This is a genomic window from Chitinophagales bacterium, assembly GCA_019638515.1.
GTDB lineage: Bacteria > Bacteroidota > Bacteroidia > Chitinophagales > LD1 > UBA7692.
This window is the reverse complement of record JAHBTS010000005.1, coordinates 1-57,671: the sequence shown is the minus strand read 5'-3', so window position 1 is coordinate 57,671 and position 57,671 is coordinate 1. Positions and strand designations below refer to the sequence as shown.

43 protein-coding genes (1 of these 43 running past the window's edge) are annotated in these 57,671 nt (G+C 40.3%); 20 read left to right on the top strand and 23 right to left on the bottom strand.

Translation table 11 applies throughout. From position 1 onward, the window contains the following. Positions 1–175, top strand: partial view of an efflux RND transporter periplasmic adaptor subunit gene (locus tag KF872_09920; GenBank protein MBX2903861.1) — the end only. It extends 887 nt beyond the left edge of the window; 175 of the gene's 1,062 nt are visible here — the last part of the coding sequence; its start codon lies off the left edge, out of view; it ends in the stop codon at positions 173–175. Between the two features lie 11 nt (positions 176–186). Here KF872_09920 and priA read toward each other — a convergent pair whose 3' ends face one another. Together priA and KF872_09910 are read right to left on the bottom strand one after the other, a co-directional pair. Next, positions 187–2,637, bottom strand: a complete 2,451-nt coding sequence (gene priA / locus KF872_09915; protein MBX2903860.1) for a primosomal protein N' — start codon at positions 2,635–2,637, stop codon at positions 187–189. Between the two features lie 40 nt (positions 2,638–2,677). Then, entirely contained in the window at positions 2,678–3,367 is a 690-nt protein-coding gene (locus KF872_09910; protein ID MBX2903859.1) for a 16S rRNA (uracil(1498)-N(3))-methyltransferase, read from the bottom strand. 161 nt (positions 3,368–3,528) lie between these two features. On the opposite strand from KF872_09910, the gene KF872_09905 reads away from it, so the two are divergent. The 3 genes from KF872_09905 to KF872_09895 are packed head-to-tail and all read left to right on the top strand — an operon-like array spanning position 3,529 to position 7,458. After that, the gene (locus KF872_09905) at positions 3,529–6,555 is read left to right on the top strand and encodes a hypothetical protein (GenBank protein ID MBX2903858.1); all 3,027 of its coding nucleotides are present in this window, start codon (positions 3,529–3,531) and stop codon (positions 6,553–6,555) included. Positions 6,556–6,564: 9 nt separating this feature from the next. After that, positions 6,565–7,065, top strand: coding sequence for an asparaginase (locus tag KF872_09900; protein MBX2903857.1), 501 nt, complete (start codon positions 6,565–6,567; stop codon positions 7,063–7,065). A 12-nt stretch (positions 7,066–7,077) separates the two neighbouring features. Continuing rightward, entirely contained in the window at positions 7,078–7,458 is a 381-nt protein-coding gene (locus KF872_09895; protein ID MBX2903856.1) for a lipocalin family protein, read from the top strand. Between the two features lie 152 nt (positions 7,459–7,610). Here the strand turns inward: KF872_09895 and panB are convergent, their stop codons facing one another. Then, positions 7,611–8,426, bottom strand: a complete 816-nt coding sequence (gene panB, locus KF872_09890; GenBank protein ID MBX2903855.1) for a 3-methyl-2-oxobutanoate hydroxymethyltransferase — start codon at positions 8,424–8,426, stop codon at positions 7,611–7,613. Between the two features lie 243 nt (positions 8,427–8,669). Between panB and KF872_09885 the strand changes: the two genes are divergently transcribed. After that, entirely contained in the window at positions 8,670–10,784 is a 2,115-nt protein-coding gene (locus tag KF872_09885; protein ID MBX2903854.1) for a hypothetical protein, read from the top strand. A gap of 24 nt (positions 10,785–10,808) precedes the next feature. Here the strand turns inward: KF872_09885 and KF872_09880 are convergent, their stop codons facing one another. Continuing rightward, a complete protein-coding gene (locus KF872_09880) occupies positions 10,809–11,696 on the bottom strand; it encodes a hypothetical protein (protein ID MBX2903853.1) in 888 nt (295 codons plus the stop codon). 261 nt (positions 11,697–11,957) lie between these two features. On the opposite strand from KF872_09880, the gene smc reads away from it, so the two are divergent. The 3 genes from smc to KF872_09865 all read left to right on the top strand — a co-directional run bounded on the left by smc (position 11,958) and on the right by KF872_09865 (position 17,856). Continuing rightward, positions 11,958–15,497 (top strand): chromosome segregation protein SMC, encoded by a 3,540-nt coding sequence (gene smc, locus KF872_09875; GenBank protein ID MBX2903852.1) that lies wholly within the window; start codon positions 11,958–11,960, stop codon positions 15,495–15,497. Between the two features lie 35 nt (positions 15,498–15,532). Then, positions 15,533–16,237, top strand: a complete 705-nt coding sequence (locus KF872_09870) for a glycosyltransferase (GenBank protein MBX2903851.1) — start codon at positions 15,533–15,535, stop codon at positions 16,235–16,237. A gap of 89 nt (positions 16,238–16,326) precedes the next feature. Continuing rightward, complete coding sequence (locus KF872_09865; GenBank protein ID MBX2903850.1) at positions 16,327–17,856, top strand: sodium-dependent transporter; 1,530 nt, start codon at positions 16,327–16,329, stop codon at positions 17,854–17,856. A gap of 157 nt (positions 17,857–18,013) precedes the next feature. Here the strand turns inward: KF872_09865 and KF872_09860 are convergent, their stop codons facing one another. Continuing rightward, on the bottom strand, positions 18,014–19,153 hold the full coding sequence (locus KF872_09860) for an acyl-CoA dehydrogenase (protein MBX2903849.1): 1,140 nt from the start codon (positions 19,151–19,153) through the stop codon (positions 18,014–18,016). A gap of 151 nt (positions 19,154–19,304) precedes the next feature. On the opposite strand from KF872_09860, the gene mutS reads away from it, so the two are divergent. Continuing rightward, positions 19,305–21,932, top strand: a complete 2,628-nt coding sequence (gene mutS / locus KF872_09855; protein ID MBX2903848.1) for a DNA mismatch repair protein MutS — start codon at positions 19,305–19,307, stop codon at positions 21,930–21,932. On the opposite strand, the gene KF872_09850 is transcribed toward mutS, so the two are convergent. Both KF872_09850 and KF872_09845 read right to left on the bottom strand, forming a co-directional pair. Next, positions 21,929–22,879, bottom strand: a complete 951-nt coding sequence (locus KF872_09850; GenBank protein ID MBX2903847.1) for a GSCFA domain-containing protein — start codon at positions 22,877–22,879, stop codon at positions 21,929–21,931. The genes mutS and KF872_09850 overlap by 4 nt on opposite strands. A gap of 84 nt (positions 22,880–22,963) precedes the next feature. Then, the gene (locus tag KF872_09845; GenBank protein MBX2903846.1) at positions 22,964–26,995 is read right to left on the bottom strand and encodes a T9SS type A sorting domain-containing protein; all 4,032 of its coding nucleotides are present in this window, start codon (positions 26,993–26,995) and stop codon (positions 22,964–22,966) included. A 167-nt stretch (positions 26,996–27,162) separates the two neighbouring features. Here KF872_09845 and pdhA point away from each other — a divergent pair, with 167 nt between their 5' ends. The 3 genes from pdhA (at position 27,163) to KF872_09830 (ending at position 30,473) form a co-directional block, all read left to right on the top strand. Next, on the top strand, positions 27,163–28,155 hold the full coding sequence (gene pdhA, locus KF872_09840; GenBank protein MBX2903845.1) for a pyruvate dehydrogenase (acetyl-transferring) E1 component subunit alpha: 993 nt from the start codon (positions 27,163–27,165) through the stop codon (positions 28,153–28,155). Positions 28,156–28,202: 47 nt separating this feature from the next. Continuing rightward, on the top strand, positions 28,203–28,910 hold the full coding sequence (locus KF872_09835; protein MBX2903844.1) for a tetratricopeptide repeat protein: 708 nt from the start codon (positions 28,203–28,205) through the stop codon (positions 28,908–28,910). Positions 28,911–29,048: 138 nt separating this feature from the next. Then, on the top strand, positions 29,049–30,473 hold the full coding sequence (locus tag KF872_09830; protein MBX2903843.1) for an HD domain-containing protein: 1,425 nt from the start codon (positions 29,049–29,051) through the stop codon (positions 30,471–30,473). Between the two features lie 17 nt (positions 30,474–30,490). Here the strand turns inward: KF872_09830 and KF872_09825 are convergent, their stop codons facing one another. Both KF872_09825 and KF872_09820 read right to left on the bottom strand, forming a co-directional pair. Continuing rightward, on the bottom strand, positions 30,491–32,158 hold the full coding sequence (locus KF872_09825) for a S41 family peptidase (protein ID MBX2903842.1): 1,668 nt from the start codon (positions 32,156–32,158) through the stop codon (positions 30,491–30,493). An 11-nt stretch (positions 32,159–32,169) separates the two neighbouring features. Continuing rightward, entirely contained in the window at positions 32,170–33,840 is a 1,671-nt protein-coding gene (locus tag KF872_09820) for a S41 family peptidase (GenBank protein MBX2903841.1), read from the bottom strand. Between the two features lie 164 nt (positions 33,841–34,004). On the opposite strand from KF872_09820, the gene KF872_09815 reads away from it, so the two are divergent. Together KF872_09815 and KF872_09810 are read left to right on the top strand one after the other, a co-directional pair. Then, complete coding sequence (locus KF872_09815; GenBank protein MBX2903840.1) at positions 34,005–34,337, top strand: DUF2304 domain-containing protein; 333 nt, start codon at positions 34,005–34,007, stop codon at positions 34,335–34,337. A 10-nt stretch (positions 34,338–34,347) separates the two neighbouring features. After that, entirely contained in the window at positions 34,348–35,640 is a 1,293-nt protein-coding gene (locus tag KF872_09810) for a collagen-like protein (protein ID MBX2903839.1), read from the top strand. A gap of 1 nt (position 35,641) precedes the next feature. Here the strand turns inward: KF872_09810 and KF872_09805 are convergent, their stop codons facing one another. The 3 genes from KF872_09805 to holA form a co-directional block, all read right to left on the bottom strand. Beyond that, on the bottom strand, positions 35,642–36,865 hold the full coding sequence (locus KF872_09805) for an alanine dehydrogenase (protein ID MBX2903838.1): 1,224 nt from the start codon (positions 36,863–36,865) through the stop codon (positions 35,642–35,644). Between the two features lie 90 nt (positions 36,866–36,955). Then, positions 36,956–37,732 carry an ABC transporter substrate-binding protein gene (locus KF872_09800; GenBank protein MBX2903837.1) on the bottom strand — a complete coding sequence of 259 codons (777 nt, stop codon included), beginning with the start codon at positions 37,730–37,732 and terminating at the stop codon, positions 36,956–36,958. A 10-nt stretch (positions 37,733–37,742) separates the two neighbouring features. Then, positions 37,743–38,813 carry a DNA polymerase III subunit delta gene (holA, locus tag KF872_09795; GenBank protein MBX2903836.1) on the bottom strand — a complete coding sequence of 357 codons (1,071 nt, stop codon included), beginning with the start codon at positions 38,811–38,813 and terminating at the stop codon, positions 37,743–37,745. Positions 38,814–39,110: 297 nt separating this feature from the next. Here holA and KF872_09790 point away from each other — a divergent pair, with 297 nt between their 5' ends. The 3 genes from KF872_09790 to KF872_09780 are packed head-to-tail and all read left to right on the top strand — an operon-like array spanning position 39,111 to position 41,160. Then, positions 39,111–39,794, top strand: a complete 684-nt coding sequence (locus tag KF872_09790) for a MotA/TolQ/ExbB proton channel family protein (protein MBX2903835.1) — start codon at positions 39,111–39,113, stop codon at positions 39,792–39,794. A 54-nt stretch (positions 39,795–39,848) separates the two neighbouring features. After that, positions 39,849–40,241 carry a biopolymer transporter ExbD gene (locus KF872_09785; GenBank protein MBX2903834.1) on the top strand — a complete coding sequence of 131 codons (393 nt, stop codon included), beginning with the start codon at positions 39,849–39,851 and terminating at the stop codon, positions 40,239–40,241. Positions 40,242–40,275: 34 nt separating this feature from the next. After that, positions 40,276–41,160, top strand: coding sequence for a hypothetical protein (locus KF872_09780; protein MBX2903833.1), 885 nt, complete (start codon positions 40,276–40,278; stop codon positions 41,158–41,160). A 6-nt stretch (positions 41,161–41,166) separates the two neighbouring features. On the opposite strand, the gene KF872_09775 is transcribed toward KF872_09780, so the two are convergent. The 6 genes from KF872_09775 to KF872_09750 all read right to left on the bottom strand — a co-directional run bounded on the left by KF872_09775 (position 41,167) and on the right by KF872_09750 (position 45,025). Next, positions 41,167–41,637, bottom strand: a complete 471-nt coding sequence (locus KF872_09775; protein MBX2903832.1) for a peroxiredoxin — start codon at positions 41,635–41,637, stop codon at positions 41,167–41,169. 35 nt (positions 41,638–41,672) lie between these two features. Then, positions 41,673–42,041: a hypothetical protein gene (locus KF872_09770; GenBank protein MBX2903831.1), complete on the bottom strand. Its 369-nt coding sequence runs from the start codon at positions 42,039–42,041 to the stop codon at positions 41,673–41,675. Further along, positions 42,041–42,526 carry a DUF4920 domain-containing protein gene (locus KF872_09765; GenBank protein ID MBX2903830.1) on the bottom strand — a complete coding sequence of 162 codons (486 nt, stop codon included), beginning with the start codon at positions 42,524–42,526 and terminating at the stop codon, positions 42,041–42,043. The genes KF872_09770 and KF872_09765 overlap by 1 nt, the downstream gene beginning before the upstream one ends. A gap of 13 nt (positions 42,527–42,539) precedes the next feature. Further along, complete coding sequence (locus KF872_09760) at positions 42,540–43,778, bottom strand: geranylgeranyl reductase family protein (GenBank protein ID MBX2903829.1); 1,239 nt, start codon at positions 43,776–43,778, stop codon at positions 42,540–42,542. A 78-nt stretch (positions 43,779–43,856) separates the two neighbouring features. Next, positions 43,857–44,438 carry a radical SAM protein gene (locus tag KF872_09755; GenBank protein ID MBX2903828.1) on the bottom strand — a complete coding sequence of 194 codons (582 nt, stop codon included), beginning with the start codon at positions 44,436–44,438 and terminating at the stop codon, positions 43,857–43,859. 38 nt (positions 44,439–44,476) lie between these two features. Continuing rightward, positions 44,477–45,025, bottom strand: coding sequence for a hypothetical protein (locus KF872_09750; protein ID MBX2903827.1), 549 nt, complete (start codon positions 45,023–45,025; stop codon positions 44,477–44,479). Between the two features lie 90 nt (positions 45,026–45,115). On the opposite strand from KF872_09750, the gene KF872_09745 reads away from it, so the two are divergent. Then, entirely contained in the window at positions 45,116–46,372 is a 1,257-nt protein-coding gene (locus KF872_09745) for a T9SS type A sorting domain-containing protein (protein MBX2903826.1), read from the top strand. 79 nt (positions 46,373–46,451) lie between these two features. Here KF872_09745 and KF872_09740 read toward each other — a convergent pair whose 3' ends face one another. The 3 genes from KF872_09740 to KF872_09730 all read right to left on the bottom strand — a co-directional run bounded on the left by KF872_09740 (position 46,452) and on the right by KF872_09730 (position 50,851). Next, complete coding sequence (locus KF872_09740; GenBank protein ID MBX2903825.1) at positions 46,452–48,257, bottom strand: tetratricopeptide repeat protein; 1,806 nt, start codon at positions 48,255–48,257, stop codon at positions 46,452–46,454. A 103-nt stretch (positions 48,258–48,360) separates the two neighbouring features. Then, positions 48,361–49,128 (bottom strand): hypothetical protein, encoded by a 768-nt coding sequence (locus tag KF872_09735; GenBank protein ID MBX2903824.1) that lies wholly within the window; start codon positions 49,126–49,128, stop codon positions 48,361–48,363. A gap of 79 nt (positions 49,129–49,207) precedes the next feature. Further along, a complete protein-coding gene (locus KF872_09730) occupies positions 49,208–50,851 on the bottom strand; it encodes an alpha-glucosidase (protein MBX2903823.1) in 1,644 nt (547 codons plus the stop codon). Positions 50,852–51,042: 191 nt separating this feature from the next. Between KF872_09730 and KF872_09725 the strand changes: the two genes are divergently transcribed. Together KF872_09725 and KF872_09720 are read left to right on the top strand one after the other, a co-directional pair. Continuing rightward, complete coding sequence (locus KF872_09725) at positions 51,043–53,841, top strand: T9SS type A sorting domain-containing protein (protein ID MBX2903822.1); 2,799 nt, start codon at positions 51,043–51,045, stop codon at positions 53,839–53,841. Positions 53,842–53,895: 54 nt separating this feature from the next. Continuing rightward, entirely contained in the window at positions 53,896–55,812 is a 1,917-nt protein-coding gene (locus KF872_09720) for a carboxylesterase family protein (protein MBX2903821.1), read from the top strand. A gap of 3 nt (positions 55,813–55,815) precedes the next feature. Here the strand turns inward: KF872_09720 and KF872_09715 are convergent, their stop codons facing one another. Further along, positions 55,816–56,973 (bottom strand): acyl-CoA dehydrogenase family protein, encoded by a 1,158-nt coding sequence (locus KF872_09715; protein ID MBX2903820.1) that lies wholly within the window; start codon positions 56,971–56,973, stop codon positions 55,816–55,818. Between the two features lie 109 nt (positions 56,974–57,082). Continuing rightward, positions 57,083–57,671: gliding motility-associated C-terminal domain-containing protein (locus KF872_09710; GenBank protein MBX2903819.1), on the bottom strand; the 589-nt coding region annotated here is incomplete at its 5' end.

Here is a 57,671-nt window from a genome sequence, read left to right as displayed (position 1 = left end):
AAAAGTAATGCGTTTCGAAAATGGAAAAGCAACACCGGTGGCAATTGAAACAGGTATAAGAACTAAAGATGCCGTACAAGTAATTTCAGGAATTACAGCAGGCGATACCATTATTAGCAGCGGTATTATGTTCTTAAAACCCAATGCAGAGGTTACTGTTTCTAAAGTTGAATAAAGCACTGCAATTTACACATCTGCATCTATTGAAACATCTACACGCTTAAACTCCTTTATCTGCTTTAACTCAATAATAGCTTCTTTTACTGCCACTTTCATTACAGCTAAAGAGCCTGTGGCTGCATGTGGCTTAATAAGCAATTCTTTTAAATAGCGATTATTTATTTTACTCACAAAAGGAATGGAGGGTCCCAACACTTGCGCTTTAATACTGCGCTTGAGCGTATTGGCTAACCAAAGCGAAGCCTGCTCCAATGCTTTCACCTCCATGCCCCTTATTGTTATCTGAATAAGTTTGGTAAATGGCGGATACAAAAATTGCTGACGCGCCACTACTTCGGTTTCAAAAAGTGCTTTAAAATCTCCTTGTTGAATTAATGCAAAAATATAGTGCGAAGGATTGGAGGTTTGAATAATTACTTTGCCGCTGTTGTCTTTCCTTCCTGCCCTTCCGCTTACTTGCGTGATAAGTTGAAAAGCGCGCTCGGCACTTCGGTATCCTGGTTGATAAATCATTCTATCGGCATCAATAATTCCTACCAAACCAACCCTATCGAAATCCAATCCTTTACTCACCATTTGTGTGCCTACCAAAACGTCAATTTCATTATTCTCGAATGCGGCAATAACACTTGCAAAACCATTCTTTGTTTTCAAAGAATCTATATCTAAACGCGCCACTCGCGCAGCCGGAAAATACTCTTGAATTTCTTCCTCTATTTGCTCAGTTCCTTTTCCGCTTATTTCTAAAGTAGCGCTTCCGCAATTTTTACATTTAGTATCGAGTTTTTCTTGATATCCGCAATAGTGGCATACCAGCTTATGCAAATGCTTATGATAAGTAAGACTTACATCGCAATGCTTACACATATACACATAATCGCACGTAACACATTGCTGAAACTCTGCATAACCACGCCTATTCAAGAACAGAATTGTCTGCTTCTTTTCATTAAGCTGCATTAGAATGGCATCTAACAATTGCTGCGAAAAATTCCCTTTTACTTCCTGCTGCTTGCGGGCAGTTTTCATATTTACCATTTCAAAGGCTGGTAAAGAGGCATTGCCAAAGCGCGTATTTATTTCTACCAAACCGTACTTGCCTCTTTGGGCGTTATACATACTTTCAACCGAAGGAGTGGCACTACCTAAAATAACTTTTGCTTGGTGCATTTGCGCTAACACAATGGCACTATCGCGTGCCTGGTAGCGCGGTGCAGGTTCTGTTTGTTTATAGGAACTATCGTGCTCTTCATCTACTACCACCAATCCTAAATTTGCAAAAGGTAAAAACAATGCAGAGCGTGCTCCCAAAAGAACTTTATACTCGCCTGAAAGTACTTTCCGCCAAATTTCTACACGCTCGTGCAGATTAAATTTAGAGTGATAGATACCTATTTCGTTTCCAAAAAATTTCCGCAGTCTGTTTATTAGCTGAGCAGTAAGTGCAATTTCGGGCAAAAGAAACAATGCTTGCTTTCCTTCTCGCACCACTTGTTGTATAGCTTCTGTGTATATAATTGTTTTGCCGCTTCCGGTAACTCCGTGTAGCAGTACAGTTTGCTTTTCTTTAAACAATTCAAGAATACTATCAAAAGCTATTTGCTGTATATCGCTTAGTGTATGGTTTTCGGCAACTTCGTTTTGCAAAATACCTAACCTAGAAACTTCCGACTTTATTTCAATAAAAATTTGCTTTTCTACCAACCGTTTAAGCACAGTTGCATCCACCTTACTTAGTTTCAGTAAGTCGCTTTTTTTAATAAAAGTAGTTTGCCTGCCGAGTTGTATGTATGCAAGCAATAATTCCACTTGCTTGGGAGCGCGCTGCAATTCTTCAAACAATTCTTGCTGTGCATCTTGGTTGCGGTAACGTTCGTGCAACCTCACAAATGTTTCGAACCGCGGTTTATACTTTTGCGAAAGTTCCTCTTTGCTAAGTGCAATACCATCGTTAAACAATCTTTGAAGTAGCTTATATACATGGCGCTTTTGCAATAAATCCTGCACATCGGGTAAACTCATTTCTTGCCTATGCCGCAATGCCTGCACAATAGAAAACTCTTCGTTGCTTAAATGTGTAAACTCGCCATCGTAATACTCGTTGTAATAAATTTTTGTTTCGCTGTTTAGTTTTAAACCACTTGGCAGTGCTGCATTCATTACTTCACCAATGCTGCACATATAGTAATCTGCCAACCACTGCCAATGTTGCAACTGCAATGCGGTAACTATTGGTTCTTCATCGGCAACAGTTTCAATTAAACGCGGCTCTACTGCTGGCTTGCTATGGTGCACCGAGGCTACTATCCCCGTATATAATTTATTGGTTTTAAATGGCACTACTACCCTATGCCCTTGCTGCACAAAGCCTACCAACTCAACAGGAATAGCGTAGGTAAAGGCATTTGGCAGTGCCAACGGCAAAATTACATCGGCATAAGTTACCAAATTACTCACCGCTCAAACGTAGTGAATTTAGAGAAGAGAACAGCATGGGCTACCTCCGCATTTTTGCAGCCACCAGTACGCCTGCTGTTTCGGTTCGTAGTATAGATGCTCCAAGCGAACATGGCACAAAGCCATATTGCGTGGCTAATGTAACCTCCGAAGATGCAAAATCGCCCTCGGGACCAATTAAAAACACCACAGAAGTGTGGCTGAATACATCACTGCTCACTTTATTAGTTGCAACTTCGCACCATGCCATAAATTTATGCTCCGGCAAATCTGCTTTCACAAACTGCTCTAGCAAAACGGCCTCATCTATTTGTGGCAACACCAATTGCTTCGACTGCTTACAAGCTGCCATTGCAGCCTTTTGCAACCGCTCTATCTTCACTTCTTTACGCTCGCTACGCTGGCAAATTACAGGTGTAATTCTACTCACACCCAACTCTGTAGCTTTTTCTACCAGCCATTCTAATCGCTCCATTTGCTTGGTTGGGGCAATAGCTATATGTAAAAAGTAATTACTGGTTTGCTCTTGTAACAAAGCCTTTACATGCACAGCCACCTCTTTCTTAGTAGCCGAAGCAATTACAGCGGAAAACAACTTTCCGTTTCCGTTAAATACATATATATCATCACCCACTTTCATCCGCAACACCAAAACGGCATGGTGCGCCTCTTGCTCGCTTAAAAGAGCCATTGTGCCAACTACCGCATCCGGGCAATAAAAAACATTCATCTTATATAGTTGTATCTATTCAAAAAGTGTAAAACAATGATAGTATGAAAACGCATGTACTTCCATTCATTTTCTACTTTCGATTCACTAAAACTCATTTTTTTAACTTTCTGTAAAATAAATTGCTGTTTTTGCGTTTTATTGCAGCCGTATTTTAAATAGTGAAGTTTAGTTTTTCTCCATATTCTGCCACTGTGTTATTGGTGTTGGCTATTTGGGCACAATCGTGTTCAACCACCAATCATGCGCCTATTCATAAGCAAGCATACCACGATATTACCTCGCGCTACAATGCTTACCACAATGCAATTGAAAAATGGAAAGCCACCATTAAAAACATTGATGCCAACCATAAAGACGATTACCGCGAAGTAATTCCCGTATTCTCCTATACCAATGCAAAAGAAACGGCCGCCTTTAGCAGCGATTGCGATGATATTGTAAAACGCAGCACCGGAGCCATACAAGCACATCCATATTCAAACTGGAGCGATGACCATTTTATTTTAATAGGAAAATCTTACTACCTGAAAGGCGATTACGAAAAGGCAGCACAAACCTTCCGTTATATTTCAACCAAATACAAAGACGGTGTAGATTATATTACCATTCAAAAAGATAGAGGAAAGAAATACAGCGATGTTGTGAAGAAGAAAAAGCCCAAGAAAGATCCCAACAAACCTGTTTACAAGGAAATAAAAAACAAAGATGGCTCCAAAGTATTAAAGGCTCAAGATAACAGACCCAAACGCAAGCTCGAAATTCACGACCCTGCACGCAGCGAATCTATAGTGTGGCTCGTAAAAGCACTTACTGCAGCCAAGCAATTTTCTGATGCCGAAGCTGTAGTGGCATACGCTAAAAGCGACAATAAATTTTACCAAGATTACGATTTGCCTCTATTGCTTGCCGAAGCAGATTTGTATGTAAAACAACAAAACTACAACGGTGCCATAGAGCCACTCGAAAAAGCACTCGAAAAATTAAAAAAGAAACCACGTGCCCGCACACGCCCTACCTTTGTTTTAGCACAATGCAACGAAGCCCTTGGCAACTATGCTGCTGCTGCAAAAGGCTATAAAGCCGTATTGAAAGCCCGCCCTTCGTACGACATGGAGTTTTATGCAAAAATTAAACGCGCTAACTTAGGACGAAGAAGCGGAGGCGGCAGCAGCGAAATAAAATCGCTATTGCTAAAAATGAGCCGCGATGGAAAGAACAAAGAGTATTTAGATCAAATCTATTACGAACTAGGAGAAATAAGTCTTTCGGAAAGCGATAAAATTTCAGCAAGAAAATATTTTAGAAAATCAGTAACGGCCAACACCAGCAACAAAGAACAACTGGCACAAACCTTCTTAAGATTGGCAGAAATTGACTTTGCAGAAGAGCAGTATGCCGCTGCAAAATACAACTACGACAGTTGCTTGCAAGCCATGAGTAAAGACGATAAACGCTACACTCAAACAGAATTTAAAAACAAAATGCTTACAAGGTTGGTTGAAAATTTGAGCGTAATTCACGAAGAAGACAGCCTCCAAAAAATTGCCCGCATGAGCGAAAGCGAGCGCACCCGATTTGCACAAAAAATTATTGCACAACGCGAAGCCGAAGAGCAAAAAAAGCAAGACGAAAAAAACAACCCTACCAGTAATTTCGACAAAACCAATCCCCTAAACAATACCAACCAAAACACCAATTCCACAGCCAGTGGCAGCACATGGTATTTCTATAATTCAACTGTGCGTGCACAAGGCTATACCGATTTTATAAAAAAATGGGGTAGCAGAAAATACGAAGAAAACTGGCGCAGAAAAGATAAGAGCAGCAGTTCCACAAACGATGAAACTACTGCCGCAGCCAGCGAAACTAAAGACACTACTGCCAACAATAAAAAAACAGAGTTAAACAAAGACGGGCTTCCACTCACCGATGAAGAGAAAATACTACAAGGCATTCCGCTCACCGAAGAAGCCATGAAAAAATCTGAAACCCGCTTGGCATTAGCTTATTACAACGTAGCAATAATCTACAAAGACGATTTGCAAAACTACAGAAAATCGCTCCGCACATTCGAAGAACTAAACACCCGCATTCCTAAACATCAATTTTTATTAGAAGATTACTATTACTGCTATCTACTCTGCAAAGACTATTTAAGCAACCTAACCAAAGCCGAAGAGTATAAAAACAAGATACTTTCAGAATTTCCGCAAAGCAAAATTGCAGCACTTTTGCGCAATGCCAATTTTATGGCAGAAGAAACACAACGCCAAAACGAAATAGACACTTACTATGCCGGAGCCTACAACGATTTTTTATCGGGCGCATTAGCTTCCGCTTCAGAAAAAATACAACTCAGCAATGTAAAGTTTAACCCCAACCCATTGCGTCCTAAATTTGAGTTATTAAACGTGCTTATTCTTGCTAAACAAAATCGTTTGGAAGACTACGTTCAAGCACTCAATAAACTTATTGCCAATACCACCGATGCCGATGTAAAGAAAACAGCAGAAGGCCTGCTTGAATCGCTCAATAATTCCGGCTTGCCTATGATAGACCTCAGCAAAAATCCGCCTCCGGCAGATACTGCAAGCACATCTTCGGCAGCCACCAACGCAAACACTGCTATTACCACACCTACTACAATTACCCAAAGCGATACCACATCAAAAACAAATACTACTGCACCGGCAATAAAACAAACCACACCAACCACTACTCCCAAAGACAGTAGCAAACCTGCGCAAGCAACTACCATAGCACCTACACCTCCTACCACTAAACCTAAAATAGATACCGTAATTTCCAATTTTGTGTTTAATGCAGACGCTCCACATCTAGTAATGCTTTTCTTTAAAGACCCATCTGTAACACAAACCCAAATTATGGCCGCTGTTGCCGCCATCAACAAGTTCAATGCCGAAACATTTGCCACGTTACGCCTTACAGCCAAGTCGGTTCTTTTAGATGAAAAAAACAAACTCATCACCATCCGCCAGTTTAAGAATAAAACTAGCGCTGCCGAATACACTGCTGCCTTTGCTGCACAACAAAGTTTAATGAAAGATATAGATCCTGCAAAATATTACTTGGCATCAATCTCATTTGAAAACTTCTCTAAATTGCTCACCGAAAAAAAGAGCGATGTTTACGAACAGTTCTATTTGTGGAAGTACGAACAATAAGCAATTCCAATGGCAATAAAGATTTTAGTAACCGGAGGCACTTTCGATAAAGAATATGATGAAATAAACGGCAAGTTGTATTTTCAAAATACGCATTTGCCGGAATTGCTGCAACTGGGGCGCTGCCGTATGGATATTGAAATAAGAACCCTCATGATGATAGACAGCCTCGACATGAATAGTGAAGATCGCGAAACTATCCTCAACTTTTGTAAAAAGAGCGAGCAAGAACAAATTGTAATTACACACGGCACAGATACAATGGAAATTACGGCACAAGTTTTAGGGCAAGCCAATTTACCCAAAACAATTGTGCTTACAGGCGCATTTATTCCAATTAAATTTGGAAGTAGTGATGGACTTTTTAATCTTGGAAGCGCATTAGCATTTGCTCAAACACTACCACACGGAGTGTATGTTGCCATGCAAGGAAAATATTTTTTATGGAACAATGTTAGAAAAAACAGAAGTTCGGGTATTTTTGAGGAAACTTTAAACAACAAAGCATAAAACATAACAAACATGAACAAACTTTTCTTCGGCATTATCGCCCTTTTACTTTTGGCAACCTCTTGCACTAAAGACCAATTGATTAAGCAATTAAAAGGCACTTACAAAGTAAACAGCTACATTAAAGACAACAAAGACGAAACCAACAGCTTTAAAGCCGAAAAACAAGACTACCGCCTCGAAATTCAAGAGTCTAATACGTTTATTGAGTCATATAACCTAAACGGACAAGTTTACCAGCAAACTACCGGACAATGGCAACTCATTAACAGCAATAAAGATTTACAATTGGTAGATGCATCTAACAATGTACGCATGTTTAACATCAAAGCCATTGCCGACAAAACAATGACACTTACCAAGGGCAACGAAGAATATAAATTTATTGAATAACAATAACTTCATTTCGCATATAAACACCGTGCGAAACGAGTTCAAATTTCACCATCCGTTTTCGGAAAAGTTTATACTCTATCAATAAAAAAAGAGATTGGCGCAAACCAATCTCTTTTTTTATTGTGCTATATCATGTTATGGAACTGCAATTAGTATTGTTCGTTTTCGTTAGGAAAATCGCCACGTTTCACATCTTCTACATAATGCTCCACGGCTTCTTTTATTTCGTCAAATAAATTAAGGTAGCGCCTTAAAAAACGAGGTTTAAATTCCTGTGTAATTCCCAACAAATCGTGGCTTACCAATACTTGTCCATCGGTACCGTTTCCTGCGCCAATGCCAATAGTTGGAATAGAAATACTCTTAGAAACTTTCTGCGCCAAGGCAGCAGGAATTTTTTCCAACACTAAAGCAAAGCAGCCAATTTTATCCAAGAGGTAAGCATCTTCCAACAACTTTTTTGCTTCTGCTTCTTCTTTAGCCCGCACAGTATAAGTACCAAATTTGTAGATACTTTGCGGTGTTAATCCCAAATGCCCCATTACAGGAATACCGGCAGTAAGAATACGCTCCACGCTCTCGCGAATTTCAGCACCACCTTCTAACTTCACGGCATGTGCTCCTGCCTCTTTCATAATTCTAATGGCGCTTTCCAATGCCAAACGCGAATTGCCTTGGTAATACCCAAATGGTAAATCTACCACTACCAATGCACGTTTCACACCACGCACCACGCTAGCAGCATGGTATATCATTTGATCCAGCGTAATAGGCAATGTAGTTTCGTGTCCGGCCATTACATTACTTGCAGAATCGCCTACTAAAATCACATCTATTCCGGCAGCATCAATAATGCGTGCCATACTAAAATCATAAGCTGTAAGCATTGAAATTTTAACGCCTTCGTGCTTAAACTCATGCAATGTATTGGTGGTAATTCGCTTAATTTCTTTATGAACACTCATGCCCTAATGTTTTATGCAATAATAGTTTCTTAATTTGAAAAAAGAGCCTAATGCCTGGCGCTTCTTGATAATTTTCCTCCTATAATAACTACAACTCAAAATTCAATTCAACTCCGGCTTAGTATTTTCATAACGCTTCTTGCATTGCTAAAGCTACACAATAAAAAAAACAAACAACCTGCATAAAGTTCAGTTTGTATCTTGTAGCACTATTTGCTATTTACGCTCCCTCAAAAAAAAGTATTGAACACAGGAATATATTTTGAAGCTGCATGGTATTGGTTGCCACTATGTTTATTGCTGGGAGCCGGCTATGCTGCTTTGTTATATTTTAAAGAAAAGAAGATTGCGGCTGCTGCCCAAAAAAAGCAGGCTGCGATAGTAGCAATGGCACTGTTTCGTTTTGCAGCCGTTAGCATTATTGCCATTTTGCTCATGGGACCTTTCTTAAAAATGAGGTTCTCGAAAACGCAAAAACCAATTGTTGTTTTACTAAACGACAACTCAGAATCTGTTAGCAACAGCTTTGCTAAAGGCGATTCCGCATTATTGCAATCTCAGTTAAATTCAATTAGCAAAAAGTTATCTGAAAAATACGAAGTGCTGCACTACAATTTCAACAGCACCATTTCTGAAAACAACAACTTTGCATACAACGGAAAAACAACCAACATATCGAGCGCACTCACCGAAATACAAGAGCGCTTCCTAAACCGAAACTTAGGAGCAGTAATGCTTGTAAGCGATGGTATTTACAACCAAGGCGAAAATCCTATCTACACCACACAAGATTTTAACGCCAATATTTTTACGGTTGCCTTAGGCGATACTACATTACAACGCGATTTAAAACTGGCAGAAGTACTCCACAACAAAACAGCCAATATTACAGAGCAAATTCCACTAAAAATTAGCACCGAAGCTACCAACCTACAAGGAAAAACTACCGAACTTAAAATAGAAGAAATTCAAGACTCGGCAAGTGCCATACTTAGGTACAATAAAATTGTAACGCTGGGTTCGCAGCAAAATTTCCAAACTTTTGATGTATTGCTTCCTGCTTCCAAAGCCGGAGTAGTGCGCTATCGTGTTTCGCTTTCGCACTTAGATGGTGAAGTTACTTACCGCAACAATGTGCGCGATATTTTTATTGAGGTATTAGAAAATAAAGAGCAAGTACTGCTTGTGTTTAATTCACCTCATCCCGATGTGGCAGCATTAAAAACCGCTATTGAAACCAACAAATCTTTTTCGGTAAAAGCTGTTGCCGCAAGCGATTTCGCAGAGCCGCTAAACGGCTACAGTTTAATTATTGCATACCAATTGCCATCGGTAAAAAATAGAGCCAGCAATTTGTTTGCTAAAGCCAAAGAGCTGCACAAGCCTATATTGTTTATTCTAGGAAGCCAAACAGCATACAACGATTTAAAACAATGGCAAACCGTAATAGATGTAAATGCCTCGGGAAACAAGTTAAATGAAGTAACGGCTAACTTCAATACAGCATTTTCGCTCTTTACCTTACAAAGCTCCACCACCGAAGCCCTTTCAAAATTACCACCATTATCGGTTGCCTTCGGCAACTTTAAATCTACTGCGGGCAGCAGCGCATTCTTGTTTCAAAAAATAAATCATGTAAGCACCGATTTCCCGCTCATTGCTTTTAATGAAGAAGGTGAAAGTAAGCAAGGTTGCATTGCGGGAGAAGGAATCTGGCGCTGGCGACTCTACGATTTTCTTCAAAACAAATCGCACCAAGCCACTAACGAAATTATTACCAAAACAGTACAATTGCTTAGTACCAAAGCCGATAAACGACCATTTAGAGTAAGCACTCCTAAAAATATTTTTAATGAAAACGAACAAGTAACTTTCGATGCACAGCTTTTTAATTCCAATTACGAAGCGGTAAACCAGCCCGATGTGGCACTTACACTTAAACATGCAGAAGGCAATACCTACAACTTTAACTTTGCACGCACACAAAACGCCTATAATCTAAACACAGGCAACTTGCCTATTGGCAATTATACTTACACAGCCAAAACCTCTTTAGGTGGAAAACAATTTACCGCATCGGGTAAGATAAGTATTAGCCCACTGCAATTAGAAACAGCGCGCACCCGTGCCGATTACGAACTCATGATGCAACTTGCAGCCAAGCACAACGGCAAAACTTACTCCTTGCAAACCATGCCAACTGCCGCCAACGATATACTAGCTTTAGATACCGCAAAGCCAGTTATTTACGATTCTTATTTAACCGAAAACGCCATTAACCTACAATGGATATTTGCACTACTGGTGCTGCTCTTTTCAGCAGAATGGTTTACAAGAAAATATCTGGGAGCGTATTAAAAAAAGTTCAGAAAACAATAGTTGCTACTCTAAGCCAACCTCCATTTTCAACTTCTTGCGCTTGGCTTCTTTCGCCCGGTTTTCATAGAAATAGAAGGCTATAAAACCAACCAACATGGCAAGAATCAACAAGTTTTCGAACCAATGCTCCAATGGATGAACCCATATTTCTTTAAACAAATTCCAACGCCCAATTACCTCCACAAAATTCCAAAATATAATTACGGTAGGAATGGCATATCGGATGGCATAATCTAACTTGCTAATTTTAATAAGTTTCAGCATTAAGTAAAACGACCAAAACAATGAACCAAATGCCACAATGTAGGTTGCAGGATGGTCGTCTCCGGCAATATCTTTATCGTACACCAAAAGCAATACAATATAGAATGTCCACAGCAGCATAATTGTTTCAATAAACGTAATCATTGCCAATGGCTTAAAATGCGCGTCCGAAAGTTTTAAATGCTTCTTTAACTTAAACGCATGCTGAAACCAGTTAAAGAAAGTGCAGCGATTTTGCGTAAACAAAAACAACAGTATAAATGCCAGCAAAAGCCCCAGCGAAGACATCATTACCAAATACTCGGGATTAGTAACCACTTCTCCGTTTTCTACCAACCCGGGAATTTCCAGCTTCTCTGCAATCCACATAAACGAAAATTCTATCCACCCGGTCCACACCAAAATACCGCCTAGCAAACCGAGTATGGTAGCCAATGCATTCTTCTCATTCTTTACAATTCCTACCGTAAGCATTATTAAACCCAACACACCAATAGAAAATGCACCTAAATACTTATGCTCTACCAACACACGCTCATTCAGTACCATAAGCGCATGCCCAAACGGCATTAAAAACAGTACAATTAAAAATGCAATTACACCAACTTTAAATGAATTCAACTTCATGAATAATAATTATGCCGCAAATATATTGTTTAGAATCATTCTAAATAATAAAAAATGACAATAATTTTACACAGTCTATTTTTTAACCCAAACACGCAATGTGAATTAGGTGTGAAAAAGAAAAATAAACACACAAAAAAAGAACACAATTTATTGATTATCAATAAGAAAAAAGCACTTTAGAGTGTTTATTTTTTCAAGCCTCTTTCACAAATGATTAGTGTACATTCGCCTTCCATTTTTTTAAAAGCATAAAACCGTATGCAACTAACTGCGCTCGAAATTAAAGGCTTCAAAAGCTTTGCCGAAAAAACAACCATTCACTTCAACAATCGCATTACAGGCATTGTGGGGCCAAACGGCTGCGGCAAAAGCAATGTAGTAGATTCTATTCGCTGGGTATTAGGCGAGCAAAAAACCAGTATGCTCCGCTTAGAAAAAATGGAAAACCTCATTTTTAATGGCACACGCCAGCGCAAACCCGCAGGACTTGCAGAAGTAAGCCTCACCTTCGAAAACACCAAAAACGTTGTTAGCAGCGATTACAAAACCATTACCATCACCCGCAAACTATTTCGCGATGGAGAAAGCGAATACCGCTTAAACGATGTCCCCTGCCGCTTAAAAGACATTACCGGACTGTTTATGGACACAGGCGTAAGCAGCGACTCCTATGCCATTATTGAACTCGGAATGGTAGATGAAATTTTGAACGACCGCGACAACAGCCGCAGAAAACTCTTTGAACAAGCAGCAGGCGTTTCTAAATACAAAAAGCGCAAAAAAGAAACCATAGAAAAACTAAAAAGTACCGATGCCGATTTAGAGCGCGTAAAAGACCTACTTTTTGAAATTGAAAACAACTTAAAAACCCTCGAAAAACAAGCACAAAAAACCAAAAAGTACTACGAGCTAAAAGACGAATACAAAAACCTAAGTTTACTCCTTGCAAAATTTTCGTTGCGCGATTACAAGTTTGCCTATAAACACTTAGAAGAAGACAAACAAAAACAAGAAACCGCCAAAACCGAAATAGAAGCCGCCATTGCAAAAGCCGAAGCCGCATTAGAAAAAGAAAAACTCGACAACATAGAAAAAGAAAAAAGCCTCTTTGCAATTCAAAAACAACTAAACGAATTGCTCAGCGGAGTAAGCGATAAAGAAAACGAGCGCAACCTCCTAAACTCGCAATTAAAATATGCACGCGACAAAGCCGAAACAGCACAGCGCTCCATTATAGAAGCCAACGACCAAATTGAAAAACTAAAACTATCGGTAGAAAAACTACAACTCGAAAAAGACAGCGAAAACTACCTACTAGAGCAAAAACAAGCCGAAGTTACCACGCTCGAAAAAGAACTATCCGAAATTAGAACACAACACAACACACTAAAAGACACCTTAGGAAACGAACAAAAACTCTATGCCGAAAAAGAACGCCAAATTTTTGAACTCGATAAAAAACTGGCTGTAAATCGCTCCAGCAACGAAAGCCTCCAACGCGACCTCTTCCAAAGCGAAGAAGACGTAGTAAACAAACGCAAAGAATTAGAAAAACTACAACAAGAACTCAACACCCTAAAACAAGAAAAAGAAACAGCCGAACAAAAATTAGAGCAACTAAGAGCCGAAGACGAAAAAAACAAAAAGCAATTAGCAGAACTCGAACAAAAGGTTGAAAAAAAACGCCAAGAACTCACAGCCGAAACACGCCAGCTCGATGCCAAGCGCAACGAATACGAACTCACCAAAAGCCTGGTAGAAAACATGGAAGGCTTCCCCGAAGCCATTAAATTCTTAAAGAAAAACGCCAAGTGGGGCAAAAACGCACCACTCCTAAGCGATATTATTTACTGCTCCGAAGAACACCGCATAGCCATAGAAAATTTCCTAGAGCCGTACCTAAGCTACTATGTAGTTCAAAATTTTGAAGAAGCCCTGGCAGCCGTAAACCTCCTCAACGATGCCTCCAAAGGAAAAGCCAACTTCTTTATCTTAGACGATTTCGAAAAATACCAACCCAAGCAACCGGTGCTAATTCCTGGCGCAAGAGCCGCCACAGAACTGGTTGAATTAGATGCTAAATACAACAAGTTAGGCGCGTTCTTACTCGACCGCGTTTATATGCTAGACGACAGTAAAAATTTCAATACCGCAGATCTAAACACACAAGAGCAAAAAGTAGTATTGCTCACCAAAAGCGGTCGCTTTGTACGCCAAGATTTTTCGCTGAGCGGAGGCTCTGTTGGCCTATTCGAAGGCAAAAAAATAGGTCGCGCAAAAAACCTCGAAAAACTTCAAAAAGAAATTGCCACCCTCGAAGATAAAACACGCAAACTACACACAGAAGTAAGCGAACTGCAAACCAACGTAAACAACCTAAAAGCCAGCCCGCTACCTAAAGAAATAGATACCCAGCGCAATTTAGTATCGCAACTCAGCAACCGCTTCTCGGCATCGCAAGCAAGCATACAAAGCCTCGTTAAATTCTTAGAAAGTGCCGATGCCAAAAGCAAAAGCATCACCGAGCGCTTAGAACTCCTGCGCAACGAAGTAAGCGGAATAAACGAACAACTCACCGATCTGCGCAGCCAACAAGCCAACATGAAAACGCTGCTCGAACAAACCGATAAAAACTTTGTAGAACTCACCAACAAACTTAGTGAAGCATCTTCGCGTTTCAACCAAAAAAATATTGAGTTTCACCAGCAACAAAACAGAGTAAACACCATTGCACAAGAACTCAACTTTAAAAACTCGCAAGTAGAAAGCCTCACCACACAACTCACTCGAAACAACCAAGTAATTACAGAGTGCAACCAACAAATAGAAGCATCTACCACCAAATTAAAAGCAATAGAAAGTGAACTCCTCTCCGGCTATTCCAACAAAGAAGGATTTGAAAAAGAAGTAGCCGATGCCGAAAAAACTTATTACGATTCTCGTGCTACCATCAACGACTTAGATGCCGCATTGCGCGAAGAAAACAGAAAGAAAGAGCAGATAAACACACTCCTTTCTTCTATAAACGAAAAATTTACCGAACTAAAACTAAACCTTACAGGTCTGCGCGAGCGCTTAAATGTAGAATTCAACGTAAACATAAACGACATTATTAATGAAGAAATTGAAAGCAACTTCTCTAAAGAAGAACTAGAAACAGATGTGCAAAAAATGAAAAAACGCATCGAAGGCTTTGGCGAAATAAACCCAATGGCAGTAGAGGCTTACGATGAAATGAAAACCCGCTACGACTTTATTATTACACAACGCAAAGATTTAGAAGATGCCAAAACATCGCTCCTAAATACCATTAAAGAAATTGAAGACTCTGCAAAAACACAGTTTACCGATGCATTCGATAAAGTGCGCGAAAGCTTCATTAAAGTATTTAGAACACTCTTTAGCGAAGAAGACCAATGCGATTTATTCCTTGTAAATCCCGAAGACCCACTCGAATCTAAAATTGAAATAATAGCCAAACCCAAAGGCAAACGCCCAACGGTAATAGACCAACTTTCGGGTGGCGAAAAAACACTTACGGCAACAGCACTACTCTTTTCGCTATACCTGCTAAAACCGGCACCATTCTGTATTTTCGATGAAGTAGATGCTCCATTAGACGATACCAACATTGCCAAATTCAATAAGATTATACAAGAGTTTAGCAAAGACTCGCAGTTTATTATTGTTACACACAACAAAAGCACCATGAGTGCAGTAGATGCCATTTACGGTGTTACCATGCCCGAAATGGGCGTAAGCCGCGTAGTGCCAGTGAGCTTCAGCAGTTTAAATTAGGCAATACCACTTCAAAATAATTTATTTGAAGTTGAATGGAGTATTCGCTCAGCATTGTTATACCGTGCTTTAATCCCCGCCAACATTGGCTCGAAACCGTATTGGCTTCGTATCGGGAAATCCAAAAAATAGAACCAGCCACCGAACTCATTATCGTAAACGATGGCAGCACACAAAACTTTCCCCACATCACCGCAACTCAACTCAACGCCATAGCAAGTTGCACCTGCATCAGCTACCCCAAAAACGAAGGAAAAGGATTTGCACTGCGCCAAGGTGTGGCAGCTAGCAACGGCACTTTTGTAATTTATACCGATGTAGATTTTCCATACACACAAGAAAGCCTTATTCAAATTTTACAAACACTAAAAGCCGGAGCCGATGTAGCGGTTGGCATTCGCTCTAAAGCATATTACAATGCCATCCCAAAATCGCGTGCATTCATTTCCAAAATACTGCGCTTTTTTATTCGCACCATGCTTGCTATTCCCACAGACGATACGCAATGCGGCCTAAAAGGATTTAACCAAAAAGGGAAAGCAGCGTTTATGCAAACCACTATTAAGCGTTACTTATTCGATATGGAGTTTGTAAAACTTGCCGCATTACAACAACTACAAATTAAACTATGCGAAGTACACTTAAAACCAGGTGTAGAAATGGCAGCCATGCCTGTAAAAATACTACTACAAGAATTTTCAAATTTCATTAAAATCTATTTCAAAAAAACAACTGTTTGAAGCAACCTCCATACATAAAAATCTACATAGCATGGAAGTTTATTTTTTATATTCTTACAGCTAAATATCATTTTTAAAAAATAGCGTAAATGACACAGCAACAAGAGAACTGGGGATCGCGTATTGGTTTAATTTTAGCAATGGCCGGCAATGCAGTTGGCTTTGGAAATTTCTTACGTTTCCCTGTTCAGGCGGTGCAAAATGGCGGTGGAGCTTTTATTGTTCCTTACCTGGTTTGTTTGCTACTCATGGGGCTTCCTTTGCTTTTTGTAGAATGGAGCATGGGGCGTTTTGGAGGTAAACACGGGCACCACTCCACACCATTTATTATGGGCGCTATGGATAAGCGCGCCTTTTGGAAATACATTGGCGTATTCGGCATTTTCACCAACATAGCAGTAGCTTCTTATTACTGCTATTTAGAATCTTGGACGCTCAGTTACATGTATCATAGTTTAGCAGGTTCATTCTCAGGAAAAAGTGCAGACCAAATTGCAGCATTTTTTGGCGATTACATTGGATTAAAAACCATGGAGCCTGTACTATTTTGGGTATTCTGTCTTTTCTTAAATGTATGGATTCTTTCGCGTGGGTTAGAAGGCGGAGTAGAGAAAGCAGCAAAAATTGGAATGCCGCTGCTCATTATGTTTGGCGCATTTATTGCCATAAAAGGAGTAACCATAACTGCCGGAAAAGATGGTGCCATTTTTGATGGCACTGTGGGCTTAAACTTCTTATGGACACCCGATTTTTCTACCATTTGGTCACCTAAGGTTTGGTTAGCGGCTGCCGGGCAAATTTTCTTTACACTCTCGGTAGGCATGGGATCAATTCAATGTTATTCTTCGTACCTAAAAAGCAAAGACGATATTGCGTTAAACGCCATGAGTGCGGGCTGGATGAACGAGTTTGTGGAAGTGGTGCTGGGGAGTGCCATCATTATTCCAATATCTATTGGCTACTTAGGCATAGATAAAGTAATTGAACTTACCAAAACAGGCGGTTTAGGATTGGGGTTCAAAACCTTACCGTACTTATTCCAACAATGGGGAAGCACCTTTGCCGTGGTGGCAGGTGCAATGTGGTTTGGGCTGTTGTTCTTTGCCGGCATTACTTCTTCTTTGGCCATGGGCACACCTTGGATAAGTTTTATGCGCGATGAATTTGGATGGAAAACCAACCAATCTGCATGGCTTTTTGGAATTATTGTGCTGCTGCTCGGCTTTCCAACCGTTGTGTTCTTTAATGAAGGTGTATTTGATGAATACGATTACTGGGCGGGCACAGTTGGATTAGTAGTTTTTGCCTTAGCAGAAATCATTCTATTCTCTTGGGTTTTTGGTATAGATGAGGGCTGGAAAGAAATAACCGAAGGTGCAGACATTAAGGTTCCCATAGTGTTCAAGTATATCATTAAGTATGTTACACCTCTCTTTATTGGTGCTGTTTTTGTAGGCTCTTTGCCGGATATTTACAACAAAATAACCGGAGAGTCTTCGGTGTATATAAACATGTCGCGCTTATTGCTGCTAGTAGTTTATGGCTCTATTTGCGCTATGGTTTATACTGCCTACAACAAAAGAGTAAAAGAAGGACGATTTATCAAAAAGCACTCCTAAAAATACATGCAAATATCGGTACAACTATTTGCCGACTCGGCAATGTAAGCATCCAATCTTCATTATCAAATTTTAAAAAAAATGCACCAGCAGTTTCTACTGCTGATGCATATTAGTTGAGTTGTATGAAACAGTTAATACTGCCGTTTTATACTAATTAACTGGTTACTCCACGCGAAATTACAATACGCTGTACCTCGCTGGTGCCTTCATATATTTGAGTAATCTTAGCATCGCGCATAAGTCTTTCAACATGGTATTCTTTTACAAAGCCGTATCCACCGTGAATTTGCACCGCTTCAACTGTATGCTTCATTGCTACTTCGCTGGCATATAGTTTAGCCATAGAGCTTGCTATATCATAATTTTTGCCTTCGTCTTTTAACGTAGCTGCTTTATATACCAACAAACGTGCAGCTTCTATTTCGGTTGCCATATCTGCCAATTTAAAAGCAATGGCTTGGTGATTAATAATTTCCTTATTAAATGCTTTACGCTCTTTAGAATACTGCACGGCCAATTCGTAAGCGCCCGCAGCAATACCAAGTGCTTGTGCGGCAATACCAATTCTACCACCGCTTAGGGTTTGCATGGCAAATTTAAAACCGAAGCCATCCTCACCAATTCTGTTGGCTTTAGGCACTTTCACATTATTGAATAGCAGTGTATGCGTATCCGAAGAGCGAATGCCTAGCTTATCTTCCTTTCTGCCTATATCAAAACCCTCCATTCCTTTTTCAACTATCAATACATTGATGCCCTTATGCCCCTTTTCGGCATGGGTTTGTGCAATTACTAAATATACAGACGCTTTACCGCCATTGGTAATCCAGTTTTTTGTTCCATTTAGTAAGTAATATTCACCCATATCAACTGCCGTAGTGCGCTGGCTGGTAGCATCGCTTCCTGCTTCCGGTTCGCTTAAACAAAAGGCTCCCAATTTTTCGCCTTTTGCCAATGGCACCAAGTATTTTTGTTTCTGCTCTTCGCTTCCATATTTTTCTAATCCCCAGCAAACCAACGAATTGTTTACACTCATGGTTACGGAGCAAGAATTATCTACTTTAGAAATCTCTTCCATTGCCAGCACATAGCTTAAAGTGTCCATGCCGCCACCGCCATAGGCCGGATCTACCATCATACCTAAAAATCCAAGCTCTGCCATACGCTTTACCTGCTCGGTCGGGTATGCCTGTGTATCATCTCTTTCAATTACGCCCGGCTTGCATTCGTTTTGTGCAAAATCGCGTGCAGCCTGCTTTATCATTTGTTGCTCTTCGGTTAATTCAAAAAACATATTGTATAATTTTATGCAGCGCGAATATAACTTTTGGTTCAAGAATTTTGGTTGAAACCATTACTTAGTTAAAGTCATTTCACTTCACATTTTTTCCACACCACCCAATTAAGTATTTCAAGCCAACAAGAATAAATGCTTCTTTGCGCTCATGGCAGTGCAAAAAAGCGGAGAAAAGAGTGTAGTAGCGGAGAACGAAACTCCTCTTATGAAGCAATACAACCAGATAAAAGGAAAATATCCCGATGCCATTCTACTTTTCCGTGTAGGCGATTTTTACGAAACTTTTGCCGATGATGCCCGAAAAACAGCCGCCACTTTAGGAATTGTACTTACAAAAAGAAGCAACGGCAAAGCCAGCGAAGTAGATTTGGCTGGCTTCCCGCATCACGCTTTAGATACCTACCTTCCTAAATTAGTAAAAGCAGGACACCGTGTTGCTATCTGCGACCAACTAGAAGATCCCAAACTCACCAAAACCATTGTAAAACGAGGCGTTACCGAAATGGTAACACCCGGCATTGCTTTGGGCGATAGCCTTACCGATAACCGCAGCAACAACTTTTTAGCTGCCGTTTATTTTGAAGGATTACAATTTGGTGCTGCCTTTATAGATGTTTCTACCGGAGAGTTTTTTGTGGCAGAAGGCAACCATGCTTACATAGACAAACTATTGCAAAGCCTTGCGCCTGCCGAAGTATTATACCAACGAAAAACCGAAAAAGATTTCCATACACTTTTTGGAAGCAAGCTTTATTCCTACCGCCTCGAAGACTGGATTTTTAATTTCGACAATGCCTTAGACGCACTCCTAAAACTATTTGGTACACACTCGCTCAAAGGCTTTGGAATTGAAGATGAAAAAGTGGGCATTGTTGCTGCCGGAGCTATACTGCAATACTTAAAAGATACCGAGCACCATCAGCTAAGCCACCTTACCAAAATTACACGCCTGCGCGAAGAAAAATATGTATGGCTAGATAGGTTTACCATACAAAACTTAGAACTGGTAGAGCCTGTACACCGCGATGGAAAAAGTTTACTGGATGTACTAGACCAAACCGTTTCGCCTATGGGCAGCAGGCTACTGCGCAGATGGCTGCTATTGCCTTTAGTAGATGTGCAAGCCATAGAAAACCGCCTTGACATGGTGGCATTTTTCCTTACCAACGAAACACTTTTAACAGAACTCAAAAGCCTCCTAAAAAATATTGGTGACCTCGAACGCATTACTGCAAAAGTGAGTTTGCAAAAAATTTCACCGCGCGAAATGGTTCAACTAAAACGTGCTTTGCAATCTATTGCCGCTATCCAAAAGTTGCTACAACAGCAAGCAAATGAGCAAGTGCTTGCCATTGCACACCAACTTAATCCATTACCTGCATTGGCAGCTAAAATTGAAGCCGCACTATTTACCGATGCTCCTGCCATGCTCAACAAAGGCAATGTTATCAATAGCGGCTATCATGCAGCATTAGATGAACTGCGTGCCATACAAACCAGCGGAAAAGATTTCATTGCCGGCATACAAAAAACTGAAATAGAGCGCACCGGAATTTCATCCTTAAAGATTGGATTCAACAATGTGTTTGGTTATTATTTAGAAGTAACCAATGCCCATAAAAATAAAGTGCCCAACGAATGGATTCGCAAGCAAACGCTAGCCAATGCTGAGCGCTACATTACACCGGAGCTAAAAGTATATGAAGAAAAAGTATTGGGCGCCAGCGAAAAAATACAAGCACTCGAAGAAGAACTTTTTAATGCACTGGTGCAGTTTACCAAAGACTTTGTTGTAAGCCTGCAACTGAATGCAGCACTTCTAGCCTCATTAGATTGCATAATGTGTTTTAGCCAATGCGCCACTGCTTACGGCTATTCCCGACCAACCATCAACAATTCTTTGGTAATTGATATTAAAAGCGGCCGCCATCCTGTTATAGAACAGCGCCTACCATTTGGCGAAAGTTATATCCCCAACGATGTATTTTTAGATTGCAACAACCAACAAGTATTGGTAATTACCGGCCCCAACATGGCCGGTAAATCTGCACTGCTCCGCCAAACGGCACTAATTGTATTGATGGCGCAAGCAGGCAGTTTTGTACCCGCCACACACGCTACTATTGGCTATGCCGATAAAATTTTTACACGAGTAGGTGCCAGCGATAACCTTTCGGGCGGAGAATCTACTTTTATGGTAGAAATGAACGAAACTGCAGGAATTATGAATAACCTTTCGCAGCGCAGTTTAATTCTACTAGATGAAATTGGAAGAGGCACTTCTACCTACGATGGTGTTTCTATTGCATGGAGTATTGTAGAGTATTTACACAACAATGCCAATGCACATCCCAGAACACTCTTTGCCACACACTATCACGAACTGAATGAACTTGCAGAAAAATACAAACGCATCAAGAATTTTCATGTGTCGGTAAAAGACACCGGAGGCAAAATTATTTTCTTACGAAAACTCGAAAGCGGAGGTAGCGAACATAGCTTCGGCATTCATGTGGCTAAAATGGCGGGAATGCCTCCAGCTGTATTAAATCGCGCCAGCGAAGTACTGCACGAATTAGAGAGCAAACGCGTACATAACGATACGCGCCAACACGTTAAAAGCATTTCCCCCGCTTTTCAACTCAGTATTTTTGAAACTGCCGATCCCACGCTTAAAAACTTGGGCGAAACACTTGCAGCCTTAGATGTAAACACCCTCACTCCTATCGAAGCACTCATAAAACTACACGAACTGAAAAAACAATTAGGAAACTAATCTAAACAAGCCATTGGCAGTAATTGCTTTAAAGCATCTTTTTCTGCTGCTACCTTCTTTAAAAATTGCTGCTGCGCCTCTGCATCTGTACCTACCAATTTATGATTCTTCATGGTATAAAATGCAGCTACCCGCTGGTTGAGTTTTGTGGTAGTTTCACTAAAAACAGCAGTGCCAAACTTTTCCCATATATAGTTTACAGCTTGCGCATTGGGATGTATTAAATCATCCTTCATAAAACGATACTCCCGCAAATCATCTATCACCAGCTCATACGCGGGAAAATAGTTGCAATTGCTGTGTGCTTCCACCATAGCTTCTACCGCAAGCAATAATGTTGCTTTTGAAAGTTGATTTTCATGCATTCCAAAATTCAAATAGCGAACAGGGCTAACCGTAAATACTATTTGCATGGCAGGATTCAATTCCAACAACTGTTTCAATACAGGCGTAAATGCATCAACAATGGCACTGGGAGTTAAACGCTTTTTCTCAAAAAACGATGCCGGAATTTTATGGCAATTTGCCACCACACTTCTTGTTTCTTTCCATTCATATACATTGGCAGTGCCGAGTGTAATAAACAAGTAATTGCATTTCTTGAGCGCTATATGCAATTGCTTATTGCCCCTTTGCAATGCCGCAACCAACTCACCACGGTTATCCGAAGCAAAACTTCCATGATGCGCCAATGAATAATATCGCTGCTTATATTCAATCAAAGTAGTTGCAAATTCATAATCGGCATCCAATGCTTGGCTTAAAATAGAAGCTATGGAAATAGGATTAAAGATAACGCCAAATGGATTCACCAATGTTTGAAAGCCGTGCTTTAAAAAACAACTGCCCACTTCATCGGCAAAACAAGAACCAATAAACACCAGTGAATGCTCATGCGAAATTTGGAAACCAAACTTCTCTATTGCCATTTCTGTTCTAAATTTCATTCTCCAATGTTCAAGTAATTTATTAAAAAAGAAAAGCCGCTTGACAATAATATCAAGCGGCTTTAAATATCCATTTACTAAAAACTAGCGTTGTATAGATATTTGTTTAGTATAGAATGCTCCCGCAACTTTTACACGAACACTATACAAACCTGCGGCAAAGCCGTTCATATCTAAGCTGATAACTTCGTGTTTAGCAGCAGCAATGTTTTGTACTAAAACTAATTTACCAAAGGCATCAAATACTTCAACGCCAATTGGTTTTTCATTTTCCAACTCAACCTCCAAATTAGCAGCGCCTACAGTTGGATTTGGATATAAGCTAATTCTTCTTACTCCAGAAACCACACCTTCTACACCACTTACAAAATTGATGGTATCAGTTAATACAAATGTACAATTATTGGCATCGGTAACTGTGAGTGTATAAACTCCAGCAACAGCCGTAAGGTTTTGTGCAGTATCGCCATTGCTCCAAGCATATTGGTAGCTTGGTGTTCCACCTGTAGCTGTTACAGTAATGGTACCATTGGTAGCACCAACCTGGTCGGTAGCAACAGAAGTAGCAGACAAGGCCGATGCAGGTTCACTAACTGTATCTTGTGCAGTAGTTGTACATCCGTTTTTATCGGTAACGGTTACAGAATAACTTCCTGCAGCAACACCACTAACCGAATCGGCAGTACCGGAATTGCTCCATGCATAAGTATAAGCAGGCTCTCCGCCTTGTACAGTTACAGTTACAGAACCGGTGGCATTGCCAAAACATTTAACATCGGTTGCAGTAGTTGTAGCTGTTAAAGCAGTAGTAGAATCTGTTACCACATATTGTGCAGATATGCTTGAGCAGTTATCGGCACTGGTAATGGTAGCTTGGTATTGTCCTGCACCAACATTTGCCAATAAAGAATCATTAGTTCCATTGCTCCAGTTAAATGTAAATGGAGCTGTTCCGCTTGCCATTGTAATAGCAACAGAACCATCTTGCTGTCCAAAACATTTTATGTCTTCAATAGTTACACTGGCAATATCAGGTATTGCAGAAACCGAAGCTGTATCGCTAAAAGTGTAACAACCATTTAAAGTATAAGTAACAATGTAAGGTCCGCCCACTCCGGCAATACTTGGATCGAATTCATTTCCGTTATTCACACCAGTACCAGAGAACACACCTCCCGGAGTTGCAGGATACAATGTTTCGGCAGATGCATCTTCACAGTAAACAGCCTGAGCCATGCCAACAAAGCTGGCATCCTTTGCAGGTGCTTCCTCTAAGAAGAAACTAGTAGTATCTGTAGATTGACCAAACCAAGCATTAGGAGCCAATTGTACATAATAGAATTTACCCGGTACCAAACACTCTACGGTATCAATAAAAGCTGAATACTCTTCACTTCCTGCAGTTAAGTAGTTTGGATCATCGTCATTTGCAGCCAACAAAGTATAACCGCCTAAAGTTGAATCTGCCAATCCGGCACAATCACTTGCATCCCATAATGCCAAGCGGTTATCGCCACCCGGAGCTCTCATATACACTCTACCGGATGCTGGTGCTTGGAATTTTAACCATACAGATTGAGCTACATCTGCATCGCACCATCTGGTTTGAACTTCGCAACTATCGCCCAAAGGACGAACTTCATTAGCAGAGGTAGTATAAAGCGTAAAATCAAAAGGTCCATTCTTACCCAAATTAGCTGTAATGGCATTACAAGGCTCATCGCCAGAAAGTGTAATTACAATAGAGAATGTATCTGAATAAGAAGAAGCGCAACCATTTGCCAATACTTTAACACGGCCATAGAATGTACCTACCGCGTTTAGCAATAAAGTTAAAGAATCGTTATCTACACCCAAAACTGTAAAAGGTCCTGTTGGGCTATTTGAAATTTCCCAAGAGAAGTTAGTTCCTGAATAGCCGTTCACAACAAACACTCCTGTAGTATTTGCCTCTGCGCTATCCGGTCCTGAAATGGTTCCTCCCACAGTTGGCGTATTACATGGAGGAGCCGCTGTAACTTCAATTGTATAATCCTCTGTTTCGCCATAACCATAGGTACCACAAGCAGCTGGAGCAGAACCTTCTCTAAACACTACACGCATGGTGGTAGAACCCAACTTAGCAGAATCTGGTACACTTACAAGCCCTACAGGAATAGAAGCGCGTGCTGTTGTAGGCCCAAAGGTATAAACAGTTTCATCTGCATCTGCAAAATCGCCATCTTGGTTCCAATCAACAAAAACACCTAAATAACCAGCGTAATGTGTACCTCCACAATAACCATTCTTTACAGTAAGAGGATATTGAACCAATCGCTGTACAGTGGTAGAGAGATTGGTATAATCTGTATAGGTTTGGCATGTACTAAGTGGTGAGCCTGTAACTATTGTATTAAAAAATACAGAGTCAATTTTAGTATCGGCAGAATTAGTAGCATAAGAGGCACAATAGCAAAGTTTTGTCTCCAATTTTACTGCATTAGAAAAAGTAGAATCTATACATGTTACTTTCAATCTATAAAACACAGGTGCAGTAACCGGTTGTGAAGTTACAGAAGCTAAAGTTGCACTTGGCACATCGCTCCAACTTAAAGAATCGGTAGAAACCTGCCACTGCAATGAAGCGCCCAATTCGTATCCTGTAGCACTTAAAACAGTAGAATCATTAGCACATACTTTTGTTTTATTTGCTGTAACAGTTCCTGCTGCCGGTGGATTGGTACAAGTTACCGGACCGGATAGTGTTACTGTGTAATCTTCAGTTTCTCCATAAGAAGCACTAGTGCAAGAACTTCCTAAAGTTAGAGTAGTGCTATACACATATCTAACGCGCAACCTTGTTTTTCCGGGAGTAATACCGGCAGGAATTGTAACAAGATTATTGGTTGCCGTAGCGCTAGCAGCAATACTGTTTGAAATTAAGAAAAACTCATTACTATCGGCAAAGCTTCCATTTTGGTTAAAATCTATCCATATAGCTGCTCCGTGTGTACCTGAACCAGTGCCAGCAGTTACCGAAGCTGAATATGTTACGCCTTCAATTAAAGTAGTAGTAAATTGGCTTTCAGGATAGTTAATATAACTATTTGCTTGTCCATTACATCCTGAACCGGAATTCACCAACGAACTAATTGAAAAAGAATTTATAAGGTCATTTAAAGAACATCCAGAAGAAAGAGGTGGAACACAATAGCAAGCTGTTGGTGCACTTATGCCCACGCCCAACACATTAGAGATAGCGGAATCTGTACCACACTTTACAACAACTCTGTAGTATGTTTTTGTGCTAATAGTATCAGTTGTAGTAGCGGCATTGGCATTGTATGGCTTATTTGTAAACACCAAGCTATCAGACGATTTCTGCCATTGAATGGTAATTCCGGCAACTCCTGAAGTTTGCCCACTTAACGAAAGGCTAACAGCACTACCTGCACACACCGAAGCCGGACCACTTACCGTGCCCGCAGTTGGAGTGCCAGAACAAGTTGGTGCTGGTGCAATTGTTAATTGGATATTAGTCCTAGCACTACCCAAAGTACCGGTTGAAGAAGGAGGGGTATTATCTGTCTGCCAATATTGGAATGAGTTACTGCCTTGAGTGCTGTATCTAAACTGTTTTCCGTATTGCCCCTCAATACCAGTACTTCCACCATTAGTTTCTACCAGTACTACTAAATTTTGAGTACCATTATAAAAGAAAGTAGAATCTAAAGTTGTAGTAATCCAAGCACCCGCAACTAAATCTGTAGCATAAATATTGCCGGAAAACACCAACGAGGCAGAAGCTATTTCGCTAGCATACGTAGCGGCTGAGCCAAACGAAGCAGAAGGCGAATGTTTTAAGTAAATTTTCACCGGAGTAGAATCTGCCGGAGAAGAAAGTGACTCTACATAAAAACCCAAGGCACTTATTGTTCCGGGATAGCCAACTTCAGCCGCAGTATAAATGGCTGCCGAACGCTCATAGCCCCACCAATTACCATAAGGTTTTCTTCCAACGGTACTATTTCCCGTACCTGCGGTATTGGCAGCAGGTATAGTTACCACCTGCGCAAAACCGTAACTTAAATTGAGTGCCATAAGCAGCACCATCAATTTTCGTAAAAAATTACCCATACTCAGAATTTTTAGTTTAAAAGTGGCTGTAAACATACACCAAAAAAAAGCGAGTTTTAGTCTTATGTGTATAAAAAAATAAGATTTAAACTGCCTGCTCCGCAATTCTAACTGCACAAGTATGGAGTTTACACTTTTTTCCTTACGTTTGCCAACCTTTTTTAGAAGTGGCAACAAAATTCACAAAAGAAACTTACCTATATTGGTACGAGCTTATGCTGCGCCTGCGCAAGTTTGAGGAGCGTGCCGGTATGCTATACGGGCAACAAAAAATTCGCGGCTTCTGCCATTTATATATTGGGCAAGAAGCAGTAGCGGCAGGTATGATGACGGCACTCCGTGCAGACGACCGCGTAATTACAGCTTATCGCGATCACGCTTTAGCCATAGCTAAAGGTATTTCTTCGCGTGCTGCCATGGCAGAATTGTTTGGTAAAGCAACCGGATGCACACAAGGCAAAGGTGGCTCTATGCACTTCTTTTCCAAAGAACATAACTTTTTTGGCGGACACGGAATTGTGGGCGCTCAAATTGGCTTGGGAGCCGGCATTGCGTTCTCAGACCAATACTTAGATAAAGACAACGTAACCATTTGCTTTTTTGGCGATGGTGCAGCACGCCAAGGCATTCTGCACGAAACATTCAATATGGCAATGATGTGGAAATTGCCAGTAATTTTTGTTTGCGAAAACAACGGCTATGCCATGGGCACTTCGGTGAAAAGAAGTTCAAACGTTACACAAATTGCAAAACTAGGCGAAGCATACGATATGCCATCAGAAAGTGTAGATGGTATGAAATGCGAAACCGTACACGCAGCCATAGAAACAGCTGCAGCGAGAGCGCGCAAAGGCGAAGGTCCTACTTTCTTAGAAATTTGCACCTACCGCTACAAAGGGCACAGCATGAGCGACCCTCAAAAATACCGCACCAAAGAAGAAGTAGAAACCTATAAAAAGTTAGATCCGATAGAAACCACCTTAGAAACTATCGTGAAAAAGAAATGGGCTACTCCCGAAGAAATAGAAGCAATTAGCGCTAAAGTAGATGCCGAAATAGACGATTGTGTACAATTTGCGGAAGCATCGCCTTACCCAAGCAACAATGAATTATTCAACCATATTTATGTGCAGCAGGATTATCCTTTTATGACCGAATAATTTAAAACGCCTTCAAAAAAAACAATAAAAAATTCAATCCAATAAACATGTCTGAAGAATTAGAAAAAGAAGTTCAGGAAGTAGAAACAACCACAGCAAATGCTGCTACAAACAGTGTAGGCTTTTTCGATAAAGTGCAACACTTCTTTGAAGAAAAACAACAATTGGTAACCTATGGCGGAGCCGGATTATTGGTAGTAATCGGTGCATTGGTTTTTGTATTTATGAAATGGTTGCCCGATCGCAATTTAAAAGCACAAAAAGAAATGTTTCATGCAGAACTGGCTTTTGCAAAAGATTCATTTAATGTGGCATTAAACGGCAATGGAGCCAATAAAGGCTTTTTAGAAATTGGGAACAAATACAGCTTTACCAAAGCCGCTAATCTTAGCAATTACTATGCCGGTATTTGCTACTTAAACTTAAAGCAATACGATAATGCTGTAAAATATCTCGATAAATTCAGCACTTCAGACCCAATTTTAGGTGCAGTAAAGTTAAATGCCATTGGCGATGCTTATTCAGAATTGGGAAAAATGGACGATGCCACTTCTTACTACAAAAAAGCAGCTTCGTTCTCTAAAAACGAAGTATATACACCTTACTTCCTTTTCAAAGCAGCATTGGCTTACGAAAAGCAAAAAAAATATAGCGATGCCAAAGCCTTGTTAGAAGAAATAAGCACCAACTATCCTAATTCAGACGAAGGTCGCGAAGCAGAAAAATATTTAGCACGAGTAAACGCTGCCATCTAAGCGCATCGCTACTTTGCAAACAAAGCCTTTGTTTCTTTCCAAATTAAAAGAAACGAAGGCTTTTTAATTTTTGCCAGCTGCATCGCACTTTTAATATGGCAACAAAAAAAATCTTAGCCTACTTTCATCGCTTGTTGTATGCAAACAAAAATAGACTTATCGCATCCCGTTTTTGAAGCTGTAAAAAAAGCCGCAGCCAAACTACAAGTAGAAACCTATGTGGTAGGCGGCTATGTACGCGACCAATTACTTCAGCGCCCATGCAAAGATTTTGATTTTGTATGCGTAGGAAGCGGCATAGAATTGGCTACCGCCACAGCCGCAGAGCTAAGTGCCGATATTCACCCTGTGGTATTTAAAAATTTTGGCACAGCCAACTTTAAATGGCACGGAGCAGATGTAGAATTTGTGGGCGCACGAAAAGAATCGTACGATAGAAACTCCAGAAAACCCGCAGTAGAAGAAGGCACTTTACAAGACGACCAAAATCGGAGAGATTTTACCATAAATGCACTCGCGGTTTCACTAAACGCTCACAATTACGGAGCATTGCTAGATAGCTTTGGCGGCATTGCCGATTTAAACTCCAAAACCATACGCACACCGCTCGACCCCGATATTACTTTTAGCGATGATCCCTTGCGCATGATGCGTGCCATACGCTTTGCCACACAATTAGATTTTGAAATTTTTCCTGAAACGCTGCAAGCAATCCAGCGCAATGCCGAGCGCATTCATATTATTTCGCAAGAAAGAATAAGCGATGAACTCAATAAAATTATCCTTGCAAAAAAACCTTCAAAAGGGTTTATCTTATTGGAAGAAACAGGTTTGCTAAAAATAATATTTCCCGAATTTCAAGCATTGAAAGGTGTAGAAAATTATGAAGGCAAAGGGCATAAAGACAACTTTTTTCACACACTGCAAGTATTAGACAATATTACACGCACCACCAAAAATCTTTGGCTGCGCTGGGCTGCCGTTTTGCACGATATTGCCAAACCACCTACCAAACGGTTTGTTCCCGGAGAAGGGTGGACTTTTCATGGACACGAAGTACTTGGCAGCAAATGGGTTCCCAAGATATTTAAGCGCATGAAACTACCCATGGGAACCGAAATGAAGTTTGTACAGAAAATGGTATTCCTGCACTTGCGCCCCATTGCACTCACTAAAGAAGAAATAACCGATGCTGCCTTAAGAAGATTATTGTTTGAAGCCGGAGATGATATTGAATCTTTACTTATGCTCTGCGAAGCCGATATTACCACTAAGAACAAACAAAAAATGGTTCGCTACTTAGAGCGCTTTGAGCGTGTGCGAGAGAAGCTGAAAGAAGTAGAAGAAAAAGACCGCATTCGCAATTTTCAACCTCCGGTAAGTGGTGAGCTTATTATGGATACATTCAACATTGCTCCCGGAAAGGAAATAGGCATTATTAAGGAAGCAATTAAAGAAGCTATTTTAGAAGGTACTATTCAAAATGATTTTGAACAAGCCTTTGCTATGATGCTAAAAATGGGCTCCGAAATGGGACTAAAAAAGTCTAACAACAAGAAGTAACCTTTTAAGGTGTATCCTTATTTCTTAGCGCTTAATATTTCATTGTACTTAGGCATATCGTTTAGTATTTCTAATGCTTTAGCTATGCGGTCATCGCTAAGCATTTGCCGCTGTTCAAAGCCTGCATCAAAATAATAACGACCAACAATTTCTGCTTCTAACAAGGCTGTAATTTCCTTTCTGGATTTTATTACATCTTGCTGTTTATCGTGTGCCAGTTTTGCTTTTATGGTTTCGTATTTTTCTTTAATAGCATCGAAATACTTTTCTTCTTCAGCTGCATTCTTCAACTCTTCCAACAACTTTTCGCTTTCAGTTGAATAGGAGTAATCTTTATTCTGAATAAACTGTAGAAACGCACTAAAATCTGCATCGCTCAACTTAAAATCTTTGGGAGAAGCAATGCCTTTATGTTGCAATGCAAAAAGTGTTGCATAATCGAAGAGTAAATGTTTTGCTTCAAGTTGCTGTGCAATTTTGCTGATTTCCTTTTTGGGAATCACCACATCCGGATCTATGCCGCCACCATCGTAAACAGTTCTTCCTGCTTTGGTTTTAAAAGCTGTCTTCAACGAGTCGGGAATACGCTTTACGCTACCATCGGTATTTTTCTCGGCATAGTTTATTGCCTGAATACACCTGCCGCTTGGTATGTAATACTTTGCGGTAGTAACTTTTAAAACAGTGTTATAGCTTAGGTTTTTAGTTATTTGCACCAATCCTTTTCCATAAGTTTTTTGCCCCACTACAATACCGCGATCTAAATCTTGTAAGCTGCCCGAAACAATCTCGGATGCCGAAGCGCTCATATTATCTGTAATTACGGCAATGGGAATTTTGGTATCGGTAGGAGCATCTAAGGTTTTAAAGGAAGTATTCCATTCCGGTACTTTACCTTTGGTAGATACAACCAACTGATTTCTGTCTATAAATATGTTTACAATCTTAACTGCTTCTTGCAATAACCCACCGGGATTTCCGCGCAAGTCCAATATCAAACTTTTCATTGCCGGATTGCTGCGTTTTAAACTATCGAAGGCATTCTTCACATCACGCGCTGCATTTTCATTAAAGATTTTAAGGCGTACCACACCTGTATTTTCTGTAATCATACCAAAGTAGGGCACATTTGTTTCTTGCGTTTCTATTCGCGAAAGCGATAATGTTTGCGTTTCGTACTTTTCTGCAGCAATTACTTTTTCTACCTTAATGCTCATGGTTGAGTTGGGCTGCCCACGTAGGAATCGCTCAACATCTTCTTTTGCTTTTCCTTTAGTAACCGTGCCATCTATTTCAATAATTCTATCTCCGGGTTTTAAATTGCTTTCATACGCAGGCAAGCCTTTTTCTACATGGGTAATTACAGCAATACCATCTTGCATTTCTACCTTAACACCTATGCCACCAAATTTTCCGGTTTGCTCCATGCGGGCAGTTTCTACCTGGCTTTGGCTAAAATAGTTGGTATATGGATCGAGTGTTTTAAGCATGCCGTCTATAAGGTTGCGCATGAGCTTGCTCGGATCTTGCTCATCTACGTAAGAAACATTTACCTCGCGGTACACCGCTGCCAGAATATCTAAGTTCTTGGATATTTGAAAGTAGCGGTTTCCAAAGGCATACGATGCAAACAATACAGTTGCGCCTACTGCTACTATTCCTATTTTCTTTATTGAAAAATTCATTGCTCGTTCGTTTACTGCTTGTTTAAAATTTGGACTACTCGGCTGGGTGTATTGATTACTTCCACTGCTTTTCTTAAATCGGTATCGTAATGGTTTTGCACTTCGCTCCTACCTGTATTTAAATAGTAGCGCGAAGCAATTTCTTCTTCTAAAAACATTTGTATTTGCTTCTTCTGCTTAAATAAATCTTGCTTTTTATCGTAAAGAATTTTTTGATGAAGCGAATCAAACTCTGCTTGAATATTATCGTAGTAATTTTCTTGTTGAGTTGCAGCTTTAAATCCTTCAAGAATTTTTTCGCTGCGTGTGGTATAGTTGTGCTCTTTGCTCGAAACCCATTTTACAAAATCGTTGTATTCGGCATCGGTTAAGCGAAAATCTTTAGCTGCCGGAATGCTGCTGTGTTTTGCTCTATACTCGGTGGCATAATCAAAAATATAATTGCGGGCATACAATGTAATAGTAAGGTTGTGAATTTTCTCCGGCTCGGTCTTAATATCCGGCTCAATTCCTGCACCATCGTACACCACTCTTCCTGCTTTGGTTTTAAAGGCTGTGCGCAGCGAATCTGGCACGCGGGTAACTCTTCCGGTACTATCGCGCTCGGCATAGTTAATGGCTTGAATACATCTACCACTAGGAATATAATACTTGGCTGTAGTAATTTTTACTTTGGTATTGTACGGCAACGGTTTTGTTGTTTGCACTAATCCCTTACCAAAAGTTCGCTGCCCAATAACAACGGCACGATCTAAATCTTGCAAGGAGCCTGCAACTATTTCTGCAGCGGAGGCTGAATTGCCATCGGCCAAAACCACCATAGGTAATTGGGTATCTACTGCATCGGCAAATGTTTTCCGCGCATACGTGTCTTCTTTGCTTCTTCCTTTTACACTTACAATTTCAGTATTTCTATCTACAAAAACATTGGCGGTATTTATAGCTTCGTCTAAAAGACCTCCCGGATTGCCGCGCACATCCAACACTATACCTTTCAGTTTCTTGGCTTTTGCCATTTCTTGCAATGCACTTCTAACTTCTTGTCCTGCCCGCATGGTAAAGTTGGTTAGCCTAATATAAGCAATGCTGCTATCTACCAATCCGTAATAAGAAACATTGCGTATTTTAATTTCTTCTCGCTGTAACTTCACGGTAAGCTCATCCTCTTTACCTTCGGCATTCAATCGTTTAATTTTCAATAGTACTTCTGTACCTGGTTTGCCTTTCAACAATTTACTTACATCATCGGTTTTGTAGGCGCGCACACCCTTCCCATCCACCTCTATCACTCTATCGCCAGCACGCAATCCACCTTTGGCTGCCGGAAAACCTTCATATGGCTCGGTGATAATTACATACTCATCTCTATTGCCAATAAGCGCACCAATACCGGCATACTTTCCGGTGGTTTGCAGGCGGTAATCTTCAGCATCTTCTTCGGCAATGTAGTTTGTGTATGGATCTATTTGGTTTAGCATACTCTCTATGCCGGAGCGCACCAAACTTTCGTGATCTAATGTATCTACATACAATGTATTCAGTTCCTTATAGAGTGAACCAAAAACATCGAGGTTTTTATTGATGTCGAAAAAGGAAATGTTGGTAAGAGAAATACTGCCAATTGCGGCAATGGCAATTACACCCACCATTATCTTGCCTTTAAGGCTTTGGAATACCTGCATAATTCTACCGTGCTTTTATACCAAACGGCTTTAAGGCGAAGATGTTATTAAAATTGCAACGCACAAAAAAATGAAAGTTGAAAAAGGTTTTTTAAGAAGTATTGCCTACCAAGTAAATGATGTTGCATATTGCTTTTTTGCTTGCAATAGCATAAGTTTGGGCAATGCTTATACAGGTAATTCTTACCGTACCCTTATTGTTATTGGGTTTCTTTCTCTTAACCCGATTAAGGCAGCAAATTTTTTATAGAACATTATTTATTGGCATTGCTGCTATCGGAGTTTTTTTTGTATTGAATCCAGGAATTACCACATCGCTGGCACATGGGTTGGGCGTAGGCAGAGGTACCGATTTAATTCTATACCTAAGCGTACTTTTCTTCTTTATGTTTTCGATGCTGATATATGCCAAACTACGAAAAACAGAAGCTGTACAAACCGATTTAGCAAGGCAGCTATCCATTATTTCCGCGCAAAAATTTCCTTCAAAAGAATAAATTATATTACATGAATAAAAGGTTACTTTCTGTATTGTTTTCCTTTAGTACCATATTACTTTTTAGCCAAAACAATATTGGAATTGGCACTGCCAATCCGGATGTTTCTTCGGTGTTAGAGTTATCTGCACAAGATAAAGGCTTTTTGGTGCCGCGACTTACGCAAACTCAAAGGCAAGCCATTTCTAATCCGGCAACAGGCTTATTGGTATTTGATTTAACTGCCTCTTGTTTTTACTATTTTGATGGAACTTCGTGGCTATCATTATGTAACCAACCCGGCATACAAGGAGCCACAGGACCTACCGGAGCACAGGGTGTAACCGGAGACACCGGCCCTACTGGAGCGCAAGGCGTGCAAGGTGTTACGGGCGACACAGGCGCGCAAGGCATACAAGGTATTACCGGAGCTACAGGTCCCGGAGCTATTTGCGGAACAGCTGCAGCTAACTATATCGCTGTTTTTACTTCGCCTAGCGATTTATGTAATTCCGTTTTGTATCAAAATGCCAATAAAGTTGGAGTAAATAATAATAACCCAAATGTGGCACTCGATGTTTCTTCCGGCAATGATGGCATTGCCTTTCCACAAGGCTCTACGGCTCAACGCCCTGCCACAGCTACTGCCGGAACGCTGCGGTGGAATAATACACTAAGTAGCATGGAGGTGTACGATGGCACTCAATGGTTCAACATCAATACACCGCCTATAGGAAGCACTTATGTTCAATGGTTTAATGCTGCCGATCCTAATGCCATTTACCCCGGTACCACTTGGGTAAAAACCGATATGCAAAACGGTGAGTTTATTCGTGCTGTTGGTGGTGCCGCCAATGTAGCTTCCGGGGGCGCACTTACCGGTACGCTACAAGCCGATGCAGTAAAAGACCACACGCATACCGCAAGCGGAACGGCTGCGGGTGCAGGCGTATTAACTACTTCTAGCAATGGTGCGCATACACATTCCGGCACCACCTCGGGTGCTAACCCCTTCAGCGGGAATACTTGGATTCCTTATGATGATAATTTATCGTCCGATGCAAGAGATATTAGCATGAACGATAATCCTTCTACGTGTGGCAGCACTTGGGATGGCAGGCATACCGTTGGAAACTTTATGGGCAGATTGAGCGATAACTGCATGGGGCATAACCACACATTTACAACTTCTAGCGATGGAGCACACACGCACTCTATTGCAGACCATACTCATACGCTTAATATTGCAGTAAACAATGGTGGTGGCGGCACAGAAACACGTCCGGCAAACGTGGCTGTAATTTTTTGGCGCAGAACCAATTAAACTAAATATTGGATGCAAACAGCAATTCTAAGTTGCTGTGTTTAATATGGAAGATGCGAGCTAAATGCTCGTTGGTTAAATTGCCTTTGTATAAATAAATACCATTGCGAATTCCTACATCTTCAAAAATCAATCCTTGCATACCTTGTAGTTCGCCCATACGCAATAAAATGGGTGTAAGTATATTAGAAAAGGCATAAGAGGCAGTGCGGCTTACGCGCGAAGTAATATTAGGTACACAATAATGAATAACGCCATATTTCTTAAACGTTGGTTTTAAATGTGAAGTTATCTCAGAGGTTTCAAAACAGCCGCCTTGGTCTATACTCACATCAATAATTACAGCTCCGGGCTTCATTCTTTCTACCATTTGTTCGGTAACTAGTACCGGAGTTTGCCCCTTTTTACTATGTATGGCACCAATGGCAACATCTGCATTTTCTAATTCCTGCGCTAAAATCTCCGGCTGTATAGTAGATGTAAAAACCCGTGCTCCAATTCTTTCCTGAAGGCGCATAAGTTTATATACATTATTATCGAAAACACTTACGGTAGCACCTAAACCAATTACTGCACGTGCAGCAAAAGTACCCACCACGCCAGCTCCTAAAATAACTACTTTCGCGGGTGGCACACCGGAAATGCCTCCTAATAAAATCCCTTTCCCATCATTGGCATTGCTCAAAAATTCACCTGCTATTAGCACCACAGAGTTTCCTGCAATTTCGCTCATTGAACGAACAAAAGGGAAAAGCCCAGCTTCATCTTTTGTATATTCATAAGCCATTGCCGTAATCCTCTTCTTCATCAACATTTCTATATACTCTTGCTTGAGTGTAGGCAAATGCAAAGGCGAAATAAGCGTTTGGTTCATTTGCATTAACTCAATTTCATAAGGCATGGGCGGAGCCACCTTTAATATAATATCGGCTTTGTAAACGGCTTCTACATCTTTTACAATTTCTGCACCTGCCTCCGAAAAATCGTTGTCGTAGAAATGTGATTCGCGGCCTGCATTCTCTTCAATTAAAATTCTATGTCCATTGGCAGTGAGCACGCGCACACTTTCCGGTGTTATGGCTATGCGATGCTCTTGAAAACTTTGCTCCTTGGGAATACCAATAAAAAGTTTAGCTTTTCGATTGGCTACCATTGCCGGAGCTTCCATAGGCTGTAAACCAAGTTTGGTTAAAATGCCTGAGAAATCGCGTGAAGATGAACTCATGAATATTGAATAAATTGCGAAGGCAACGAAAATACAAAATTCAAATAACAACTATTTGATACGTATGAAATTTTATTTCAATCCCCCCAGCTATCTTAAATCTAATGTTTTGAAATACTGAAATGCGTGCTGCAAACGCGAACCATACCAACTAAACATTTCGCCATCTACCAGCACAATTTCCGCATTGGGGAATATTGCCTTGAACTCCGGAATATGCCGCTGGGAAAATTTATATGGTTCCGAAGAAAGGAACACCAAATCAGGCTTCATATTACAGAGTGTATCTATTGCCAGCTCGGGATAGCGTTCATAATCTCCAAATATATTTTGCAATCCAAATTCTTGCAACATGGCATGTATGAAAGTATTAGATGCAGCTACCATGTATGGCTTTTTCCAAATAAAATATGCCACCGTTTTCCCTATGTTACTTTTAAACTGAGCTCTTTCTTTGGCAATGGTTTGAATTATGTTTTGGGCTAGCGCTTGCCTACCGCATAGTTCGCCAATAGCTGCAATGGTGTTGATGGCATCCTTAATATCATAGATATCGCTCATCCACACCGGATAATGGCGTTGCAAAATTGCAATACCCTCTGCGTAGTTTTCTTCTTTATTTCCAATGATTAAATCGGGTTGAAGTGCTGCAATAGCCTTGAAATCGAAATCTTTTGTGCCTCCAATAACACACTTAGATCTCCGCCACACCTCCGGATGAATACAAAATCTTGTGATACCCACCACTTCATTCTCTAAACCTAAATCGTAGAGCAATTCCGTTTGTGAAGGCACTAATGAAACTATGCGTGTCGGAAAACTTCCTAACTGAATTAAATTCCCTAAATGGTCGGTAAAGCGCATCATAAAAAAACACTTACTCCGTGAATGCTACAATTATACTTTCCTTTTTCTCGGTAAGTATTCTATACACCAACTCACGCAGCAGTTCTCCCTCACCGATGTTTCCCGTACCTCCCAATCCTTTGCTGCGTAGATCGTATTCATTCAACAATTGCAAGATATGCTTTACTTGCTCCAACGAATAGTTGTGCAAGGCTTCGCGATAATCTTTTACAAAAAACGGAGATACTTTAATGAGTGCTGCCAAGCTGCGATCATCTGCACCCGGCTGCGAATGAGCCAAGTAAAGCTTTGAAAAAAACGAATATAACTGAGATACGGTAACCACAAATGGATTACTCTTAGAGTGCGCAAAAAAATGTGCTATCTTAAATATTCTTTCGGCATCCTTTTTCCCTATGGCATTATTTAGTTCAAATACGCTAAACTCTTTAGATATGCCCACTTCGCGCTCAATATCTTCAACTGAGATAACGCTGCCGGCTTCTTTATTTAGCACTACTTTGCTTAGCTCATTTATTACTTTAGAAAGTTCTGTTCCGGTACTTTCTACTAGTAGCTCTACGGCTGCTTCGTCTATTTTAAATTTTCTTTCGGCAGCATACTTTTTTACAAATGCTCCAACTTGGCCTTCGTACAATGCTTTTCCTTCGTAATACCCCGGAGCCTTTGCTACTTCCTTCCACAATGCTTTTCGCTTATCGGGCGTAGCATTCTTAAATGCAAACACCAACACCGTAGATGGTACTGCTCGCTTTACATAATTCAGTAGCCGCATTTGATCTTCTTCCTTTCGCAACTCCAAGCCTTGTGCCTCCTTCACAATCACCACTTGCCTTTCTGCCATCATGGGTGGGCGCAAAGCCGCTTCAGTAATGGTTTGTACGCTTACATCTTTACCATACACTATAGTTTGGTTAAATGCCTTTTCCATATCACTTAGCGCATACTGTTCCAGCAAATCGGTAAGTGCATCTACAAAATAAGGTTCATCGCCACAAAAGCAGTACAGCGGCAAAAATTTTCTTGCCTTAAAATCGGCCGACAGCACTTCAAACGATGTTCCTGCTTGTTCTTTTGCCACAATAAATAGATTTTACTTTTCTTCAAAAAAATGCCCGTAGTTTTTGCCACATCACCTCTTCACATTACAAACAGCCGCTTGAGCAACAGCAAAATTTAGTATCACCACAAAAAATACAGTACAATAATAACTAAAAGTGAAATGCGAAGCCATTCTGTTACCAACACCTAAAGCCGTCTATTCAGTTGAACGAAAAACAAAACACTGTGGGCATCAGGCACTGCAAACAGCTATAAAACAAGCACTTTTGAATACTAAATTCAGTACACTTTCCGTTAAGAAATAAAAATCCACTTTATGCTTTTACAAATAGCTTACGATAGTACCGCCCAAATTGCCAATGCTGCTGCAAAGCCAGAATCGCTTTCGCTGTTGAGTTTAATCATGAAAGGAGGTTGGATTATGGTTCCCATACTTGCATTAAGTGTGGTGGCTGTTTTTTTAATAGTAGAGCGCTACATTGTAATAAGACAAGCCTCTAAAGTTGATCCCAACTTTATGAATAACATTAAAGAGTTTCTTGTGGCAGGAAAAATGGATTCGGCATTGGCTATGTGTAAAAGTACCAATACGCCCATTGCACGCCTATTAGAAAAAGGTTTGAAACGTTTAGGCAAACCAATTAAGGAAATTGAAAGCGCAGTTGAAAACACCGGAAAATTAGAGATATATAAACTAGAACGCCACCTTGGTTACTTAGGCATTATTGCTGCCATTGCGCCCATGTTTGGCTTTGTGGGTACTATTTCGGGTGTAATAAAAATCTTCTACAACATTTCGTTGGCCGATAATATTTCAATAGGAATTATTGCCGGAGGTTTATATGAAAAGATGATTACTTCTGCAGCCGGATTGGTAGTGGGCATTATTGCACACATCGGTTTTCATTACTTAAATACAATGATAGACCGAGTGAGTTTTCAATTAGAAAGCACCGCAGTAGATTTTATTGATATACTACAAGAACCTGCAAAAAAATAACAACCAGATTTTAAGCGGCCTACACTTTTTATACATTAAAAAAAATCAGAGAATATGCGTTTAAGAAAAAGCAGAATGCACTCCGAGATGCGAACAGATTCGCTGAGCGACATCATGTTTTTCTTGATGCTGTTTTTCTTAATAGTTTCTACCATGGTAAACCCATCGGTAATAAAATTAGTATTACCGAAAGCGCAAGCGGGGCAAACTGTTACCAAACAGAATATCACAATTTCGGTAGATGCTCAAAAACAATACTTCATCAACAACCAACCCACATCGCCCGAAACAGTAGAAAGCGATTTGAATAAACTTGTACAAGGCATGGCAGATGCAACTGTGGTAATACGTGCCGATAATACTTTGCCTGTGCAGGTAGTGGTAGATTTAATTTCAATTGGCAATAAACTAAAAGTAAAAATGGTGCTTGCCACCAAAAATACTTAAGTGTGGAAATACATCTTTTATACATCTCTTAAACATGTTTACAACAGTATTTGAAAAGGAAAACAAAAGCTTTGAGTTGCGGAAGAAAATTTCTTCGGCACTGCTCACTTTGTTTATTCACAGCATACTGCTGCTAATACTGTATGTAAGCACACTTTCTTTACCCAATCCGCCATACCAAGAAAACGAAGGCGGCATGAGCGTAAACTTTGGCACCAGCGATGTAGGCACAGGCGATGAACAAGCATTTAGTTACACACCCATTGCTGCTGCTCCCACTCCTGCCGAGCCGGCTCCCACTCCACCTGCTGCCAACGAAGAAGAAATTGCCACGCAAGATTTAGAAGAAGCTCCGGTTATTGCACCAGCAAAGCCTGTAAAAAAAACACCTACTCCTACACCTGTAGAGCCTCCTAAAACACCCACCAAACCTGTGGTAAATACCAGCCCTGCTGCTCCACCGCAACCCAAGGCCGATGAAAATGCCTTGTTTAAGCCGGGAGCATTTGGGAAACCCAACAACAGCACCGGAGATGGAACCGGAGGAGGCAAAGGCGACCAAGGCGAACTAGGAGGCGACCCCAACTCACGAAATTACGAAGGAAGCGGAAGCGGATTTGGCACCGGAAATGGCGATGGTATTGGCGATGGTAATGTGCGCCTTGCCGGAAGAAAATTGCGCTTTAAACCAGAAGTAAACGACCGCTCCCAAGCAAAAGGGAAAGTAGTAATACAAATTAAAGTAGATAGAACCGGAAAAGTAGTGGAAGCTCGCTACACGCAAGCAGGTTCCACCACTGCCGATGAAGGACTTGTACGCACTTCTATTGAAGCTGCTTACAAATATCGTTTCGATGAAAACTCAAATGCCTCCGAAGTGCAAACCGGAGCCATCAGTTTTATTTACAAAGTACACTAAGCACTTTTAATTTAAAGACTCCAATGCTTCTTTAATAGCTGTAAAATTAGGCAAATCACCAGGTGTAGGCGTAACCTCTGCATAGCGCACAACGCCTTCTTTATCCAACACAAATGCGGCACGTTTAGAAACCCCTTGCATACCAAATGCAAAATTCTCTATTACCAAACCATAATTCTTAATTACCTCTTTATTAAAATCCGAAAGCAAATCGAAATTATAGTGTTGCTGCTTTTTAAATTCAGCCAAGCTAAACAAAGAATCTACCGATATGCCTAACACTACAGCATTCAACTTTGTGTACACATCCATATTATCGCGCGCGGTACAAAGTTGCGTAGTGCACACTCCGGTAAATGCAAGAGGAAAAAAATGAAGTATTACATTCTTTCCTTTGAAACTGCTTAAGGATACTTCTTGCTTTTCGGTATTGAAAAGTTTAAAATCGGGAGCGGTTTGCCCAACAGATAAAGCCATAATTAGTATATTTTAAAATGAATGAATGCTATGTATTACTTGGCAGCGGGCACCTCTGCAAATTGTAATTGCTGTGCGCTGGCAATGAGTCTAAAAACACGGGTGGTGCCATCAGTTTGAGTAAAAGTAACATCGGCACTGCTTTCTTCAAACCAATCAACTTTAACCGATTTATCATCTAAATAATGTGCTGAAATTTCGGTAGCAAGTTGCCCCTCTTTAAAGTCGTATGCCTTTACTTTCATTACTACACGCCAAGGTTCTATACCTGTGATGCGGCTTGCCTCTATACTTACTTTTACTTTGCCACTTGGCGAAACTCTTTCGATAGTTGCCGATGTGGGATAGTTACACGCAACTAAAGAAAACAATAGAGCCACCAATATGAAATAACTAGTTTTCATTACTCAACAATTACTCCTTTTGCCACAAAAACCAACTCCTTTTTAGGTGTGGTAATAGCATCTATTTCTGCTTTGCTTTTTCCTGCATCTTCGGCATAGTGGCGCAGCATTTCTACAGAAGTAGTTTTAAACTTAGCTTCGCCCTCAGCATAAAATGTTTTTCCTCCGGCATCTTTTGGCACAAAAAATCCATAGTTTTTAAAAGACATTCTCATACTTTTTCCATCGCCCAAATCTACGGTGAGCCAGCAGCCCTTTACTTGGCATACCTCATTTATTTTCCCTGTAATTTTAAACGATTCTTTCTCCTTTCCTTCCATCAATTTAGGTAACTCTTTGGCATCGATGGCATTCTTCTTTTTAATAGATTCACCAAAGATTTGCGCTTTTTCTTTTTTACCGTCTTTATTTCCATTGGCGGCAAATAAAGTTGCATTGAATATGGAAATAAAGGCTACGAGCAATAGTGTTGCAATATGTTTCATTGTATGGTTTATTTTACTTAGGCGAAAATAGAATTTTGAAATAAAACTTAGGCGACTTGAGTTTGGCACGAAGGTCTATATCTTCAAACATACTCATGATGGCTTCGCGCAAAGCTTCGTTGCTATTGGCTTTGTTTACCACCAAGTTAAAAAGCCAAGGAAAGTTAATAAGCTGTTGCATACGGTAGCTCAACTGCAATTCTTTCCACAATCGGTTATATACCAGTGTATCGTATCCGGCAAGTGCTGTTGCCGAAAAATTATCTTGTGCCACGCATACTGCCGCCTGCTGTGCAGCAAACATTCCGCTAAACAAGGCATTGCCAATTCCTTCGCCCGTAAATGGATCTATGAGCATTGCGGCATCGCCACACAGTAAAAAATTATTGCCCGATAAGTTTCTTCGCTTAGAGCCCAAGGGCAAACCAAACAGTTTTACATCGCCTTGCAATTGCGCGTGTTTAAAGCGCTCTTTTATGGCAGGATGCGTTTCTAGTAACTGAAAAAACAGCTTCTTTAAGTTCACATTCTTATCTCCAAGTTTATCGGCACGCATACCAATTCCCACATTTGCTTCGCCATTTGGCAGTGGAAAAATCCAGAAATATCCCGGCAATGCTTCGTGCATAAAATGAAGTTCAATAAAGTTTTCGGCATCCAAACCTTCCACACCTTTAAAGTATGCACGCAATCCAAAACAATTATGTGCAGCCTCGGTTTGCAAATGCCCAATTTGCTTGGCAAAAGGAGAATAAGCACCATCGGCAGCAATAAACAGGCGCGTTTCAAAACGTCTATTGTTTTTATCTATGGCAACTATACCATTTTCTATAGTTTGAAAACTACGCAACTCTGTGTTTTCATAAATAGTGATGAATGGATTGGCTTTGGCCTTATCGAATAAAAAAGCATCAAAATCAACTCGCTTTGAAATAAAACCCGGTGCATGCCGTAGCTCCGATTTATTTTTTGAAAATGGAATGCGCAGCGCCTTGCCGTTTGGAGCCACAAAAGTTACACCCCAAGAACCAATAGCTGTTGAACTTACGGCAATTGCTGCTACCAAAGAAGGATCGAGTTTACGCAGTACTTCCACCGCTTTTCCACTAAGCGCATCGCCACAAATTTTATCGCGCGGAAAAGTGGCTTTATCTACCAACACACTTGGTATTCCTTGCTTTGCCAAGAACAAGGCGGCTGCTGTTCCGGCAGGTCCTGCACCGCTAATAAGAATATTGGTTTCTACTTTAATAAAATATAATTGAGTTGAAAACTATTGGTATTCAAACGTATAAAAAATAAACTTGAAATTGCTTTATACGAACCTGTGCTATGGCACATTCATAAACTTATGCGTTTGCAAAGAAATATTCCACTGTGGGTTTTGCTTTACATAGTCTATTACAAGTGGCAGCAATTCGCTGCTCTTGCTCCATTCCGGTTGCAGATAAAGCATACAATTTTCACCTACCATTTTAGCATGCTCCTCTGCCCATCTAAAATCGTTGATATGCGCCACAACTACTTTTAATTCATTGGCAATTGCCAAGCATTCATGCAGTGGCTTTTTGAATCGCTTGGGAGAAACCGTAATCCAATCCCAATTGCCCGAAACCGGATAGGCACCCGATGTTTCTACATGAAGTGCAACACCGTTTTGTTTCAACATATCTGTAAGTGAATGTAAGTTATGCATCATGGGTTCGCCACCCGTTATTACGCACGTAACAGCATGGTTTTCTTTTACAAACTGCAACATGGTTTCTATTTCCACCAATGGATGCTGCGCAGTATCCCAACTTTCTTTTACATCGCACCAAGTGCAACCAACATTACAGCCGCCCAAGCGCAAAAAATAAGCAGCCTTTCCGGAGTGAAACCCTTCGCCTTGAATGGTATAAAAGTGTTCCATTAAAGGCAATGCCACCATTTTACTATCTACTGCTTGCATTAGAGTTTAAAGGCAAATTCTTGAATAGGAGATTCTATCAACTTAAACTGCGGGGTTTGATACAGCGGAGCCAACCAGTTTTTTTGCAATGTCTGCTTAGTGTTTACCAAATGGTTGAACACCGCAGTATCGGCAGTTACACTTCCTGCCTTGTAGGCTTCGGCAGCTTTGCTTAGCGTATATATTTCTATTTTACTGCCTTTCTTGAAATATACCAATTGGCGATTCAAAAAATCGGCATTAAATTGTTTTCCCATTTCCTTTACAAAACCAATAGAGCTATCTATGGAGCATCCGCTGGTTCCAACTGCTTTTTCATCTACAGCCAACACTAAAAAGCAATTATACAGCACAGCTGCATCGGCAAATAACTGTACTTTGTGTGCCGCCCACTGTGCAGCAAACTGTTGCGCTTTTTGGTTTATGAAGGCAGTTTCTTCATTAGAAAAAAAACGATTGGCGGCATAAATCCAAACTCTGGCATGTTCCGGCAATATGGCAGCAAAGTCTTTTTCGGTTTGTGTGGCAGCTTCAATAACTAATTCCATTTTCAATTTTTTATGATATAAATGACAATTTTCTGACAATTCACCTTGTAAGAGTTTTAACATTCGCACCGCAAATTTAATTCAACATTTATGAACAAAGTACTACTTTCTATTTTATTGGCTGCAACCGCAGCTACACAAGCCCAAACCACCGTAAACGATTCCGTAACTATAAATTCGCAATACAAAGATGCCGTTTACTATAAACTGAGCGATGGTACTAAAACCAGTACTTCTAATACAGATTGGCATTTGGCATTTTCAACCCAAAAAGTACAGTTTCCATTAAACACACTACAATCTGTTACTATCCGCTTTAATGGTGGCAGTGGCGTAGTGGTTTCGCAAAAAGCTTTTACAGATACTGCATTTTTTACTGGCGACACCGTTGGTTTTTCAACTTTTACTAAACTATACGACTCTGACAGCAACCTCGATTCGGGGGCTTTCAATAATGGTTTAAACATCTCAAAATTTGATTACGGTTGGGGAGTGTACAATCAAAACAGCAAAAATATTCCCGGCAGAAATATGTTTTATGTGCAATTGCCCACAGGTGCTATTAAAAAGTTTAGAGTAGTAGAGTTGGTGTACGATACTGTATGGCAAGTTCAATATGCTAATTTAGACAATAGCAACTTGCAAACTGTTTCTATTCCTAAGAGCCAATACCAAGGCGAATTATTTGCCTACTTGAATCTTGAAACAAACCTTGTAAGCAGCAAAGAACCCAACGCTAGCGAATGGGACTTGCTATTCCATAAATACAATGCAAGAGACGTGGTTGGCTTTGATGTATATCCCAGCATGGGCGTTTGGAGCAATAAAGGAGTTGAAGTTGCCAAAGCATATCCTGTAGATTTGAATTCCAACAATTATTCGGGCTTTACTTTTTCTAAAACCATGAATGTAATTGGAAGAAATTGGAAAGACTACCAAGCACCCAACTGGATAATACAAGATTCGTTGGTATATTTTGCCAAAGCAAAAGATGGAGGCATTTACAAACTAGTATTTACAGGCTTTGAAGGAAGTGCCACCGGCAAAACATTGTTTAGCAAAACAACCATACAAACAAGTGCTATCAACGAAATTACTAAGGCAACCTTAGTTTGCTATCCTAATCCTGCTACCAATAATTTAACTATAGTAGCCGACAACATTGGTAAAAGTGCTATGTTCAGTTTAACTGATTTATCGGGCAAGCAAGTACTTAGCCATACACTAAGCGAAGGCGTATTTCAAACACACAACTTTGATATTAGCCATATAGCAAATGGGTTCTACATTGCTACTATTGAGCAAGGAGGCAACAAAGTGCAACAGCGCATTGTAGTGAGCAAATAAACGCACCAAGTATTACAACTAAAAGAGGCTGCTTTTGATGGCAGCCTTTTTTTATTGTGAACAGTATATTGCTTGTGAACTACACAGCAGCTTCGCCCGGATGCTTGCTATTGGGAAATGCCAAATAGAAAATACTGCCGCCATTGATACCGTCTTCTATCCATACCCTTCCGCGATAAAAATCCATTATCTTTTTACACATTGCCAAGCCAATTCCTGTGCCTTCGAACTCACTGGCAGAATGCAGGCGCGAAAACATTTTAAATGCTTTTTGGCGCTGCTGCTCCGGAATGCCAATACCATTATCGGCAATGGCAATTATGGTTTCATTATTATCCGACACATCGCTGATAGACACGGAAGGCACTTCGCTTCTATTGTACTTTAATCCATTGTTTACAATGTTTTGAATAAGCTGCACCATTAAACTCTGGTGAGCCATTACCTGCGGCAATTTCCCTACTTGAAAAATTGCTTTACGCTCGGTGATGTATGCCTTTAGATTGTAATCTACTTGTGTGGCAATTTTACTTAAATCTATCACCGAAGGTGAACCAACATTCTTATCTAATTTACTGTAAGCCAACAAATCTTCAATCATCCGCTCTAAATGGCGTGCTCCATTCACAGCAAAGCTGAGATACTGCTTATCGGTTTCATCAAATTTACCTTCGTTTTTGCGCTCCAGTAATTGCATAAACGAAGCAATGGTGCGCAAAGGAGCGCGCATATCGTGCGAAGCAATGGAAGCAAACATTTGTAAATCGGCATTAGACTGCTGGAGTTCACTCTTTTGTCTTTCTAATTGGTGGCGCAAACTTTTGTTGCGCACTTGCACCACTTTATCTTGTTGTTGAATTTTTTCATTCAACTCCATTACAAACTTATAGTGATAAACTGCCTGCCCATAATCTTTCATTCTTTCGTAGATATCGGCAAACATTTTATGGCTGTTTAAAACATCGGCACTCACAGATTCCGAATCGGTAGCTTTTACCAAATCGCGTTGCTTTATGGCAAAAGAAAGTGCTCTTTCAAAATTATCGGTTTGGCAATAGCTCTTGGCAAGCAGCAAATATAAATCGCTCATGAGCCGCTTGTTTTGCATACGCTCGGCAATTTCCAACGCATTAAAAAGGTTGGGAAGTGCATTGGCAAAATCTCTTATTTCTACATAATGAAAACCAATATGGTAATACGTTTGTGCTACCAGTCGCGAATTTTTATCGAGCATTTCACTCCAGCGCAATGCCAACTTATGATAATGCAAACCTTTATCGTGGTCTTGGCTGGCAGCATAGGCTTGCCCCATATTGGTGCAAATCATTGCCTTGCTGGTAAGTATTTGCGGCTCGTTGCTATCTATTTCATCTAAAATATCGAGTGCCTTTTGGTAGCTGCACAATCCTTGTTCGCGAGCCCCCATGCGCATTTGAGCCGAAGCAATATTATTGTAAGTAATTGCCAACTGTCGTTTCTCTCCTAATTCTTCTTGTATGGCTAATGCTTCGTAATACAACTCCAAGCACCGATCAAAATCGCCCAGTTCACCATAAATCATTCCCAATAAACGAACGGCTATTGAAAGGTGTAAATAGTCTTCATGCTTCTCGAAACAGCTTTGCGCTTTTTGATTTACCTCTAAAGATTTTTCGATATTTCCATGAAACCAATGGTAAGCACTTAGTAGTAAATCTGCTTTGCCTATGCCTACTTCATACTTATTTTCTTTTGAAAGTGCTATTATTTGATTGATATAGCTCATGGCAAGATTGGCATCCACATTTACCAAACCCTGAGCGGTAGTAAACATGATTTGCACTTTGGCAGCCACGTTTGCTTCGCTTGCAGGTTTTCCAATATGTTCCTTGCCTTCGGCAATCATTTGAGAAGTTTGTTATTTCTGCAAAACACTTTGCAGCCTTCTCATATACGAAAATGGCCTGGGTTTGTTTCAATACAAATGGGCAAAGGAAGAAAGAGATTGGCTACCAGCGTTTACCAAACTGAAATGAGATATATGCCGAAAATTTATAGAATCGGTTTTGATCGTTGATGAGCAATGGCAATGGCTTGTAATAAATATCTGCCATTACTCCGGCTTCCAAGGCTTTTACAAATTCATCGCGTGTACCGAAATCAAAGTTTAAACCCATTTTTCCATGCAAACCCGGTACAGGTTCTGTTTTAGCAAATCCTTTGGCTAATGTAGATGCTTCGTTAATAGCTTGCTTATCTAAAAACTTATCGCGGTTTGCCTCGGAGTAGCGTTCACTTCTAATTTCGTATGCACCACCTACGCCATCGGGCTGGTACTTTAAATCCAAATAGTACGGAACCATTAAGCCGAGCGAAATACCTCCCATAGCCATAAAAGATAATCGCACGCCATTGCGCCTTGCTTTTTCGGCAATCATTCTGCGCACGCCATAGTTAATTCTAATGGCATGGAATTTATTTTGCAATCCATAGAAGTAATCGCGACCTGTATCTTTACCAATAGGAACGGCTTTTTCTCGCTTAAGTTTGTAATCTACAAAGTATTGATACTCCAATTGAATAATGCGGGTTTTAAAAATGTTTTTAATAAACCCATATTCCAAAAACAAACTAAAGCCGTTGGTTTGTGCACGCACACCACCACTCATTTCGCGAGTGTACACATACTCATCATTCGGATTGTAAATACGCTCTTTTTTTTGCGCAAATAAACCCAAAGAAAAAACAAGCAATAAAAGTATCGCGAACTGCTTCATTTAAGTGTAAGATTAAGAAAAAAGCTGTTTGGTTTTATGTAATAGAAAAAATGTTTTCCATAAAAAGTGTGTCTGTATGCTACTCGCTTATCTGTATCACGCGTCCTTCCCATTGCTGTAAAAAACTGCTATTAGGTTGGGCATGTGTAGAAAGAAGTACTTTGCCTGCAATAGCGGCAATCTTTATTTTTCTTTTAGTCATATTCATAAGTACTAATAGTTTTTCTCCATTGCGAATACGGTAAAAGGCAAAAATGCTATTAGAACACCACTCCTTGGCAATTTCTAATTTTCCTGTTTGTAAGGCTGATGTTGTATTGCGCAATGCCAATACTTGTTTATAGAAATGAAGCAATGATGCGCTATCGCGCTGAGCAGCTTCTACATTGGTTGTTGCATAATTAGCAGCAATGGGCAACCATGGTTTTACTCCTTCGCTACAAAAACCTGCATTGGCAGAAGCATTCCACTGCATGGGAGTTCTGCACTCATCGCGGTTAAGTGTTTCGAGCGACATATCTACCATAAACTGTGGAATTTTTTTCATGCTTATTCCAACCGGATCTTGTGCTTGCTTTAATGGAATCCGTACTTTCTCCATGCCAATTTCTTCACCATAATATATAAATGGAATTCCCCTTGCAGTAAACTGAAATAAGGCAAGCAGTTTTGCCTTTCCAATACTTCCTTTTAAACGCGTAAGCAAACGGGTTCTATCGTGGTTGCCAAACACATAAGTTGGCAGTAAAGGCTCCGGAAAACTTTCTTCGTAACGCATCACCATTTTACGATATTTTCTGGCTTTAAACGGAGTAGTAAGCGACTTAAAAAGGAATACTGTATGCAGCCCTTTTTCATTATTCTTTAAACAGAATTTGTTGATTACATGTTCGCTGCCGTGCGTTTCGCCTACAATAAATTTGTTTGGATATTCATCTACTACTTTGCGCAGCTCCGAAGCAAAATCAAAACTTCTCTCCTGCAAAAAATTATGTTTTAAATGTTGAAATAAAATAGTGAGCGACTTATCAGAAGGAATCATTCTGCCGCTAGGCGGATTGTTGCGCAGCAGCGAGTCTTCGTAAATGGCGCTAATGATATCTAATCTAAAACCATCTACACCTTGCTTTAACCAAAAGCGCACCATATTAAACATAGTGTCTTTTACTGCGGGATTGCTATAATTAAGATCGGGTTGAAATGGTAAAAACCCCGTGTAGTAAAATTGCTTACGCTCAGGGTGATAGGTCCACGCGCGATTGCCGGCCATAGCTCGCCAATTGTTAGGTCGCTTGGTTCCTTTTTTACCACGTCCATTTTTCCAAATGTACCAATCTGCCTTAGCATTGTCTTGCGATGAAGAAGACTCCTTAAACCATTCATGTTCATCGGAAGTATGGTTCAATACCAAATCGAATACCAACTTCATGTTGCGTGCATGAACTTCGTGCAGTAATTTTTCAAACAACGCCATATTTCCATACTCAGGAGCAATAGTGCGGTAATTGCTTACATCATAGCCAAAATCTTTTTGAGGGCTTTGGGTATATGGTGAAATCCAAATGGTTTCTATCCCTAAACTTTTAAGATAATCCAGTTTATCTATAATTCCTTGTAAATCGCCAATGCCATCGCCATTGGTATCGCTAAACGAGCGCGGATAAATTTGATACACGGTTGTAGCACGCCACCAATCTTGTGCACTTGCAACTTGCCAACACAAACAGCAGCACAACCAACCCAAACACAACTTTCTACTATATGCAAACATTCTTTAATAATACTACTTTCTATATAACTTCAAGTATTTAGAAGAAAATAAACGGCACACTATTGAGTAAAAAAAATATCTTTTTGATACAACCATTCACTAGTTGAGTTCTTCTTACTTTTGCAACATTAAATATCCGGTTTATGAAAAAATATTTCCTCTCGTTCGCAGCAACCTTACTTACAATAATCTTTACACATGCGCAAGTAGTTACAGTAGCTACTACCAACGCGCTTTGCAACAGCAGCGCCACGGGCACGGCAAAAGCCATTGTAACGCCTCCGGGCAATAATTACCAATACACTTGGAGTGCTAATGCAGCCGTAGGAGTGCAATATGGCGATAGTGTATCGAGTCTGCCGGCAGGCACCTATTCGGTAACTGTAACCGATACTGTTACTACTATGCAGTATTTTGCCAGTGGAGTTATTGCTGAACCAGCTGCAATCATTGCAATAACTACATCTACTAATGTTTCTTGCAATGGCAACAACGATGGCGCAGTTGCCTCTACGGTAACGGGCGGTATTCCTCCTTATACCTACTTGTGGAGTAATAATGCTACTACAACTAATTTAACAAACCTAACTGCCGGGAGTTATTCGGTTTCAGTTTCGGATGCCAACAACTGTGCTACCAGTTCTTTTGCAACAGTAACAGAGCCTGCACCAATTACTATTTCTCCCGTAACACAAAATCCCAGTTGCAATTCTACCAATGGTACTATTGATTTAAATATTCAAGGCGGCACTCCGCCTTATTCCTTTATGTGGAGCAACGGCAGCACCGCCAATGCTTTATTAGGGGTTGCGGCAGGCACTTATACTGTAAGTGTGTTAGATGCTAATGGGTGCAATGCTTTTTCAAACATCAACTTGAGCAACAGCAGCAACTTATCTGCTAATGCTACTATAGTAGATATTGACTGCCAACATATTACAGGAAGTATCTCTGCGGTTGGTGTTAACGGCATACTACCTTATTCCTATGCTTGGTATCAAAACAGCACTTTGCTCGATACCGGCAGCACATTCAAAAATTTACAACCGGGTAATTACACACTTGAAGTTACCGATGGAGCCGGATGTGTAATACAAAAAAATTACACCGTAAATAATTTAGGTATAAATGCTACTTACAAAGTGCAAAATTTAGTGTGTAATACTACATTCGGCAGCCTTACACTACTCTCTATTTCGGGAGGTTCTGCGCCATACTCCTACTCTTGGAGTAATGGAGCAACTACTGCTTCCTTAGATTCGCTGGCAGTAGGCACTTATTCAGTTACAGTAAGCGATGCACAGACTTGCACGAGTGTTCAATCCTTCTCGCTTGTTTATAACCAGTTTAGCCCCAACTATTATGTATTAGTAAATGGAGGCATCAACAATTGCGCATCTACCGGCACACTTACTGCAAGTGTTCCAAATGGAGTAGCGCCTTTTACCTATTTGTGGAATAATGGTGCAACTACAGCATCTATCTCCAATATAGTACCCGGAGCATACGCTGTAACAGTAACCGATGCAAATGGCTGTTCTGGTGTGGGTTATGGAAGTATAACTCCCATTTGCTTAAACACTATTTCGGGTTATTTATTTAATGACGTAAACGCTAATTGCAATAAAGATTCTGGCGATGTGGCATTAGTAAGTTATGCAGTAGTGGCAAGCAATGGTTCTCAATTTTATTATGGTTGGAGCGATACCGCAGGATTCTATTCTATAGCTGTGCCTAACGGCAATTATAGTGTTACCATCAATAACTACTACGGCTGCACACAGCAATTAACTGCCTGCGGCAATTCCACAGCAGTATTTAACGGCACGGGGCAAACATCGAATCACAACTTTACTACCACTAATAATAGTTCTTACGATTTATCGGTATGGGCGAACTGGACAAAAGCAAATCCAGGCTTCAATAAAAACTATAATATCTATTATGGCAACAACTCCGGTAGTTCTTTTAATGGCACTGCTACCATTACCATGCACTACGACTCTGTTTTAGTATATGTGGGCAGCAATAATTCAACGCCCGTACACAATGCAAGTGCACATACACTTACTTGGACAATCAACAATATTTCATCCAGTTATTATACTGCTAATCCGCCTTTAAATGCAGAATTTAATGTTCCTGTTACCGTATCGTTGAGCGCTATATTGCACACAGAAATTACTATTACACCTACTGCCAACGATTGTAACACATCCAACAATACTATTATCAACAACCAAATAGTAACAGGTTCTTACGATCCCAACAAAAAAGAAGTATTTCCCGATGGAAATATCACCAACAACGATTCCATTCTTACTTATACCATCCACTTCCAAAATACCGGAACCGATACTACCCACTTTGTAATATTGGTAGATTCATTACCTGCAGAAATTTATCCTTCTTCGGTAACTCCTGTTGCCTTCAGTCACTTATACAAATGGTTAAGTGTTACGGGTTTGGGTGGTGTGCTGAAAGTTGAATTTAACCCAATTTATTTGGTAGATAGTGCCACCAACGAGCCTGCAAGTAAAGGCTTCTTTACTTTTACCGCCAAGAAAAAACCTGCTTTAGCAGTTGGCACACAAATAAAAAACAAAGCCTACATCTATTTCGACTACAATCCGCCAATTATTACCAATACGGTAATAAACACTATTGTTGCACCTTCATCAATTGTTGAAATAGACAAGCAGATTGAAGTAAAAATTGCCCCCAACCCATTTAGTGATATAGCTGCATTTGAAATTACCGGACTTCACCAACCTTTCAATTTTGAACTGTTTGATATTACAGGTAAAAGAATTCGAGAAATACCATCGCTAAACGCTTCAAAATTCTTTATTGCAAAAGAATCTCTGAGTACCGGCATGTACTTGTATCGAATTACTTCCGAAGGAAAGGTAAAAGCCCAAGGCAGAGTGAGTGTACAATAATACTTGCCACTTATAGAAACTGTTTTGTACATTCCGTTGTAGTAAAACGGTAATATGAAACAGTTTCTTTGGTTTATTGTATTACTCATTGCAACAACTGCACAAGCGCAGAATGCAGCTTGCACTTCTAACCGCTATCAACAAAAAGTTTTTCCGCAGGTTACTAAAACATCGCAAATTTTATTTGGCACAGCCACACCTTATGGCTTATTGGCACAACCACAAAATTTGTATTTCGATTTTTATGAACCCACTGGCGATTCATTACAAGAACGCCCTTTAATTGTATATGCTTTTGGTGGCGCATTTTTAATTGGCGATAAAAACCAACCTCCAATTCCACAATACTGCGAAACACTTGCAAAAATGGGGTATGCCGTTGCTGCCATAGATTACAGAATTGGCTTTAATACCACCAGCACCGAAAGTACCATAAGAGCTGTTTACCGCGCGGCACAAGATCTTAGAGCCGCCATTCGCTTTATTTGCCAACGCAGCAGTCAATACAAAATAGATACAGCATCTATTATTTTAACCGGAAGCAGTGCCGGATGCTTTGCTGGTTTACACTCTACTTATTTTGAAGAAAGCCAACGCCCCGCAGCAACATTTGGCATACTCACCGAGCCTGCAGATTTAGGTTGCTTTGATTGCAGCGGCAATTCAGATTTTGGAAAACGACTGCCTAAAATTGCAGGCATTGTAAACCATTGGGGCGCATTACTAGATACACTTTTAATTGAAAATGCATCTGATGAAAACTGCCCTGTAATTTCCTTTCATGGAACCAACGATAATTTAGTACCTTACGCAGAAGGCAATCCCTTTTCGTATCCAGTATTTCCATCGGTTTATGGCAGCAAAAATATTCACCAGCGCTTAACCTCAGTTGGTATAGTAAATAAACTATATCCTTTAAATGGCGAAGGGCATGAACCATGGTTGCTAAAACCAGAACTGGTAGATACCATGATACGTAATGCTACAGATTTTTTATACAATGAAGTACTGCGTCCTAAAGCCCAAAAAATTTCGGGCGATACCATTGCCTGCAAAGGGCAAACACTTACTCTACAAGCAATACAGCGCAATCGAAGTGCTTACTGTTGGGTAGTTTCACCCAAAGGTTCAATTATTAATAACAATGGAAATACGCTTACTATAAAATGTATTGATACAGGTTGGATAACAATAAAAGTGATAGAGAAAAACTACTTAAATACGGTTTCAAAAGAAGCAGAACACCGCATCCATATTATTGAAAAACCAATCGCAAATTTTAGCGTTCAGGCAAATCAGCAATTAGGCATTTCTATTGTAAACACTGCCCAAAATTTCAATACTATTTCTTGGAACTTGGGAGATGGAAACATCATAAACGGCAACATAAACAGCTATCACTACACTTTGCCCGGTACTTACACCATTGAGCAAACAGTAAGCAATGCAGCTTGCTCCGATACAATTAGCCATACAATAGTTGTGGATACCTGCCCGCGCGCCAATTTTACTTATCGAATTGCTGGTGATACGCTGTTGCTATTTGCCGATACTACCAATGCAGTAAACTACCAATGGAATATAAACGGTAGCAATTTTTCCGGACAAAGTTCTGTTGCCCTACTTTTCAATTCCGGGACTTTTCCGGTACGCCTAACTGTGGTAAATCAGTTAGGCTGTGCTGTTAGTTCTCTGCAATTTATTACTAAAGAAATTTCAGCTATTACAAGTGCCGAAAGCCTACCCGTATCGGTACATCCCAATCCTTTCAAAAAACACTTTGAGATTACTGTTGGCGAAAACATTACTGCCCATTATGAAGTGTGGGATATTAGCGGCAAAAAACTACAAGAAGGAAAATTTAAAACCCACACCATGGTTGTATCTGAAACAATCCAATGGCATGGGTTTTATATGCTTAAAGTAACGGCTGGCGATAAAAGCAACTACTTTAAAATACTTGCCGAATAAAGGCTACAAATTGCCTTTCATAATTTCGCGACTAATAACTAGCTTTTGAATTTCTGAAGTACCTTCTCCAATGGTACAGAGTTTACTATCGCGATAAAATTTTTCTACCGGAAAATCTTTGGTATAACCATAGCCTCCAAAAATTTGAATGGCATCGGTACTCACTTGCACGCACACCTCCGAAGCATAGTATTTTGCAAATGCCGATTGCTTGGTTAATTTTTTTCCTGCATTTTTTAAATAAGCAGCTTGCATGGTAAGCAACTCAGCAGCTTCAATTTTGGTGGCCATATCTGCCAATTTAAAACCAATTGCTTGAAAATGTGCAATGGGCTGGCCGAACTGCTCGCGCTCCTTTGCATACTTTACCGAAGCTTCGTAAGCACCTTTGGCAATACCAAGGCTAAGTGCTGCAATAGAAATTCTGCCGCCATCTAAAATTTGCATGGCTTGCTGAAATCCTTTACCTACACCAACTTCACCACCCACAACATTTTCATCCGGAACAAAACAATCTTCAAATATAACTTCGGCAGTTTCGCTGGCACGCATGCCTAACTTATTTTCTTTTTTCCCAGCTTTTAATCCTTTAGTGCCGCGCTCAATAATAAAGGCAGTCATACCGTGCGAATCGAGTAATTCGCCTGTGCGAACAATTGCAACTACTACATCGCTCGAAATACCGTGTGTAATCCAACACTTAGTACCGTTTAATACCCAACCGCCATCTACTTTTTTTGCAACGCATTTCATACGCATAGCATCGCTTCCGGTATTAGGCTCTGTTAAGCCCCAAGCACCCACGTGCTGCCCTGTAGCTAACTTAGGTAAGTACTTTTGTTTTTGTTCTTCGGTTCCGTGGTAATAAATATGGCCGGTGCAAAGCGAATTGTGTGCTGCCATAGAAAGACCGATAGAACTGCAAACTTTAGACACTTCCACTATTCCTGTTACATACTCAAAATAGCTAAATCCGCTACCGCTGTACTTTTGTGGAATATACATACCCATTAAACCCAATTCTCCCATTTTATGAAATAACTCTTTTGGGAAATGCTGAGTTTCGTCCCACTCCATCATTTTCGGGCGAATTTCACGTTCTGCAAAATCGCGAATGGTTTGGGCAATCATGGTTTGATTTTCGTTGCTGTCAAAATTCATTGTTCTGTTTTTTAGCTGTGCGAATATAGACGAATTCACAGCAAAAAAAAGCGATTGTTTATTTTCAAAACAACCGCTTTTTACAAGACTTTAAATGAGCTAGAAACTGCTATCTAACTAAGGTTACATTGCCATTGTAATGCTTCACTTTTTTATTCATAAAAGTAGCTTCTATTGTGTAAACATACACTCCTAAAGGTTGCTCAACCGTTTTAAAAGTTCCATCCCAGCCTGTATTCCACTCATTGGTTTGGAACACCAACTCTCCCCAACGATTAAATACTTTCCATCGAATGCTTTTTACATTAAACCCTAATGGGCGCAGTATATCATTAACCCCATCTCCATTGGGCGAAAATGCAGTTGGCATACTAATTTCAGCATCATTCATTACTCTTACATGAATAGTTGCACTTGCCGTACAATTATGTACATCGGTATAGTTAAGTGTGTAAGTAATTGAATCTGTGGGATTAACTTCAGGTTGGGCACAATCTGCACACGAAATTGCTTCATTCGGAGTCCAAACAAAGGTACCAGTAGCACCACTACTAATCACTGGAACCAATTTAATTGGGTTATTCTCAAACATAGAAGTATCTGTTGGCAATTGAATTACCGGATTGGCAAATACCGTAATGTTCACAGCATCGCTTGCCGTGCATCCCGCAGCATTGGTTACGGTTACACTATATGTA

Bases quoted from the DNA above. Each gene is read 5' to 3' on its own strand.
- KF872_09910 (MBX2903859.1), bottom strand. From the start codon at position 3,367: ATGAATGTTTTTTATTGCCCGGATGCGGTAGTTGGCACAATGGCTCTT.
- KF872_09900 (MBX2903857.1), top strand. From the start codon at position 6,565: ATGGCAATAAAGATTTTAGTAACCGGAGGCACTTTCGATAAAGAATAT.
- KF872_09895 (MBX2903856.1), top strand. From the start codon at position 7,078: ATGAACAAACTTTTCTTCGGCATTATCGCCCTTTTACTTTTGGCAACC.
- panB (MBX2903855.1), bottom strand. From the start codon at position 8,426: ATGAGTGTTCATAAAGAAATTAAGCGAATTACCACCAATACATTGCAT.
- KF872_09880 (MBX2903853.1), bottom strand. From the start codon at position 11,696: ATGAAGTTGAATTCATTTAAAGTTGGTGTAATTGCATTTTTAATTGTA.
- smc (MBX2903852.1), top strand. From the start codon at position 11,958: ATGCAACTAACTGCGCTCGAAATTAAAGGCTTCAAAAGCTTTGCCGAA.
- KF872_09870 (MBX2903851.1), top strand. From the start codon at position 15,533: ATGGAGTATTCGCTCAGCATTGTTATACCGTGCTTTAATCCCCGCCAA.
- KF872_09865 (MBX2903850.1), top strand. From the start codon at position 16,327: ATGACACAGCAACAAGAGAACTGGGGATCGCGTATTGGTTTAATTTTA.
- KF872_09860 (MBX2903849.1), bottom strand. From the start codon at position 19,153: ATGTTTTTTGAATTAACCGAAGAGCAACAAATGATAAAGCAGGCTGCA.
- mutS (MBX2903848.1), top strand. From the start codon at position 19,305: ATGGCAGTGCAAAAAAGCGGAGAAAAGAGTGTAGTAGCGGAGAACGAA.
- KF872_09850 (MBX2903847.1), bottom strand. From the start codon at position 22,879: ATGAAATTTAGAACAGAAATGGCAATAGAGAAGTTTGGTTTCCAAATT.
- KF872_09845 (MBX2903846.1), bottom strand. From the start codon at position 26,995: ATGGGTAATTTTTTACGAAAATTGATGGTGCTGCTTATGGCACTCAAT.
- KF872_09835 (MBX2903844.1), top strand. From the start codon at position 28,203: ATGTCTGAAGAATTAGAAAAAGAAGTTCAGGAAGTAGAAACAACCACA.
- KF872_09830 (MBX2903843.1), top strand. From the start codon at position 29,049: ATGCAAACAAAAATAGACTTATCGCATCCCGTTTTTGAAGCTGTAAAA.
- KF872_09825 (MBX2903842.1), bottom strand. From the start codon at position 32,158: ATGAATTTTTCAATAAAGAAAATAGGAATAGTAGCAGTAGGCGCAACT.
- KF872_09820 (MBX2903841.1), bottom strand. From the start codon at position 33,840: ATGCAGGTATTCCAAAGCCTTAAAGGCAAGATAATGGTGGGTGTAATT.
- KF872_09815 (MBX2903840.1), top strand. From the start codon at position 34,005: ATGCTTATACAGGTAATTCTTACCGTACCCTTATTGTTATTGGGTTTC.
- KF872_09810 (MBX2903839.1), top strand. From the start codon at position 34,348: ATGAATAAAAGGTTACTTTCTGTATTGTTTTCCTTTAGTACCATATTA.
- KF872_09805 (MBX2903838.1), bottom strand. From the start codon at position 36,865: ATGAGTTCATCTTCACGCGATTTCTCAGGCATTTTAACCAAACTTGGT.
- KF872_09800 (MBX2903837.1), bottom strand. From the start codon at position 37,732: ATGATGCGCTTTACCGACCATTTAGGGAATTTAATTCAGTTAGGAAGT.
- KF872_09790 (MBX2903835.1), top strand. From the start codon at position 39,111: ATGCTTTTACAAATAGCTTACGATAGTACCGCCCAAATTGCCAATGCT.
- KF872_09785 (MBX2903834.1), top strand. From the start codon at position 39,849: ATGCGTTTAAGAAAAAGCAGAATGCACTCCGAGATGCGAACAGATTCG.
- KF872_09780 (MBX2903833.1), top strand. From the start codon at position 40,276: ATGTTTACAACAGTATTTGAAAAGGAAAACAAAAGCTTTGAGTTGCGG.
- KF872_09775 (MBX2903832.1), bottom strand. From the start codon at position 41,637: ATGGCTTTATCTGTTGGGCAAACCGCTCCCGATTTTAAACTTTTCAAT.
- KF872_09770 (MBX2903831.1), bottom strand. From the start codon at position 42,041: ATGAAAACTAGTTATTTCATATTGGTGGCTCTATTGTTTTCTTTAGTT.
- KF872_09765 (MBX2903830.1), bottom strand. From the start codon at position 42,526: ATGAAACATATTGCAACACTATTGCTCGTAGCCTTTATTTCCATATTC.
- KF872_09755 (MBX2903828.1), bottom strand. From the start codon at position 44,438: ATGGAACACTTTTATACCATTCAAGGCGAAGGGTTTCACTCCGGAAAG.
- KF872_09750 (MBX2903827.1), bottom strand. From the start codon at position 45,025: ATGGAATTAGTTATTGAAGCTGCCACACAAACCGAAAAAGACTTTGCT.
- KF872_09745 (MBX2903826.1), top strand. From the start codon at position 45,116: ATGAACAAAGTACTACTTTCTATTTTATTGGCTGCAACCGCAGCTACA.
- KF872_09740 (MBX2903825.1), bottom strand. From the start codon at position 48,257: ATGATTGCCGAAGGCAAGGAACATATTGGAAAACCTGCAAGCGAAGCA.
- KF872_09735 (MBX2903824.1), bottom strand. From the start codon at position 49,128: ATGAAGCAGTTCGCGATACTTTTATTGCTTGTTTTTTCTTTGGGTTTA.
- KF872_09725 (MBX2903822.1), top strand. From the start codon at position 51,043: ATGAAAAAATATTTCCTCTCGTTCGCAGCAACCTTACTTACAATAATC.
- KF872_09720 (MBX2903821.1), top strand. From the start codon at position 53,896: ATGAAACAGTTTCTTTGGTTTATTGTATTACTCATTGCAACAACTGCA.
- KF872_09715 (MBX2903820.1), bottom strand. From the start codon at position 56,973: ATGAATTTTGACAGCAACGAAAATCAAACCATGATTGCCCAAACCATT.